Origin of the sequence: Sanguibacter suaedae, from assembly GCF_016342785.1 — a bacterium.
Classification (GTDB): Bacteria; Actinomycetota; Actinomycetes; order Actinomycetales; family Cellulomonadaceae; genus Sanguibacter; species Sanguibacter suaedae.
In genome coordinates this window covers 1-56,526 of record NZ_JAEINH010000007.1, presented here as the reverse complement: position 1 = coordinate 56,526, position 56,526 = coordinate 1, and the positions used below count along the sequence as shown (strand labels likewise).

Here is a 56,526-nt window from a genome sequence, read left to right as displayed (position 1 = left end):
CCGCTCGCCGATGACCTCGGGCGCCGCGGTGACGTGGAGGAAGCGGACGCGGCCCTGCGCGTCGCCGAGGACGTCCCGGTAGGCACGGCGCAGCGCGGAGCAGGTGACGATGGTGCTCCTGCCGGTCTGCGCCTGGCTGGTGAGCCAGTCGCGGATGGCGTCGAGCCAGGGCCAGCGGTCCTCGTCGGTGAGGGGTGTGCCGGCCGTCATCTTGGCGATGTTCTCGGGCGGGTGGAAGGTGTCCGCCTCGGCGACGGGCCACCCGAGCCGCTCGGACAGGTTGGTCGCCAGGGTCGTCTTGCCGGACCCCGAGACCCCCATGACGACGAGGTGCTGGATCTCGTCGTCCTGCTGGGGCCGGGCGGTCGCGTCGTCGGGAGCCATGCTCACATCATGGCGGCGGGGTGGGTCGCCCGCGACTGCACGGGCATCGCCCCGGGTGCTGTGACGTCGGACACGTTCAGATGTCCTCGGGGTTGTCCCAGTCGTCGCCCGCGAGGATCTTGCCGTCCTTCGCGCGCCGCTCGCTCTCGCGCAGGGAGCGGGGAGCGCGCGTCGCGTCGCCCCCGGTCAGGACGTCGCCCATCCCGGGGCGGTCCTCGTCGTAGTACCGGGCGTCACGGCGCTCGGGCTGGGGTGTGGCACCGCGGCGACGGGGTGCGTCCGGGGCGGGTTCGTCGGTGGTCATGCCTCATCCCACCAAACTCTGCGTGTTCCTGCCAGAGGACCGGGACGACGCGAGCCGGGACGCCTGGGGCGTCCGCCCGGCCTCGGGCCGCGGGCTCGCGCGGATGACGGGAGCCCGTTCGTGGGGCAGTCTTTCTGCATGCAGATCTGGCCTGGAGCCCCCTACCCCCTCGGCGCGACCTTCGACGGCAGCGGAACGAACTTCGCGATCTTCTCGGAGGTGGCCGAGCGCATCGAGCTCTGCCTCTTCGACGAGACCGGCGAGGAGACCCGCATCGACCTCGTCGAGGTCGACTCGTTCGTCTGGCACGCCTACCTGCCCTCGGTGCAGCCCGGACAGCACTACGGATTCCGGGTGCACGGACCCTACGACCCCGAGCACGGCCACCGGTGCAACCCGTCCAAGCTGCTCCTCGACCCCTACGCGAAGGCGATCGACGGTGCGGTCGACGGGGACCAGAGCCTCTTCTCCTACACGTTCGGCTCCCCCGAGGTGCGCAACGACGACGACTCGGCCGGTCACACGATGATGTCCGTGGTCGTCAACCCGTTCTTCGACTGGGGCCACGACCGTCCGCCGAACCACGAGTACCACGAGTCCGTGATCTACGAGGCGCACGTGCGCGGCATGACGCAGCAGCACCCGGACGTCCCCGAGGAGCTGCGGGGCACCTACGCCGGCATGGCGCACCCCGCGGTCATCGCGCACCTCACCGAGCTCGGGGTCACGGCCGTCGAGCTCATGCCCGTGCACCAGTTCGTCAACGACTCCACGCTCGTCGAGAAGGGCCTGTCGAACTACTGGGGCTACAACACCATCGGGTTCTTCGCGCCGCACAACGGCTACGCGTCGTCCGGGACCGCCGGCCAGCAGGTGCAGGAGTTCAAGCTCCTCGTCAAGGCCCTCCACGAGGCGAACATCGAGGTCATCCTCGACGTCGTGTACAACCACACCGCCGAGGGGAACCACCTGGGCCCCACCCTGAGCTTCCGGGGCATCGACAACGCCGCGTACTACCGGCTCGTCGACGATGCCCAGGAGCACTACTTCGACACCACGGGCACCGGCAACTCCCTGCTCATGCGCCACCCGCACGTGCTGCAGCTCATCATGGACTCCCTGCGCTACTGGGTCACCGAGATGCACGTCGACGGGTTCCGGTTCGACCTCGCGTCGACCCTGGCCCGCCAGTTCCACGAGGTCGACCGCCTCTCGGCGTTCTTCGACCTCGTCCACCAGGACCCGGTCGTCAGCCAGGTCAAGCTCATCGCCGAGCCGTGGGATCTCGGGGACGGCGGCTACCAGGTGGGCGGCTTCCCGTCGCTGTGGAGCGAGTGGAACGGCAAGTACCGGGACACCGTCCGTGACTTCTGGCGCGGCGAGCCCGCCACCCTCGCCGAGTTCGCGAGCCGCATCTCCGGGTCCTCGGACCTCTACGAGCACACCGGCCGCAAGCCCATCTCGTCGATCAACTTCGTCATCGCCCACGACGGCTTCACCCTCGCCGACCTCGTCTCGTACAACGAGAAGCACAACGCGGCCAACGGTGAGGACAACAACGACGGGGAGAGCCACAACCGCTCGTGGAACTGCGGCGCGGAAGGCCCCACGGACGACCCCGAGGTCAACGCCCTGCGGCGCCGCCAGCAGCGCAACGTCCTCGCGACCCTCCTGCTGTCCCAGGGTGTCCCGATGATCGCCCACGGCGACGAGATCGGCCGCACCCAGCGCGGGAACAACAACGTCTACTGCCAGGACAACGAGCTGGCGTGGATGGACTGGGACCTCAGCACGGAGAACGCCGAGCTCCTGCGCTTCGCCCAGCAGCTCGTCCACCTCAGGCTGCGGCACCCCGTCCTGCGGCGCCGCAGGTTCTTCGCCGGGGACCACGACTGGTCCGACGGGGAGCTCGGCGACATCGCGTGGCTCAACGTCGACGGCGAGCACATGCAGGACGACGCCTGGAACGAGGGCTACGCGCGGTCCGTCGCCGTCTTCCTCAACGGCGAGGCCATCCACGAGCCCGACATGCGCGGCGAGCGGATCGTCGACGACAGCTTCCTGATCTTCTTCAACGCGCACCGCGACGAGCTCGACTTCACCGTCCCGGACGAGCGCTTCGGGTCCGAGTGGGCGATCGTCTTCGACACCGCCGACCCGCCGCTCGACGAGTCGCCCTCGATCGCCGCACCCACCCCCGTCGAGCTCCCGACGGTCGCGTCGCGCACCGTCACCGCCGGCGAGACGATCTGCGTGTCCGGGCGCAGCATGGTGCTCCTCGCGAGGTCGCCGCTGGGCGACTAGCAGCGCCAGGCACCACCCCACCGTCCGCGACACCTCGAAGGAACCCCCATGGCGCACGACCACCCCGACCACCCCGAGCACGGCGGGGCGGTCGCCTCGCCCCGCCGCTACCCCGCACCGGGCCGGACGGTGCCCGTCTCCACGTACCGGTTGCAGCTCGGGGCGGACCTGACGTTCGACGACGCGGCCGCGCGCGTCGACTACTACGCGTCGCTCGGGGTGACGCACCTGTACCTGTCACCGATCCTCACGGCGGCGCCAGGATCGACGCACGGGTACGACGTCGTCGACCACACGACGGTGAGCGCGGTCCTGGGCGGCCGGGAGGGCCTCGAGCGCCTCTCCGCCCGGGCCCGCGCCGCCGGGCTGGGCATCGTGCTCGACATCGTGCCGAACCACATGGCGGTCCCCACCCCCGCGTGGCACAACGCGGCCCTGTGGTCGGTCCTCGAGACCGGCCCCGACTCCCCCTACGCCGCATGGTTCGACGTCGACTGGTCGGGCGGTGACGGCGCCCTGCTCATGCCGGTGCTCGGCAGCCGCATCGGCGAGGTCCTCGCCTCCGGTGAGCTCGCCCTCGACGTCTGCGACGTCCCCGGCCACGGGACCGACGTCACCGTCCTGCGCTACTACGACCACGTCTTCCCCGTCCGGGCCGGCACGGAGTCGCTGCCGCTCACGGAGCTCGTCGACCGCCAGCACTACCGGCTCGCCCACTGGCGCGTGGGCGACGAGGAGCTGAACTACCGCCGGTTCTTCGACGTCGGCACCCTCGCCGCGATCCGCGTCGAGGACGACGACGTGTTCGACGCCACGCACGCCCTCATCCTCGAGCTCGTCGAGCAGGGCGTCGTCGACGGCCTGCGCATCGACCACCCGGACGGCCTCGCCGACCCCTCGGGCTACCTGTCGCGGCTCGCCGAGACGTCCGGCGGGGTGTGGGTCGCGGTGGAGAAGATCCTCGCCGGGGAGGAGCAGCTCCCCCGGGACTGGGAGACCGTGGGCACCACGGGGTACGAGGGCCTGTGGAGGCTGCAGTCGACGTTCCTCGAGCCGCGCGGCGAGTCCCGCCTCGCGAGCGTCATGCACCGGGTGACCGGCGACGAGGGCGACGGGCTGCCCGGTCTCGTCGAGGCGTCCAAGCGGGAGATCGTCGAGGGCCCTCTCTACGCCGAGGTCCACCGCCTCACCGACCTCGCCGCGGCGATCTGCCGGGACGACCCCCGCCTGCGGGACCACACGTGGCGGGCTCTCGGCGAGTGCCTCGCCGAGCTCCTCGTCGCCTTCGACCGCTACCGGGCATACGTGGTGCCGGGCACCGAGACACGGCGGGAGAGCGTGGCCGCGCTCCACGAGGCAGCCGAGATCGCCCGGCGACGCGTCGACGCGGAGCGGCAGGAGACGTTCGACGTCCTCGTCGAGCTCCTCCTCGGCCACGAGGTCGGCAGCGCCGGCCGACGCCGCGAGGCCCGGCGGGACGAGCTCGTCGTGCGCTTCCAGCAGGTGTGCGGGGCCGTCATGGCCAAGGGCGTCGAGGACACGGCCTTCTACCGGTGGACGCACCTCACGTCGCTCTGCGAGGTCGGTGGGGAGCCCGGGCACTTCGCCGTGAGCACCGACGCGTTCCACGCGTTCGCGGAGCGCCTCGGGTCCCAGACGCCGGTGGCGCTCACGACCGGGTCCACGCACGACACCAAGCGCAACGAGGACACCCGGGCGCGCCTCGGGGTGCTCTCCGAGTACGCCGACGAGTGGGCGGACCTCGTGGACGCGCTCCGCAGGCACACGGCGCGCGTCCGCTCCACGCTGCTCGACGGGCGCACCGAGTACCTCCTGTGGCAGACCCTCGTGGGCACCTGGTCCGAGGACGGACCCATCAGCGCCGAGCGGCTCACCGCGTACCTCACCAAGGCGACCCGCGAGGCGAAGACACGGACGTCGTGGACCTCTCCCGACGAGGCGTACGAGTCGGCCGTCACCGGTCTCGCCACGCACGCCCTGGAGGACCCCGTGGTCCTGGAGCTCCTCGGCGGGTGGGCCGAGCGCACCGCCCCGGCCGTGCGGGCGGCGAGCCTCGGCATCAAGCTCGTCCAGCTCACGATGCCCGGCGTCGCGGACGTCTACCAGGGCTCCGAGTCCTTCGAGCCCACCCTCGTCGACCCGGACAACCGGCGGCCCGTGGACGCCACCGACCTCGCGGAACGTCTCGAACGCCTCGACGGCGGGGCGTCACCGCGCACCCTCGGCGAGGAGAAGCTCCTCGTGACGTCCCGGGCGCTTCGCGTGCGCCGGGCGCACCCGGAGACGTTCGTCGGGTCCGGGGCCGGCTACCGGCCGCTCGCGGTCTCCTCGGGCTGCACCCTGGCGTTCACGCGCACCGAGGACGACGCGTCCCGCGTCGTGACCCTCTCGACCCGCACCGCCGGCGAGCTCGAGCGGCTCGGCGGGTGGGGGACCCACACCGTGATGCTTCCGGAGGGGCGCTGGCAGGACGTCCTCACCGGCCGCAGCGTCGACGGCGGGCACCAGCCCGTCGCCCCGCTGCTCGAGGACCTGCCGGTCGCCCTGTTCGTCCCCGAGGAGAGCTCATGACACAGACCCCGTACCGCCCCAGCGTCTGGGCGCCGTCCGCGCAACGTGTCGACGTCGTCCTGCCCCCCGTCGACGCGGCGGGCTTCACGGAGGACGACGTCCGCGTCGCGCTCACCCCGGCTCCCGCTCCCGGGCTGGGCGACGGATGGTGGACCGGCGACCACGAGCTCGCCCCCGGGACCCGCTACGGGTTCTCCGTCGACGGCGGACCAGCCCGGCCGGACCCGCGCTCGCCCCGGCAGCCGCTCGGCGTCCACGGCCCGAGCGAGGTGTTCGACACCGACGCCTTCGAGTGGACCGACGAGACGTGGAACGGCACGCCTCTCCTCGGGGGTGTCGTCTACGAGCTCCACGTGGGGACGTTCACCGAGGAGGGCACCCTCGACGCCGCGACCGGCAGGCTCGGACATCTCGTCGACCTCGGCGTGGACGTCGTCGAGCTCATGCCGCTGGCCGCCTTCGAGGGGCGCCACGGATGGGGGTACGACGGTGTCGCGCTGTACGCGGTCCACGAGGCGTACGGCGGACCCGAGGCGCTCCAGCGCTTCGTCGACGCCGCGCACGCCGCAGGCCTGGGTGTCGCGCTCGACGTCGTCTACAACCACCTCGGTCCGACCGGCAACTACCTCGCCGAGATGGGGCCGTACTTCACGGACACCCACAGCACGCCGTGGGGTTCAGCGGTGAACCTCGATGCCGAGGGGTCCTTCGAGGTCCGTCGATGGATCGTGGACAACGCCCTGCGCTGGCTCCGGGACTTCCACGTCGACGCGCTGCGCCTCGATGCCGTCCACGCCCTCGTGGACGACTCCCCGACGCACGTCCTCGCCGAGCTGTCCGACGCCGTCGCTGGGCTCTCCCGCGAGGTGAGTCGGCCGCTGAGCCTCGTGGCGGAGTCGGACGAGAACGACCCCGCGACGGTCACCGCGGTGACCGACGGCGGGCGTGGCATGACCGCGCAGTGGGCGGACGACGTACACCACGCGATCCACGCCTTCATGACCGGCGAGCAGCACGGCTACTACGTGGACTTCGGCTCGGTGGACGTCCTGCGCAAGGCCCTCACCGGGGTCTTCGTCCACGACGGGTCGATGTCCACCTTCCGCGGCGAGCCGTGGGGCCACCCCGTCCCCCGTGGCATCGACGCTCGTCGATTCGTCGTCTTCTCGCAGGACCACGACCAGGTGGGCAACCGGGCGCGCGGCGACCGGCCGTCGGCGCACCTCGACGACGGGGGCCTCGCCGCCTCCGCGGCCCTCGTGCTCCTGTCCCCCTTCACCCCGATGCTCTTCATGGGCGAGGAGTGGGGTGCACGCACCGACTGGCGGTACTTCACCGACTTCGCCGACGCCGACCTCGGCCGCGCCGTCACCGAGGGACGGACCCGCGAGTTCTCGGGTCACGGCTGGGACGCCCTCTACCCCGAGGGCTTCGAGGTCCCCGACCCGCAGGACCCGGCCACGCGCGACGCGAGCGTCCTCGACTGGCACGAGCTCGACCACCCGCGCCACGCGCGGCTCCTCGACTGGTACCGCACCCTGGTCCGGCTGCGACGCGAGGACCCGGACATCGCATCGGGAGACCTCGATGCCTGCACCCTCGACAGCGACTCCGACGGCCAGGTGCTCGTCCTGCGCCGCGGTGCCGTGCGCGTCGTGCTGAATCTCGGGACCACGGCCACGGCGCTCGCGGGTCCGGCAGGGACGACGCTGCTCGCCGGGTGGGGCGACGTCACCGTCCGCCCGACGGACGGGCCCGGCGCCCAGGACGCTGAGATCCACGTCGAGGTCCCCGCACGGGGCGTCGCGGTGTACCGCGAGCCCACCCATACCTGACACCCCACCCCCTCAGGAGGACCCATGCCCGGACGACCGGAGCAGTCACCTACGTCGGCCGTCTGGGAGACGAGCCCCGCCGCGGCGCTCCGCGTCCGCCCCGGGTTCGACCTCGCAGGCCTCGACCGGCGCTCGACCCCCGGCTGGACGGCCGGGAAGTCCGCCGGCAAGGCCCTGCTGTCCGCGCACGGCGACCGCCTGTCCGAGCTCCAGGAACGCCTCTTCGCGGACGGGCGCACGGGTGGCGACCGCTCCGTGCTGCTCGTCCTGCAGGGCATGGACACCGCCGGCAAGGGTGGGATCGTGCGGCACGTCGTCGGGCTCGTCGACCCCCAGGGTGTGCAGCACCACGCGTTCGGCGCACCCACCGAGGAGGAACGGTCGCAGCACTACCTGTGGCGCGTGCGGCGGGCGCTGCCGGAGCCCGGCTACCTGGGCGTCTTCGACCGGTCGCACTACGAGGACGTCCTCATCGTCCGCGTCAAGGAGCTCGTGCCCGAGTCCGAGTGGTCGCAGCGCTACGACGAGATCAACGCCTTCGAGGAGGAGGTCGCCGCCTCCGGCACGAGGATCGTCAAGGCCGCGCTCTTCGTGTCGCTCGACGAGCAGCGCGAACGCCTCGCGAAGCGCCTGGAGCGTCCGGACAAGCACTGGAAGTACGACCCGAGCGACATCGACGCGCGGCTCGAGTGGCCCCGGTACCAGGAGGCGTACCAGGCCGTCCTCGACCGGACGAGCACCGACGTCGCCCCGTGGCACGTGGTCCCCGCCGATCGCAAGTGGTACGCGCGACTGGCCATCTCGCAGCTCCTCCTCGACACCTTCGAGGACCTCGACCTCGGATGGCCGCGCGCCGAGTTCGACGTCGAGCACGAGAAGGCGCGTCTGGCCGCGTCCTGAGCCACCCGGACCGGCGCCTCGCGACCGCGGTCAGGCCGGCGACGAGACCAGGCGCCGCCCGTCCTCCGCGAGCGACCCGAGCCTCGACAGCGCACGGTAGTACTTCTTCCGGTACCCGCCCGCGAGCATCTCCTCGGTGAACAGGTCCGTCCCCCCGGAGCCGCCGAGGAGGACCGGCACGTCCCGGTCGTAGAGGCGGTCCACGAGGACCACCAGGCGCAGCGCGGTCGACTGCTCCGTGACGGGATGCACACCGATGAGGCCCAGGAGGTCGACACCGTCGAGCAGGGCCCCGTACCGGCTCGGGTGGACCTGCGACAGGTGGCTCAGGAGGGCGTCGAAGTCGTCGAGCGCCGCCCCGTCCCGACCGTCGACGACCTCCGCCACCTCACGGTCCTCGAGCCCCTGGGCCCCCGTCACCGCAGCCCGGTGGCGGTAGTCGTCGCCGTCGACGCGGAGCACCTCGAAGCGGGCCGCCAGCGCCTGGATCTCACGGAGGAAGTCCTCGGCCGCGAAGCGCCCCTCCCCCAGCGAGTCCGGGAGCGTGTTCGACGTCGCCGCGAGCGCGACGCCCCGGTCGGCGAGCTCACGCAGGAGCCGGGACATGAGCACGGTGTCACCCGGGTCGTCGAGCTCGAACTCGTCGATGCACACGAGCCGCTTGGAGGCGAGCGCGTCGACGGTCCGGGCGAACCCGAGGGCGCCGACGAGGTTGGTGTACTCGACGAAGGTGCCGTAGGAGCTCGACCGTGTGCCGACGGCGTGGGCGAGCGACGTGAGCAGGTGGGTCTTGCCGACGCCGAAGCCGCCGTCGAGGTAGATCGCGGGGGGCGTGGTGCGTGACGCGAGCCCGAGGCGGCGGCGCCATCCGCCCTGCTCCGCGTCGAGCGTGGCGGCGACCTCGACGAGCCTGTCGACGGTCGCCTGCTGGCTCGGGTGCGCGGGGTCCGGCCGGTACGACCCGAAGGACGCGTCCGCGAAGTGGCGGGGCGGGACGAGGTCGGCGAGGAGTCGCTCGGGCGGGACGCTGGGGTGGACGTCGGTCAGGTGCCTGGGTGGGGCGTTCACAACGGTCGAGCCTACCGGCGCACGGCCTAGGGTGGGGTTGTGTCACTCACCACTCCTCCCCCGTCCGACGTCCCGCTCCCCCCGGTCCTCGCGGAGATCGCCGAGGACCTCGAGGCGCTGCCCGCGGCGCAGCGCCTCGAGATGCTCGTCGAGCTCGGGGCGAGCGTCCGCGCCGTGCCCGAGCCGTACGCCTCCGACACCGGTCTCATGGAACAGGTGGTGGAGTGCCAGTCGCCGGTGTTCGTCGCCGTCGAGCTCGAGCCGGCCGACCCGCCGAGCTCCGGGCGCGTCACCCTGCACGTGTCCGCGCCGAAGGAGGCGCCCACGACGCGCGGGTTCGCCGGCGTCCTCACCGAGGGGCTCGAGGGCATGGACGCGTCCGAGGTCCTCGCGGTCCCGGCCGACCTGCCGGCACGGTTGGGTCTCCCAGAGCTGGTGAGCCCGTTGCGGGTGGCGGGGATGACGTCGCTGCTCGGCAGGGTGCAGAGGCAGGTCCGGGAGCGCCTCGACGACGGCCGCGCGTCGTGACGGTCGACCTGCCCGTGGCCGAGGTCCTCGTCGACCGGTCGGGCGCGTCGGGCGGGGAGAGCGTGCTCGCGCCGGAGCCCGGCGAACCGGCGCTCGCGCGCCTCTACGGATACCCGACCGGCTCCCCGTCCCGTCCGTGGGTGCGGGCGAACATGATCTCGACCGTCGACGGGGCCGTCGCGGGCGCCGACGGCCGGTCGGGGTCCATCAACGGTCCTGCCGACTGGCGGGCGTTCCGTGTGATGCGGGCCCTGGCCGACGTCGTGCTCGTCGGTGCGGGGACCGCCCGGTCGGAGGGGTACACGGCGCTGTCCGCGCCGACCGACCTCGTCGGGCTCCGCGAGCGCACGGTGGGTTCCGCTCCCCTCGCGGTTGCGGTCGTCACTGGGTCCGGCGGGGTGCCGGAACGGCTTGCCGACGCTGCTGCACGACCGGACGGTGCCGGTCCCGTGTGGGTCGTGACGACGCGGTCCGGTGCGGTGCGTGCCGTGGAGCACGTGCGGGAGGACCGCGTGGTGGTGGCCGGTGAGGACGACGTGGACCTCGCGACGGCCCTCGCCGCCCTCGCGGACCACGGTCTGCGCCGGGTGCTGTGCGAGGGTGGCCCCGGGCTGCTGTCGAGCATGCTCGAGGAGGACCTCGTGGACGAGCTGTGCCTGTCCACGGCGCCGACGGTCGTCGGCGGGCCGTCACCCCGGGCCGTGTCGGGGTCGGAGGTCCTCTCCCCCGCGCGGGAGGCGCGGCTCGAGCACCTGCTGCACGCCGACGGCGTGCTGCTGGCGCGGTGGAACCTCCGCACGGACGGGACGTCGCCGGTAGGGTGAGTGATGTGACGGAGACCATCCTCGTACTGACCGAAGACACCCTCGACTCCTCCGACGTGCAGCACATCGTGGGGCTCCACCCCGACGACGAGCTCGACTACCGGGTGCTCGTCCCCGCGGACACCGAACGGAGCATGCTCGGCTCGATCATCGACCACCTCGCCTCATGGCAGCTCAAGGAGGCGTGGGAGGACGCGACGAGCGGCGAGCCGTCCGAGCGGGAGGCCCGCGCAGAGGCCTCCGAGCAGCTCGCGGGGTCGATCGCCGAGTTCCAGTCCGTGGGCGCCGTGGCGAGCGGGACCGTCGTGGAGGACGACCCGCTGCCTGCCCTGCGGACGGCGGTCGCCGCCGGCAGCGTCCGGGAGATCGTCGTGGTGACGTACCCCCACGCGCTCGAGGACACGTTCCGCCGCGACTGGGCGTCGCGCGCCCGGGAGGAGCTCCACGTACCGGTGCTGCACCTGTACACACGGACGAGCACCCTCGGCTGAGCCGCTGGGACGCGCGAGGGGCGGCACCCGTGCAGGGTGCCGCCCCTCGCGCTCGTCAGGACGACGTGCGCGTCAGAACCCCGTGCTCGTGGGGTTCGGGTAGTAGGTGCGGAACTTCTTCACCTGGTTGAGCAGCGCGGCGGTGACGTACATGCGGCGCTTGATGGACCCGTCCTTGGCGTACCGCAGCGGGTGGACCACCCGGCGCGCCTTGATGAGTCCCTCGACGTCGGCCCGCAGCTGCGGGTCGACGACGTAGTGGAGCAGGAGCTTGCTCGGGAGGATGGAGTAGAGGATCTCCTCGTCGACCACCACGGGGTCGACCGCGTTCCCGAGGACCCGGTCCTCGACGAGGAAGCGCACGGGGTTCCCACCGGCCGCGGTCACGTAGTAGTTGTTGCGCCCGATGCGCGGGTTCACCTCGAAGAACCGGAACGACCCGTCACGCGGGTCGACCTTCACGTCGAAGTTCGCGAACCCCACGTAGCCCGTGGCCTCGAGGAAGGTACGTGCCTGCGCGAGCATCCCGTCGAAGCGTCGGGTGACCATCGCGGCGGGGTTCCCGAGCCCGGAGGGGGTGTGCTCCTCGAGGAGCACGTGCGCGGAGCACATCATCGTGATGGAACCACGGCTGTCGACGTACGCGGTGATCGACCGCATCTGCGTGTCGTCCCCGGGGACGAGCTCCTGGACGACGAACCGCCCGGTGAAGCCCGCCTCGCGCAGCGACACCCACAGGGCGTCGAGCTCCTCGGGCGTGCCGATCTCGAAGACCTTCTTCTTGCCCTCGAACTCGACGTCCTGGTAGTCGGCGCTGCTCGCCGCCTTCGCGATGAGCGGGTAGGGGACGTCGACCGGCACCGGGGCCCAGCCGGGCTCGGACGCCCGGGCGAAGTCCTGGACGATCGTCCGGGGCACGCTGATGCCCAGCTCCGTGCAGATCTCCGCGAAGGTCGCCTTGTCGGAGATCCGGTCCAGGAGCTCGGCGGACAGGAACGGCACGACGTAGAACGGCTCGAGCTCGGCGCGGTGCTGGACGACGACGCGCACCAGCCAGTCAGAGTTCGCCAGGAGCACGAGCCTGCGCCCGGGGTGCTGGCGGGCGACCTCGAGGAGCCGGTCGACGAGCTGACGCGGGTCGTGACCGTTCTCGACGAGCGAGTTGTCGATGATCGCGGAGTCGGCGATGGGCCCGAGGGCGGCGCCGCTGACGACGATCGACCGGACGCCGTAGGCCTCGTGGAAGGACCGGGCGAGGGCGTAGACGCCGATGTCGGCGCCGAGGATGACGGGGAGGAGCCCCTCCGGTGCCGCGCTCGTGGGCGCAGCACCGGAGGCGGGAGAGCCGTGGGTCACTGTGCGGTCTCCGTGCGGTCGAGGGACCACTCGGTGTGGAAGACACCGGGCTTGTCGACGCGCTGGTACGTGTGCGCCCCGAAGAAGTCGCGCTGTGCCTGGACGAGCGCCGCGGGCAGGCGGTCGGCACGGACACCGTCGTAGTAGGCGAGCGACGACGAGAACGCCGGCGTGGGCACGCCGTTCAGCGCCGCGAGCGACACGATGCGGCGCCACGCGGGGACGCCGTTGCCGACCGACTCGGTGAAGTACGGGTCGGCGAGGAGGAGCGGCAGGTCCGCGTCGCGCTCGTAGGCCTCGGTGATGCGGTTGAGGAAGCGCGCACGGATGATGCAGCCGCCGCGCCAGATGCGAGCCATGGCCCCGCGGTCGATGTCCCAGCCGAACTCCTCGGAGGCGGCGGCGATCTGGTCGAACCCCTGCGAGTAGGCGACCACCTTCGACGCGTAGAGGGCGAGGCGAACGTCCTCGACGAACGCGTCACGATCGGTGACGTCCCAGGCGCCGGCCTCGGCACGCAGCACGCCTGCGGCCGCGGTGCGCTGCGGGACCGACCCGGAGAGGGCGCGCGCGAAGGTCGCCTCCGCGATGCCGGTGATGGGCACCCCGAGGTCGAGGCCGTTCTGCACGGTCCAGCGACCGGTGCCCTTCTGCTCGGCACGGTCGAGGATGACGTCGACGAACGCGCTGCCCGTCTCGGCGTCGACGTGCTGGAGGACGTCCGCCGTGATCTCGATGAGGAACGACTCGAGGTCGCCGGTGTTCCACTCGGCGAAGATCTGGCCGATCTCCGCTGCGGAGGCGCCCAGGCCCTGCTTGAGGAGGTCGTAGGCCTCGGCGATGAGCTGCATGTCGGCGTACTCGATGCCGTTGTGGACCATCTTCACGAAGTGACCGGCACCGTCCGGCCCCACGTACGTGCAGCACGGCACGCCGTCGACCTTGGCGGAGATGTCCTCGAGGATCGGGCCGAGCGTCACGTACGACTCGGCGGATCCACCCGGCATGATGGACGGCCCGTTGAGGGCGCCCTCCTCACCGCCGGACACGCCCGAACCGACGAAGTGCAGGCCGTGCTCCCTGAGGCGCTCCTCGCGCCGTCGCGTGTCGGGGAAGTGCGCGTTTCCGGCGTCGATGACGATGTCCCCCTCCTCGAGCAGGGGGATGAGCTCGTCGATGACGGCGTCGGTCGGGCCGCCGGCCTTGACCATGACGACGACCTTGCGCGGGCGCTCGATCGACGCGACGAAGTCCGCCATCGACTCCGACGGCAGGAACGTCCCGTCGTCACCGTGGTCGGCGACGAGCGACTCCGTCTTCGCGAAGGACCTGTTGTGCACGGCGACCGTGTACCCGTGCCGCGCGAAGTTGCGCGCCAGGTTGCGGCCCATGACAGCCAGACCGGTGACGCCGATCTGTGCGAGTTCGGACATTCTGGAGTTCTCCTTGGTCGCGGAGGGTGCACGCGCACGACGGCGCCCGTGCAGGGGGGCGGATACCCGCCCAACCCTAGTGCGATCATCTCGAATCGCACCGGTCCGCGCGCCGTACCGCTCAGATGGCGGGACCCGCACGTAGTCTGCTCCGGTGATCACGGCCGACCAGACAGAGGTTCCCGAGGACTTCCTCGCCGCGCTGCGCTCGTTGCGCGCGGCCCAGGTCCGTCCTGAGGTCCGCCTGACCGAGGTTCCTGCGCCCCGGCGCATCGCACCGTACGCCGCGGCGCTCAACGGTGAGGTCGCCTCCGGAGAGCTCGAGCGCACGGGGCACAGCGCGTCGGGGCGCTTCATCGTGCTCCACGACCCGCGGGGTCAGGACGCGTGGGAGGGCACGTACCGGATGGTGACGCTCGTGCGGGCCACCCTGGACCCGGAGATGGGCGCAGACCCGCTGCTCACCGAGGTCGCGTGGTCGTGGGTCGAGGAGGCGCTGGCCCGCACGGGAGCGGTGGCCCACGCGCAGGGCGGGACGGTGACCAGGGTCGCCTCCGAGAGCTTCGGGACGCTCGCGTCGCGCGAGCAGGAGACGGAGGTCGAGATCCGGGCGTCTTGGTCGCCCCGCGGCCCCGGGGGGCCGGGAGCCCCCGTCGACCTCGGCCCTCACCTGGCCGCGTGGGCGAACCTCATGTGCACGACGACCGGCCTGCCCACCTACCCCGACGGCGTCACCCCGCTGACCCGCGGACCTCGAGGAGTGGTCTGACGATGACGTCCACGGACGCCCCCGTCCCCACCGACGACGACCCCGGCATCACCCTTCTCACGGAACCCGCCGAGGGCGTCCCGCGCGTGCTCACGACGCAGGCGGACCTCGCACGGGCCGTCCGGCTCTTCGCCGCCGGCACCGGTCCGGTCGCCGTCGACGCGGAACGTGCCTCGGGCTACCGGTACGGCCAGCGCACCTATCTCGTGCAGCTCCGACGCGCAGGGGCGGGCACCGCGCTGATCGACCCGGTCGCCCTCCCCGACCTCTCCCCGCTCTCCGACGCCCTCGAGGGCGTCGAGTGGGTCCTCCACGCGGCGTCCCAGGACCTGCCCGGTCTCGCCGAGCAGGGGATGCACCCGTCGCGGGTCTTCGACACCGAGCTCGGGGCCCGTCTCCTCGGGATGGAACGGGTGGGCCTCGCCGCCGTCGTCGCCGAGCTCCTGGGTCTCGGGCTCGCGAAGGAGCACTCGGCGGTCGACTGGTCCACGCGCCCGCTTCCCGACGAGTGGCTGCGCTACGCGGCCCTGGACGTCGAGGTCCTCGTCGAGCTGCGGGACGTCATGGCGCGCCGTCTCGAGGTCGCCGGGAAGAGCGACTGGGCCGCGCAGGAGTTCGAGGCCGTGCGACTGGCACCGCCACCCGCACCCCGGGTCGACCCGTGGCGTCGCGTCTCAGGCGTGCACGCCCTGCGCAACCGCCGCATGCTCGCCGTCGTGCGCGAGCTGTGGCTCGCCCGCGACCGCCTCGCCCGCTCCCGCGACGTCGCGCCCGGACGGGTCCTGCCGGACCGGGCCATCGTCGCCGCCGCCCAGGCCATGCCACGCTCCGTCGGCGAGCTCACCAAGGTGCACGCCTTCGGCGGTCCCGCGACACGTCGACGCGCCACCACGTGGCAGAAGGCGATCGACACCGCTCTCGCCCTCCCGGACAACGCCCTGCCCGACACACGCGGCCCCCGCACCGACGCACCTCCGCCGCCCCGGGCATGGGCGGACCGCGACCCCGTGGCCGCAGCCCGCCTCACCGTCGCCCGCGCGGGCGTGGTGGCCCTCTCCGAGGAGCACTCCGTCCCCGTGGAGAACCTCCTCCAGCCCGACCTGCTGCGCCGTGTCTGCTGGCGCCCGCCCGCCGACACCTCGGCGGACGGCGTGGCCGACCGGTTGCGCGAGGGCGGCGCCCGCGAGTGGCAGGTGGGCCTGTGCACTCCCGCTCTCGTCGAGGCGCTCGCCGTGACCGAGGCGCCTGCGGGCGCGCAGGCGGACCACCACGGCACCCAGGCCGACGCTCCGCGGGGCTGACGCGGTTGTCTGCACCGCCCTCCCCTGCACGGCGACCGGTCACGTCCATCGTGATGAGACGAAGGGGGCCGTGTCGTCGTGGTGCCCCGACATCCGACGGAAGGCGTGCGGGGCGAACCGATGCAGGCCGTCGAAGCACCCGATGCTCGAGTCATCACTGCGAACGAGGCCCTCACGACACTGATCGGTGCTGCGCAGAAGAAGTTGGACGAGTGCCTCCAGGCCGGTTGATCGACGAGCGACTTGCAGAGCACGGGCATCAAGGTCCCGCGTACTCTGCGGTGACGCCTCGAAACCTCGGACGACGCGGAGAGCAACTGTCGTCGACGGGCAGTTCCCCTTGTGCAGGGGTCAGGTAGTCCTCGGCCCAGCCGTGCGGCAGGCCGATCACGTCGAGCACGAGGTCGAGGAAGATCCGCTCCAGGACGAGCGCGGCAGACAGCCCGGTGATGTCCACGACGGAATCGAGCTTCGTCGCGTTCTCGTTCACACGTGCATAGACGCACTCGACAGCGTGCTGGATGTTGGGTCTGCATCGCTTCCGAGTTGCCGTCGTACCACGACCTCGGCGATGCCATTGTCTAGATGCGAACCAGACACACCGCCGTAGGGGCATTTATGACCAGACAGGAGACGCCCGCGACTTGCTGATCGGATGTCGAGCCCCTCGCGTGGACAGTCGTCACAACGCCCGTGCCCCGCGCGCTACGGGGTATCTTCTCGACATGGACGATCCCCACGAGGCAGATTCACCGAGTGCAGAGGAAGAAGCACAACATGAGGCAGAGGCCTCGCAACCGCCCGCCGAGGCCGTCACGTCGATCCCACCGTTCGTGATGCCTGACCTCACGCAGTCCTGGTCCCGAGCCATCGCGTCGATCACGTCGATCCCACCGTTCGTGATGCCTGACCTCACGCAGTCCTGGTCCCGAGCCATCGCGTCGATCGCACCATCCCTCGAAGGTCTCGCGGAGGGGCTAGACGCGCACCGTCGCCGGCTTCTACCTCTCAACCTGCACTCCGTGGATTTCTCAGTCGAGGATCTGAGGAGACTCGCCGATGAGGGGATCGTTCTCTGGTCTGTTCCCAGGCCAGAGATCGCGCAGCGACTCATTGATGCACCAACCTACGGCGCCCGTCGAGAGGTTCTAGGCCGCCGAGGTCAGGCGATCCTTGAGGACTGTCGGTCCATAGCAGCTCACGCGGCAGCGGGCCCCTACGCTCCGCACGCGCGGGAGTTGGAGAAGGCAATCGCTGCTGGCCAGGCTGGCTATGTTGGGCCGGCAATCTCGCACCTCGCAAGCGTCATCGACACGATTATGCGTAACGAAATAGAAGAATCTTCACGCCTACGTCTTGTGCGGCACCCGAAGGCCCAGCACCCAATGGATCACTTCACCGAACTTCCAGCCCAATCAGCGATGGTATTCCGCCCGATATGGTTTGCTTATCGAAAAATGGAAACAGAGGAGCAGCGCACCCTCTCGACGTCCTTCGCGAGGCACGGCGTAGCCCACGATGTCACAGGGCGTCAGGCGTTGAGCTTCCGCAACTTTGTCCAGGCTGCAATGCTCTCTGCTGCACTACTCGACTATCTTTCCTGGTGGAGCGGAACGAAGACGAACAACATCAACTCAGAGTGAGCCGCTAAAACGCCGGATGCCTCCGGGGCTCCAGGACTCTGCCAGAGCCTCAGGCGTCGACGGAGCTATGGTTGCTTGGTGGCGCACACCTGAGCAATTCCTCTGAAGTCTGAGTAGATCGATGATCGCGTAAATCAAAAATTCTCCTGGAGCATCTTCAAGAGGGTCACCTTGACATTTGGAGGAACTACCACTCCTATCGCCTCGGGAAAGTTCTTTCGCGGGCGACATTGTGTCGCATCTATCGTGGACTGACATATCTTACCTAGCGCCGCTGATGGATCATTCATTCAATTGTCCACCGTAGGAGAATTGAGGTCTCCAAGCTCGGACATTTTTGAGGCGGCCGCATCTACGGGGTGACTATGAAGTATAAAAGAGCCTCGCTGTGCGGCTGTTCGAGGGTCAATCGGAGGAGTCGCCGAAATTAGCCGCGCAGGTCTTCTGGTTCGAATCTCGTTGCAACTATCACGTTCATAAGGGCGCCTAATCGCGCCGAACGTGTCTCTGCAAGGCTAGCAAGACACCAGTCTTATTCCGAACGCTTACTCCATCAATAATTGCGTCATCGTCGCACAAGAACCAGAGAGTGATGAGTGGGTCGCGGGTCACGTCGATCAATCGAGTAGCGGCACCGTGGTGACCCATTTTCGCCAGCATTTCCCAGTCGCCCATATGCTGGGCCCCTCGGCGCCGATAGTTCGCGCAGCATCGATCATCGACTGCTCGTGCGTAAACACTTCTTGAGGGGTCACACCGATTCGAGCCGACTTCGACTCAAGACGCCAATCGATGTCCGCTTGCCACCGCCACATCACCCCACCGACCGGCCCCAATAGCACGATTCCATTAATGGCAATCAGGATATCGCGGGCAGCCTGAAGGCTGGATTTTGAGGATGGCTCCTTTCGTTGCACTGTCGTAACAGAGGACAGCTCATAGGTCATCCAAGAAGGCCATGGATTCTTCATGTCACGCATCATCTCGGTTCGAGGGCTCGGACATAGGGTGAAATTAGGTGTTTCCGCGGTCGGGTAGCGTGGATTACAGTGCCGCGAACATCGACAAGGGATCTTCGCGGTACTAGCGAGCGCCGTCCGGCATAAGCAGGTCGCTCTCACCGAAGCACTCGAGATATTTTCAGTCCCGCTAATCCATCACACCACCGTGATGCGAGCAAGCTCCTCTTCTTCCACCTGCGGAAGATGAGGTGCCGTCCTTGCAGCGAACATGCGTGCCTCCGACGCCGGGTACTGACAGATTACGCTCGTAGGGGCCAATTTGTTGGAGAGCGAAAGCAAGATCGTCCTCGGCAAATTCGATCCCATACTCGGCCTGAGCGCAGGATGAATAAGTATCACAGGCATTGCGCGCGGACTTCTGGGTTCCGAGCCAGTCCAACGCAGATAGATAATATTGCCGATCAAGGAGACAGGACGAATCTCCCTGGCAGGCGGATTCAGGCAGGAGGTTTCCATCGCTTTGCCACGCCGGGTCCGCGACGGGTACCGCGGGAGCCGCTGCAGGGCTGGCCGCCGGAGAGCCCGCGAGACGGTTAGTGGCTGTCGAGGGCTCAGCACACGCCGCCAACGTAAAGAGCAGCACGGCGGCAGCGAGGGCTAATGGCGACTTGGTCGCGGGTCGTTTCACCTGTGGATCGTAGCGTGGGCTCTTCAACCAACCGACGCAGCACCTCGACGTGCGCTCTCGCCCCACGCGCTCTCTTGTATTGACAGCGATCGGAGCGCCGGCCAGCCGACGAGCAGTCTCACCTGCCAAGGGTTGCAAGACGTCTCGTCAGTACGAGCCGCGATGACGCGGGAAGGGCACGGGACCCGCGACCCGCGTGTCTCGCAGCTATGTCTCACATGTCAGCGGTACTTTCAGTGTCATGAACCTGGGTTGCGAGACACCATGACGCCGTCGAGCGGAAAACTCATCGGCTACGCGCGCGTCTCGACCCGCCATCAGAGCACCGACCGCCAGGTTGTCGACCTCGTCGACGCCGGCGTCCGACGCGACGACCTCTACGTCGACCACGGAGTCAGCGGAGCTCGAGCACGCCGGCCGGAGTTCGACCGGGCCCTCGACGCCCTCCATGTCGGCGACGCCCTCGTCATCACGACGCTGGATCGCCTCGGGCGCTCCACGGCCAACATGCTCACACTCGCCGAGGAGTTGCGTGCTCGAGGAGCGGCGCTGCGCGTGCTCAACCTCGGCGGCGCGGGCATAGACACCTCCACCGCGACCGGCGCCATGATCTTCACCGTCATGGCCGCCCTCGCCCAGATGGATCTCGAGATCAAACGCGAACGGATCAGCGACTCCGTCACCAAACGTCGCGCCGCCGGCAAAGACCTCGGCGGACGCCGGCCCCAGTGCACCGACAGCCAGATCCGCAACGCCCAACGCCTCATCACTGCGGGCGAGCCAGCCGCTCAGGTAACTCGCGACCTCGGCATGTCGCGAGCGACCCTGTGTGGGCACATCGCAAAATCCCCTAGAGGCCTGGTGTATGAATAGTTCAAAGACTGCCGTACCTGCGTGCCCCAGGATCGACCTCCGACGCTCACCTTAGGAAATCGTGCCATCACACGCTAAATACCGCACAGCGACCCTCCTGGGCTCAGGTGGATTCGCTAGAGTTTTCTCCGCCAGCCGCGAAGACACGTCGATCACGTACGCGCTCAAGGTTCCATTCAGCGAAGAAGTTATGCCCGGCGCGCTGGCTCGAATGCGACGTGAGATCGAGGTCCAGAAGACTCTCGAACACCCGCATGTCATGCCCATCCTCGACGCAGGAGACGAGGGCGACTGGTTTGTCATGCCTCTCGCGACGGGCGACCTGGAACACCTAGCCACGAGCGGACGGGTCAGAAAAGACAACCACGCCCTGATCGAAAACATCATCAAAGAAGTGGCCTCCGGCCTTCAGTCGGCCCACGACCATGGTTTTGTCCATCGCGACGTCAAACCTCAGAATATTCTCCTCCTTCCCTGCGAGGACGACCCGAACGAGGCCCGATGGGTCATCGCTGACTGGGGCGTAGTGAGGCGGCCGGCTGGACAAACAACGATGCTCACGAAGCAGCAGGGTAGCATCTTTTACACGTTCAATTACTCAGCACCCGAGATGTTCTCTGAGACGACCAGAGCAACCGCGGCGGCAGACGTTTTTAGTTTGGGAAGAGTGGCACTACGGCTACTCACCGACAGCGACATGAATTTCGATGACCTACCAGAGGGCCCCTGGCGAGACTGGATCAAGATCTGTACGCAATCAGAGGCAGGCCGCCGACCGCAGGGCATGGCCGAAGCGATCGCGCAGCTAGAGCGTCGCCTCCGCCCACGAGGCGGCGGCGTCACACGAGAAATTCAGGCACGGCTGAATGAAGAGGGCGACCAGGTCTCGATCGAGACGTGGCAACTGATCAGCGAGAACGCTGATAATACATTCGTCTATAAGGAGGTTGTGAAAACCTCTAGGGCCACCGCCTTTGCACTTGGATCGCACTTTCCGGACCAGGCGCAGGCTCTGTGCGAGGGTTGGTCCGGTTGTATCATGAAAGACTTCCTGGGAGGCGATGGTTTCGCGCGATACGACACCGGTATTCTGTGGATACTAGACGTCGTTAGGGGAATGATCTCAGGCCGTCACTACATGAACGCGGAGGGGGCGGCGAAAGTCATGTTCGAGGTCGACAACGAGAGAAACCAGTTCTTCACTCAAGGACGAATTCTTGACTGGCTTTCAGAACTTGACCAACCCGCGGACGAGTACATTGTCCGCGCCCTGCAGGATTCAGGACGGGCCTATTGGTACAAAGGACATCGAACCACCATGACTAGCGCTCTGATTCAAGATGAGTTGAACTCCTAACCCGAGCCCTCGACGTTCGTCACCAACGTCGCTCCGCCAATCTATCGGACAAGGAGACTTAGAACCGTCAGTTGTTTCAGAGCCTCTCGGTCAACGTGGTTGGCGTCTTGGCCTTGCTCGCCGCAAAGAGGCCGCTCAGTCGTGTCAACGTGGCGCCACGCGTGGCGGGCATCATTGGCGGGTTTGAAGGCTAGGCTTCCTGATCACGCCAACTGGTGCGGGGAATACTCCCGATCATCGCGAGGGAGCCTGGGGCGACCTCGCGGAACCCTAGTTGTACCGCTTGGTGCTCCTGCGATGCGGCAACGACCCCGATCGTTTCGCCGGCCTCTCCGATCGTCCCCAGCAGGCGCCTGAGCTCGACGAGCGCGCCGAGCGAGCGGCTGGCTACCCCGTCGATGTGCCAGTCCGCGGGCGGCGCGCTCGTTCGCTTCGATGTTCGACGGACGATGGGCGCGAGGGGAACGAGGACGAGCACGACGACGGCGACCACGAGCTCTGGTCGCATCTGTGACCAGAGCAGGACCAGTAGCGCTGCGATCGGAAGTGTCCGGAGAAAAGATGCCCAGGAGGAGGCCCGGGGCTCGCTGGAGGCTGCGGTGGACGATGGCTGCGGTCTGACGAGGGTGTCCCACGCGTGTGTAGGTGTGCGGGAGGAAGAGCCACACCTCGACGGCGAAGAGTGGCACGAGCAGAACCGCGTGGATGCGACGGATGACCTTGCGGTGGCTCGACACGGCGAACTTGCTGGCGAGGATCCACGCGAGGACGGGTACGTCACGCACTCGCGCGAGCTCCATGGGGCCCGAGAGTCCACGCCTACCAGACATGGAGGGTCCCGAGGCTGAGCCGGGCCCAGTCGTGCGGGCCAGGCGCGGCGTCGGTGAGTTCATGAGGTTGATCCTTCCAGTGGGGCAGTCGCGGCCGAGCGGAGGCCGGACCAGTGTGTGTCGCCGGCCACGACGTCGGCGGGCGCAGTGGTGCACCCGAAGGGGTGAGAGTGGCGGAACTCCGCCACTCTCACCGAGTCATCCTGCGGCGGGCGCCTGGCGGCGCTGCATGGCCCTGCAGAGCGCTGAGAGGTCGCCTACGGCGAGGCAGTCCGGGCAGGTGGTTTCGGTGGTGGTGAGGGTGGTCAGGCGGTTACCGGTGATGCGGGCTGCCGCGAGGAGCTCGAGGAGCTCGAGGAGGTCGAGGCCGCACGCGGTGGCCATGTCGGGCAGGACCATGTGAAGGACCTCGCGCTCGTCGTCGGCTGCGAGCAGGTCGAACAGGTCTGGTGTGGTCGTCATGGGGGGCTCCTCGCGGGTTGGATGTCGGCCTGTGGGTCGGCCGGTGTGTGCCCGCGTCTTTCGGGCCTCACCGGCACGGCACGAGGTACACCCCGGAGCAAGGGGCCCCCAGAGCCACCCGGCCACCACCGGTCCCCTCGAGCTCGAGGCTTGGTCCCTGGTGCGGAGCACCGTCCCCAACCACCTGCCCGACTGCCGGCGGTGGCCGGGTTGTCTGGGGAGCGCAGGGGTGTACCGGCCACGCGAGACGCGCAACCACCCCGACACACCGACACACCGAGGCGCCCCAACAAGACAGCGCGCCGAAGGCGCTCAAACAGCGATGCAGCACCCGTCCCCGCGGCCCTGGTGATGCCCTCCTGACGCGTCGCCGTCCCTCTCACAGAGTCCGCCAGCGCTCGACCTTAGGATTACTCCATGGTCAACGAACCGGACGAACTGAGCGAGAACGCTAGGCGAGCGGTCGGAGCTGGATGTGGACTCCTCGGAGGCCTCGCATCAGCTGGGATCGGACTCCTCCTGGGTGGTCCTGTCGGTGCACTGGTTAGTGGCGCAGGAGCCCCAGTACTCACGTGGGCCATCAACGACCTGGCTGACCGCGTGATGAGCACGCGTGAACGAGAGCGCGTTGGCGCGACGTTTGCGCTGGCTGTCGAGTATCTCTCGGAGGAGCGAGGGCGAGGGCGCTACCTCAGGACCGATGGCTTCTTCAGCGTGCAGCCTGATGGGACCACACCAGCGCATGAAGCTATCGAAGGGGTGCTGCTGGCCGCCCAGCGGGAGCCAGCCGAGCGAAAGTTGCAGTTCTACGCGAAGCTCCTAGCGATGATCGCTATCGATGAAACCATCACCCCGACGCTTGCCTCCTGGATGATCAAAACGGCTCAGGAGCTGACATGGAGGCAATACCTCATTCTGGCGCTGGTCCAACAAAAAGATAAGTTTGTCATTCCGGCGATCGATATGCACCAGGGAAAACTCGACAGTTGGCACACCTGGGGCCTCACCGAGGAGTGGCGTGAACTCGGGTTTGGGCGACGGGAATTCTTGGCTGCGCCCTCAGGAACCACTCCCAACGGCAGGTTACCTATAACCCTTGGGAACGCGAATGGCTTCAGAATTTCGCAAGGCGGGGCACTCCTCTACAATTGTCTCGGCCTGCCAGATATACCGAAAGCAGATATCGAGGCGCTCTTGGACGATTTGCGCACGATCGAATCACTCCGGATAGGGAATGTCTGACGCGACCTGGAGATTGGATCCCACCACCTGCCCGCGGGCCCAGCCCAAGTACCAGTCGCGGTGAAGAGCCGCTTCGCTGCGCTGGGCGCCTAGGGCGTCGGCAGCCGGCGGATCGATGTCAGCCGGTGGTCGTTGGGCAGGTGGTCGGTGGTGTCAGCGATGGCCTCGGCGTAGTTCTCGCCCGACGCGGTCAGAAGTGGTCCGGGCTGTTGGTCGGCGCCAGTCTGGTCTGAGGGGATGCGGTGGGTCGGGGCCTCGAGGTGGATCACGCGCTGATCGTAGATCGGCGGTGCGACACGGCCGTGCGCTGGCGTACCTAGATCACGTGGATGAGTGCGGGGTCGGCGGGGTCGGCCGTGCGGACATTGTTCACGGCTCGCCTGACTGGGTACGTCGTGATGGTGGTGGCGATCCCCTGGGAGCTCGCCACGATCGTCGACACCACCGCTGCGGCGTCGTCGAGCTTGTCGGGGTGCAGCCACTCGTCCCACACGTGGCGCTCGAGGAAGACCGGCATCTGGTCGTGGACCTCACCGGAGGCGTCGCGGGACTCACGGGTGATGACCGTGAACGTCAGGGCCCACTGGCCGGTGGTCTCGTCCTTGCCGGCGGTGTAGAGGCCAGCGGCCGCAAGGAGCCCGTCACCGTGGATGTCGTGGGGCTGCTTGCCGCTGGGGGTGGCCTCCCACTCGTAGTACCCGCTCATCGGGACCACGCACCGTTGGCGGGCGAACGACGAGCGGAACATGCCGTTCGTGGCCTCGGTCTCCAACCGGGCGTCGATCGGGCGCGGCCCGGAGTCCTTGGCCCATCCGGGGCGCAGGACCCAGCGGGCGTAGTCGACGTCGCGGGTCAGGGTGTCCTCGTAGAGCCACTTGCGGCCTCGGCCCGTCCGGCCATTGCCGCCGCCGCGCGCCAGTAGCACGGATCCCACCAGTACCAGCTCGAGGGAACCGGCCAGGGCGACGACGGCCAAGGGCGGGAAGCCCGGCAGATCGCGGCACACGGGTGTGTTTTTCCTGAGACTGCCGGTAGCCTGTACCGCGGCGCAGGGGGTCGAGCCTCCCGCACCGGACACCGTCGTCCCCAGTCAGGAGCTCTCATGGCCATCTCGGCTCATCGTCCAGCGGTGCGTGACGTCGTCTTCGTCGAGGGGGTGAGAACACCGTTCGGCAAGGCCCGCCCCGACGGCCTGTACGCCGACACCCGGGCCGACGACCTCGCGGTGAAGGCCGTCCGCGAGCTGCTGCGCCGCCGACCCGAGCTCCCCGTCGAGCGCGTCGACGAGGTCGCCCTCGCCGCGACCACCCAGACCGGTGACCAGGGCCTCACCCTCGGGCGCTCCGTCGCCGTGCTCGCCGGGCTCCCCCGGTCCGTCCCCGGGTTCGCCGTCGACCGCATGTGCGCCGGTGCCATGACCGCCGTCACCACCACCGCGTCGGCGATCGGCGTCGGGCAGCAGGACGTCGCCCTCGCCGGCGGCGTCGAGCACATGGGGCACCACCCCATGGGCTTCGACTCCGACCCCAACCCGCGGTTCGTGTCCGAGAAGCTCGTCGAGCCCACGGCCCTCGTCATGGGATCCACCGCCGAGAACCTCCACGACCGCTTCCCCCACCTCACCAAGGAGCGGGCCGACGCCTACGCCGTCGCGAGCCAGCAGAAGTACGCCGCGGCCCTGGCCGCCGGGCAGATCACCCCGGACCTCGCGCCCGTCGCCGTCCGCTCCCCCGAACTCGGCTGGGGCCTCGCCACCCGCGACGAGCTCGCGCGCCCCGGCACGACGGTCGAGAGCATCGCCGACCTCAAGACCCCGTTCCGGCCCGCCGGGCGCATCACGGCGGGCAACGCCTCGCCCCTCACCGACGGCGCCGCCGTGTGCCTCCTCGTCGCGGGCGACGTCGTCGCCGACCTCGGCCTGCCCGCACGGATGCGCATGGTCTCCTTCTCCTACATGGGCGTCGCCCCGGAGGTCATGGGCATCGGCCCGATCCCCTCCACGGAGCGGGCCCTCGCCAACGCCGGGCTCACCATCGACGACATCGGCCTCGTCGAGATCAACGAGGCCTTCGCCGTCCAGGTCCTGTCCTTCCTCGACCACTTCGGGATGGCCGACGACGACCCCCGCGTGAACAGGTACGGCGGCGCCATCGCCGTCGGGCACCCGCTCGCCTCCTCCGGCGTGCGCCTCATGACCCAGCTCGCCCGGCAGTTCGCCGAGCACCCCGACGTCCGCTACGGCATCACCACCATGTGCGTGGGGCTGGGCATGGGCGGCACCGTCGTCTGGGAGAACCCGCACCACGCCGACTACTCCGGGCACACCACCGCCCCCACCGAGAACTGAGAGGACACCATGGCCGACACGACCACAGCAGCCGGCGGGGCGACCACCGGCGAGCGCGTGACCCGTTCCCTCGTGCGTGACGTCGAGCTCCCCTCCGGAGCAGGCACGCTCGCCCTCATCACCCTCGACAACGGGCTCGACCACACGAAGCCGTCGACGCTCGGCCCGGCCGGGCTCGCGGGCCTCCAGGAGGCCGTCTCCCGCGTCGCCGAGCGCGCCGCGGCAGGCGAGATCGTCGCCGCCGCAGTGACCGGCAAGCCCTACTTCTTCGTCGCCGGGGCCGACCTCACCTCCGTGGGCGCGGTCGCCGACGCCGAGGGCGCCAGGGCGCTGGCGGCGGCAGGGCACGCGGCGTACCGCGGGCTGACGGAGATGAGCGTCCCGACGTTCGCGTTCGTCAACGGGCTGGCCCTCGGCGGAGGCCTGGAGCTCGCGCTGAGCTGCACGTACCGCACCATCGCGGCCGACGTCCCGGCAGTCGGCCTTCCGGAGACGTCGTTGGGCCTGGTGCCGGGCTGGGGCGGGTCGACGCTCCTGCCGCGCCTCGTCGGGATCGACCGGGCGCTGGAGATGATCATCAGCCGCCCCGCCGCCAACAAGCCGTACAAGGCGCAGGAGGCCGTCGAGATCGGCGTGGCCGACGCGATCTTCGACGCGGCCGACTTCCTCGAGCAGTCGATCGCCTGGGCCGCAGCCGTGGTGCGCGGCGAGATCGTCGTCGACCGTCCCGGGCCCGCGTCGGCCGAGCAGTGGCAGGCGTCCGTCGACGCCGCGCGACAGCGGCTGGACGCCGTGGTGCACGGGGCACGTCCCGCGCCCTACCGGGCGCTGGACCTCCTCGAGAAGGCCCGGGACCGCGACCCCGACGAGGCGCTCGCCGCCGAGGAGGACGCCCTGACCGACCTCATCATGTCGGACGAGATGCGGGCGAGCGTCTACGCGTTCCAGACGGTGAACAAGGGCAAGCGGCCGACCGGGGCGCCGGACGCCGACCTGGCACGGCCCGTGACGTCGGTGGGCGTCGTCGGGGCGGGCCTCATGGCCTCCCAGCTCGCGCTCCTGCTCGCCCAGCGCCTCGGCGTGCCGGTGATCATGCGGGACCTCGACACCGAGCGTGTGGAGGGCGGCCTGTCCGCGGTCCGGTCCACGGTGGAGCGTCTGGTCCGGTCCGGTCGCATGTCCGAGGACGCGGGTGCGAAGGTCGTCGGTGCGGTGCGCGGGACGACGGCCATCGAGGACCTCGCATCCTGCGACCTCGTCATCGAGGCGGTCACCGAGGTGATGGCCGTGAAGAAGGCGGTGTTCGCCGAGCTCGAGGACATCGTGTCCCCGGAGACGGTGCTGGCGACGAACACGTCGGCGCTCTCCGTCTCGACGATGGCCGCGGACCTGCGCCACCCGGAGCGTGTGGTGGGTCTGCACTTCTTCAACCCGGTCGCGCAGATGCCGCTCGTCGAGGTGGTCCAGGCCGACCGGACGTCGCCGGAGGCGCTCGCGACGGCGTTCGCGGTCGCGAAGCGTCTGCGCAAGACGGCCGTGCTCGTCGCCGACCGGCCCGGATTCGTGGTGAACCGCCTGCTCGTCCTGCTCATGGGCGAGATCGTGGGCGCCGTGGAGCGGGGCACACCGGTGGAGGTCGCGGACCGGGCGCTGCGTCCACTCGGGCTGCCGATGGGACCGTTCGCGCTGTTCGACCTCGTGGGTCCTGCCGTCGGGCTGCACGTCCTCACGTCGCTGCGCGAGGACCTCGGTGAGCGGTTCCCCCGGTCCCCCGGCCTCGAGAAGATCGTCGCGGACGGCACGCCCGTCGTCCTCCCCGCGCCGGCCAAGGGCATCCCCGCGGACGTCGACCCTGCGCTGCAGGACGTGTTCGACTCCGTGGCGGGCGACCGCGGCGCACCGCTCGACGAGGCCGGGGTCCTCGACCAGGTGCTCACCTCCCTCACCCGGGAGGTGGGGCTCATGCTCGACGAGGGTGTCGTGGCCGGACCGCAGCAGATCGACCTCTGCATGATCCTCGGTGCGGGGTGGCCGTTCAGCTCCGGGGGGATCACCCCGTACCTCGACCGCACGGGGTGCTCGGAGCGGGTTCTCGGTCGGCGCCTCAACGCACGCGGGGTCGCCGACGTCGGGTCCTGACGCAGGTTGTGCTCGGGTGTGCCGCGGGCCCCGCTCCACCTCGGAGCGGGGCCCCGCGGCATGTCCGAGGAAAACCCGAGCCGCCCGCACCGTGGCGCGGCCACCTAGTCGTCTCGCATCGCGAGATGCTGAGAAGGGCCGTGAATCGTTGATATCGCGCGGCTGGCCGCGTCGAAATCTCTGATCGCGAGACGGCCGGTAGGGGTGCGGAGCGCTCGGATAGCGTCGCCCCGACACGCCAGCCGCCCGGGGGCACGCCCGCGGGCCGACCGCAGGAGCACCCATGGCACGCACCGACGTCCTCGTCCCGGCCGACTGGGCGGAGGCCAACCTCGGCACTCCCGGGATCGTCTTCGTGGAGGTCGACGAGGACACCGCCGCGTACGACACCGGCCACCTCGAGGGTGCGGTGAAGCTCGACTGGCGGCTGGACCTCCAGGACCCCGTCCGGCGCGACTTCGTGGACCGGACCCAGTTCGAGGCTCTCCTCTCCGCCAAGGGCATCGCCAACGACGACACCGTCGTCCTCTACGGCGGGAACAACAACTGGTTCGCCGCGTACGCGTTCTGGTACCTCAAGCTCTACGGGCACCAGGACGTCCGGCTGATCGACGGCGGGCGCAAGAAGTGGGAGCTCGACGGTCGCCCCCTGAGCGCCGAGCCCGTCGTGCGCCCCACGACGACGTACGTCGCCCAGGACCAGGACCTGTCGCTGCGCGCGTTCCGCGACGAGGTCGTGGCGTCCATCGGCCAGAAGAACCTCGTGGACGTCCGCTCCCCCGAGGAGTTCGCCGGGACCATCCTCGGCCCGGCGCACCTCCCCCAGGAGCACGCGCAGCGCGGAGGGCACGTCCCGTCGGCGATCAACATCCCGTGGAGCCGGGCCGCGAACGACGACGGCACCTTCCGCTCCGACGAGGAGCTCGCCGCGCTCTACGGCGCCGCCGGGCTCGACACGAGCCGCCCCACCATCGCCTACTGCCGCATCGGGGAGCGCTCCAGCCACAGCTGGTTCGTGCTCAGCCAGCTCCTCGGTCAGGAGGACGTGAAGAACTACGACGGCTCGTGGGTCGAGTACGGCTCCCTCGTCGGCGTCCCCGTCGAGCGCTGAGGCCCGCGATGTCCTGCGCAGCACCGGACCAGAGCGGCCCGTCGCTGGCCGCACCCGGCGCGACCGTCGTCGAGGGCGCCGTCCTCCGGGCGGGGGCGCCCGTCGCCGGAGCCTACGTGCGGCTGCACGACGCGTCGGGCGAGTTCACCGCCGAGGTGGTGAGCGGACCGGAGGGGACCTTCCGCTTCTACGCGGCCCCCGGCCGGTGGGAGGTGCGGGTCCTGGCACCCGGCGTCACGGGCGGGGCGCCCGTGACCGCCGAGGTGGGCACCACCCGGGTGGACGTGCGGCTCGACTGAGCGGGCTCAGATGAGGACGCGGTTGGTGGTGTGCTGCAGCACGATGCCGTTGCCGTCGGGGTCGTCGAAGGTCGCGAAGCGGCCCCACGGCTGCTCCTCGATCGACGACGTGAACGCGACCCCCGCGTCCGTGAGGCGGGCGACGTCGCCCTCGAGGTCGTCCGTCTCCACGACGATCCCCTTGAGGTCCCCCGGCGACATCGTCGGGAACCAGGTGACGAGGGAGATGGACGTGGTGCCGCTCGGCGGCGCGAGCTGCACCCACCGCATCTCGGGGGTGAACTGCTGGTCCCCGAGGACCTGGAACCCGAGGACGTCGCGGTAGAAGTCACGCGAGCGGTCCTGGTCGGAGACGGGGACGGAGAACGTCTGGATCTCGGTGATGGCCATGCCACCACCCTGCCACCGGCGCACGGCCGTGTCCTGCCGACGGGGCGGGGCGCGCCGTGCTCCGGCGGGTCGGCTCAGTAGACGGTGAGGCCGCGTGCCCGGAACTGCTGACGGACGCGCTCGGTCTCGGCGTTCGTCGGGGGCTGGGCGTCCTCGAGCTCGTAGGTCATGCCCAGGGTCGCCCACTTGTCCTTGCCCATCTGGTGGAACGGCAGGACCTCGACGCGGGTGACGCTCGCCAGGGACGCGGCGTACTCGGCGACCTTCTCGACGTTGTCCACGTCGTCGGTGAGGCCGGGCACGAGGACGAACCGGACCCACGTCTCGATGCCCTTGTCCGACAGGCGGCGGCCGAAGTCGAGCGTCGGCTGGAGCTTCTGGCCGGTGACCCGGCGGTACGTGTCCGGGTCCCCCGACTTCACGTCGAGCAGCACGAGGTCGATGTCGTCGAGCATGGCGTCCGTGCAGGACGCCCCGAGGTATCCGGAGGTGTCGATGGTGGTGTGGATCCCCATCGCCTTGGCACCGGCGAGGACGGTGGCCGCGAAGGCGGGCTGCATGAGCACCTCGCCGCCGGAGAGGGTGAGCCCGCCGCCGGTGGTCTGGAAGATGGGGACGTAGCGACGGATACGGCGCAGGAGCTCGTCCGCGGTGACGGTCTCGCCGTCCTTCATCTTCATCGTGTCGGGGTTGTGGCAGTAGAGGCACCGCAGGGGGCACCCGGCGAAGAACACCGTCATGCGGGTGCCCGGCCCGTCGACGGCGGTGACGAGCTCCCAGGAGTGGATCGCCCCGAGCTGCCCGGCACGCATCTGCTCGAACTTCGAGCCGCGGTCCAGGGCGGTGACCTCGAGCCCCTCGGTACCCGCGGCGGCCCGCCGGGTCGCCGGGCCGTGCCCGGGTGCCGCCGGCGCCGTCGCGACGGTGTCGCTGGGGATCGGGGGGACGGGCAGGACGCACGGGTCGGTCGACGTTCCTGCCGCACCGTGGGCGGTGGTGGGTGTCATGGTCGTCTCCGGTTCCGTGCGTCCTGCGGATGGGTGGTCGGTCGCTCGAGCGGTGGGGTCAGAGCGACCCGTGGAACGTCCGGTTGAGGACGTCGAGCTGCTGCTCACGGGTGAGCCGCACGAAGTTCACCGCGTACCCCGACACGCGGATGGTGAGCTGTGGGTAGTTCTCGGGGTTCTCCATCGCGTCGAGCAGCGTCTCCCGGTTGAGGACGTTGACGTTGAGGTGGTACCCGTCGGACCGGTTCACCGCGTCCATGAGCCCGACGAGGTTGGTGACCTGCTCCTCCTTGGTGCGGCCGAGGCCGGAGGGCACCGTGGTGTTCGTCAGGGAGATCCCGTCGAGCGCCTCGCCGTACGGGAGCTTCGCGACGGACAGCGCCGAGGCGAGCATGCCGTGCGTGTCGCGCCCGTTCATCGGGTTGGCACCCGGGGCGAAGGGCTCACCCGCGCGGCGGCCGTCGGGCGTGTTCCCGGTGGACTTGCCGTAGACGACGTTCGAGGTGATGGTCAGCACCGACTGGGTGTGCATGGCGTCGCGGTACGTGGGCTGCTTCTTGATGCGCTCCATGAAGGCCTTGACGAGCTCGACGGCGATGCCGTCCACGCGGTCGTCGTCGTTGCCGTACATGGGGAAGTCGCCGTCGATGACGTAGTCGACCGCGAGCCCGGTCTCGTCGAGCACGGGGGTGACCTTCGCGTACCTGATCGCCGCGAGGGCGTCGGCGGCGACGGACAGGCCCGCGATGCCGCAGGCGAGCGTGCGCAGGACCGACCGGTCGTGGAGCGCCATCTCGATGCGCTCGTACGCGTACTTGTCGTGCATGTAGTGGATGCAGTTCAGGGCGTCCACGTACGTCTCGGCGAGCCAGTCCATCTCGAGGTCGAAGGCGGCGCGCACCTCGTCGTAGTCGAGCGGCGTGCCCTCGCGGGCGACGGACGGACGTGCCGGCGAGACCTGGTCGCCGGTCATCTCGTCGCGGCCGCCGTTGATCGCGTACAGGAGGGCCTTGGCGAGGTTGACGCGCGCTCCGAAGAACTGCATCTGCTTGCCGACCCGCATCGGGGACACGCAGCAGGCGATCGCGGCGTCGTCGCCCCACATCGGACGGATGAGCTCGTCGGACTCGTACTGGATGGCGGAGGTGTCGATGGAGACCTGGGCGCAGAACGCCTTGAAGCCCTCCGGCAGGCGGTCGGACCAGAAGACCGTGAGGTTGGGCTCGGGCGCCGGGCCCAGGTTGTAGAGGGTCTGGAGGTACCGGAACGACGTCCGCGTGACGAGGGGACGGTCGTCCTCACCCATACCGGCGATGGTCTCGGTGACCCAGGTCGGGTCGCCCGAGAACAGCTGGTCGTACTCGGGGGTGCGCAGGAACCGCACGATGCGGAGCTTGATGACGAAGTCGTCGATGATCTCCTGCGCCTGCTCCTCGGTGAGGACGCCGGCGGCGAGGTCGCGCTGGATGTACACGTCGAGGAAGGTCGAGGTGCGCCCGAGGGACATCGCCGCGCCGTTCTGCTCCTTCACGGCGGCGAGGTACGCGAAGTACAGCCACTGGACGGCCTCACGGGCCGTGGTGGCGGGGCCGGAGATGTCGTACCCGTAGGTCGCGGCCATCTGCTTGAGCTCGCCGAGCGCACGGATCTGCTCGGCGTTCTCCTCGCGGTCCCGGATGATGTCCTCGGTCGAGCGCTCCATGTCGAGCTCGGCCCGCTCGACCTTCTTGGCGGCGATGAGGGCGTCGACCCCGTAGAGGGCGACGCGGCGGTAGTCGCCGATGATCCGGCCGCGGCCGTAGGCGTCGGGCAGGCCCGTGACGATGTGGCTGGAGCGGGCGGCGCGGACGTTGGGCGGGTACACGTCGAAGACCCCGGCGTTGTGGGTCTTGCGGTACTTGGTGAAGATCTCCTTGAGGGTCTCGTCGACCTCGTAGCCGTACGTCTTCAGCGACGTCTCGACCATCCGCCATCCGCCGTACGGCATGATCGCCCGCTTGAGGGGGGCGTCGGTCTGCAGGCCGACGATGACCTCGTTGCTCTCGTCGATGTAGCCGGGGGCGTGCGCGGTGATGCTCGAGGGGGTGGTGGCGTCGACGTCGTAGACGCCCTTCTCGCGCTCCTCGGGGAACATCTCGGAGAGCTTGGCCCACACGCCGGTGGTGCGCTCGGTGGGGCCAGCGAGGAACGAGGCGTCACCCTCGTAGGGCTCGTAGTTGCGCTGGATGAAGTCCCGCACGTCGATCGCGTCGTTCCAGGGCCCGGTGACGAACCCGGTCCAGGCGCCAGGGGTCGGGGCACCCGCGGGGGTGGTCGTGGTGCCGTCTGCTGTGGTGGTCATCGCCGTCTCCTTGGTCGAACCTGATCGAGTGGTGATCGTGTCTTCCACACTAGGAACGGATTGATGGGACGACTTGGGACCTTCGGCCCGAGGGACGCCCGGAACGTGAGCCGTGCGTCACACCGTGCGCCCGTCGGGACGGGACGGAGGTCTCTTGCGTCCGCGCCCTCGTGCGTCGTCGCCGGAGAAGCGCTGGTCACGGACCTGCCGCCGGCCGGCGACGCCGGAGACGGCGCAGGACCTCAGCCCCACGCGTCGGGCGAGGTCCTGCGGGCCGCTGCGGCCGCCTCCCACCCGGTGTGCGCGACGACGGCGGCCGCGACCTCCTCGACGGAGCGCCCCACGGTCGGGACACGGAGCACCCAGGCCGGTGCGGAGGCGGACAGCTCCTCGTGGCGCGCGAGGCTCCTCGCGACGTGGACCTGTTCCTCGGACCCGGTCTCCCGGGCGGCGAGCCGCGCGGCGAGCGTCGGCGGGTCGGCCTCGAGGAGCACGCCCAGGCACCGCGCCTCCTGGTCCACGGCGGCGGTGAGCGTGCCCGCCTCGAGGACGCTCACGGTGTTCACGTAGACGAGGCGGTGCTGCCCGACGGCCCGGTAGGTGGCCCACACCTTCGCGAGGTTGGTCGCCGTCACCCAGGGACGGTCCGACTCCCCGGGCCCCGGGTGGCTCGCATCCATGTCGTCGCCGTCGACGACCGCGTGCGCCACCCGGGACCGGCGCAGGATCGCGCTGACCTCGTGCACCACGCTCGTCTTGCCCACCCCGCTCGCCCCCGCGACGAGGAGGATATCGACGGGCGGCACACCGCGTCCGGGGGTCACCCTCGGGAGAGGTCGTCCAGGACGTCGCGGACGACGTCGGCCGCGGTGAGACGGTGGCCGACGACGATCTGCTCACGGGACGCGTGGTCGAGGAACTCCGTGGGGAGACCGACCGTGCGGACAGGGGTGGTCACGCGCGCCAGGGCTGCGTGCTCGCCGAGGAGCGCACCCGCGCCTCCTTCTGCGATGCCGTCCTCGATGGCCACGACGAGGTCGTGCTCACCGGCGAGCTTCACCAGCGCCGACGGCATCGGCAGGACCCACGTGGGCGACGCGACCGTGGTGTCGACCCCGTGGGCCGCGAGCGCGGTGCTCACCTCGAGGGCCGTGCCTGCCATGGCGCCGATGCCCACGACCAGGACGCGGCGCCGTGCACCGGCTCCCCCGGTCCCCGTCCCGGTCTCCCTCGCGAGGACGTCGACGCCGTCGAGGGTGTCGAGCGCCGGCATGGGGTCGCCCAGCGCACCCTTGGGGTACCGCACGACGCTCGGTGCGTCGTCGATGTCCACCGCGGTCCGCAGCGCGGCGCGCAGCGTGGCCTCGTCGCGCGGGGCCGCGAGGTGCAGCCCGGGGACGATGCGCAGCATCGCGATGTCCCACATCCCGTTGTGGCTGGCGCCGTCGGACCCGGTGATGCCCGCGCGGTCGAGGACGAAGGTCACGCCGGCCTTGTGGAGGGCGACGTCCATGAGGACCTGGTCGAACGCCCTGTTGAGGAACGTCGCGTAGAGGGCGACCACGGGGTGCAGCCCTGCGAAGGCCATCCCCGCGGCCGACGTGGCCGCGTGCTGCTCGGCGATGCCGACGTCGAAGGTGCGTGCCGGGAACGCCTTCTCGAACGGCGCCAGTCCGACGGGGGCGAGCATGGCCGCCGTGATCGCCACGACGTCGGGCCGGTCGTGGCCGATCGCCACGATCTCGTCGGCGAAGACCTTGGTCCACCCGAAGCGTGACGGTGCCACGGGCAGACCCGTCTCGGGGTGGATCTGCCCGACCGCGTGGAACCGGTCGGCGACGTCCTGCTCGGCGGGGCTGTAGCCGCGCCCCTTCTCGGTGATGACGTGGACGAGGACCGGGGCCCCGAAGGCCTTCGCGCGGGCGAGGGCACGCTCGACGTCGTCGACGTCGTGGCCGTCGACGGGTCCGACGTACTTGATCCCGAGGTCCTCGAACATCCCCTGCGGGGACACGACGTCCTTGATGCCCTTCTTCAGGCCGTGGAGGGCGTCGTAGGCGAGGCGTCCGGGCGGGCCCGAGCGGCGCAGCGTGCGCTTGCCCCACTCGAGGAAGGACTCGTACCCGCGGGTGGTGCGCAGCGTGTCGAGGTGGTGCGCCATCCCCCCGATGGTGGGCGCGTACGAACGGCCGTTGTCGTTGACGATCATGATGAGCCGACGGTCGTGACCGGCGGCGATGTTGTTGAGCGCCTCCCAGGCCATGCCGCCCGTGAGCGCGCCGTCACCGATGAGCGCGACGACGTGCCGGTCGTTGAGCCCGCGCACGACGTTCGCCTTGGCGATGCCGTCGGCCCAGCTCAGGGCCGTCGACGCGTGCGAGTTCTCCACCACGTCGTGCTCCGACTCCGCGCGGCTCGGGTACCCGGAGAGCCCGCCGCGCTGGCGCAGGTCCCCGAAGGCCTGCCGCCCCGTGAGGAGCTTGTGGACGTACGACTGGTGCCCGGTGTCGAAGACGAACGTGTCCTTGGGCGAGCTGAACACCCGGTGCATGCCGATGGTCAGCTCGACGACGCCGAGGTTGGGGCCGAGGTGCCCACCCGTCCGCGACACCGTCCGGACGAGGAACCCGCGGATCTCCTCGGCGAGCTCCACCGTCTGCGTCGGCGTGAGCCGGCGCACGTCCGCCGGTGACTGGATCTTCTCCAGGAGTCCCATGACCATTCCTCCGTGCCACCTCGGGCCGCACGGCACCCGACGACCGGACGGCCGGGCGCTCTCGCAGCCTTCCACGTGCGGACCACGCACGGGGGCTCAACTCTATAAGCCGCGCGAGGCCACCGCCGACGCCGGACGCCACGACCGGGGCACCCGCGCACGACCACGCCACTCCCTCCACAGGACGTCCACGGGAGAGCGGCACGCACCCGGGACACCCTCCCGTCGGTGGTTGGATGGGCGCATGACTGCAACGGCCGCCCACATCGACGACCTCGCCCGGTTCCTCACCGCCTCGCCCTCCTCCTACCACGCCGCCCACGAGGTGGCGCGCCGCCTCGAGGACGCCGGGTTCGTCCGCCACCACGAGACGCAGGCGTGGGACCCGGCACACCGCCGCGGCTTCCTGCTGCGCGACGGTGCCGTGATCGCCTGGGTCCGGCCCGACGACGCCGCCCCGACCACCCCCTTCCGCGTCCTCGGCGCCCACACCGACTCCCCCGGCTTCAAGCTCAAGCCGCACCCCACCGTCACCACCCACGGCTGGCTGCAGGCGGGCGTCGAGGTCTACGGCGGGCCCCTGCTCAACTCCTGGCTCGACCGCGAGCTCGAGCTCGCCGGGCGCCTCGTCGCCCACGACGGCACCGAGCACCTCGTGCGCACCGGCCCGTGGCTGCGCATCCCGCAGCTCGCGATCCACCTCGACCGCAGCGCCAACGAGTCGCTCGCACTCGACCGGCAGCGGCACACGCAGCCCGTCTTCGGCGTCGGCGACCACGGGGACGTCGTCGGCCACCTCGCAGCGCTCGCGGGCCTCGACCGCGACGACGTCGCGGGGTACGACGTGCTCACGGCGGACGCCGCCGCGCCGGCGAGGTTCGGCCTCGACGGCTCCCTGTTCGCCGCGGGACGCATGGACGACCTCGTCTCGGTCCACGCGGGCCTCGTCGCGCTCCTCGAGCACCCCGAGCCGGAGGGCGCGACGACGGTCCTCGCGGCCTTCGACCACGAGGAGCTCGGGTCCGAGTCACGCTCCGGCGCCAGCGGTCCGCTCCTCACGGACGTCCTGTCACGCCTGTCCGCCGGGACCCCCGAGGACCTCCACCGCGCGCTCGCCGCGTCGTGGTGCCTGTCCTCCGACGTCGGGCACGCCGTCCACCCCAACTACCCGGAGCGTCACGACCCCGCCAACCGGCCCACCGCCGGCGGCGGGCCGATCCTCAAGATCAACGCGAACCAGCGGTACGCGACGGACGCGCACGGTGCCGCGGTCTGGGCCCGGGCGTGCCGTGCCGCCGGTGTCACCTCTCAGGACTTCGTGTCGAACAACTCGGTCCCGTGCGGCTCGACCATCGGGCCTCTCACGGCCACCCGCTCCGGCGTGCGGACCGTCGACGTCGGCATCGCCCTGCTCTCGATGCACTCGGCGCGGGAGATGTGCCACGTCGACGACCCCGCCGCGCTCGCGGCTGCCGTCGGGGCGTTCTTCGCCGGCGCCTGAGCGCCCACGGGTAGGGCCGGCAGCGGGAGGGCCGCGACCACCTCCGTCACCTGCTCGACCGGGAAGAAGTGGCCGCCCCGGAAGGTGCGGCTGTGGAACGGTCCTGCGGCATGCGTCGCCCACCCTCGGGCGGCCGCCGGAAGAGCGAGACGGTCGTCCGTGCCGTGCCAGGCGTGCACCGGGACACCGACCGTCGCGTCGGCGGGGGCCGCGGGGGTGTCCACGAGCAGCCGCAGGTCGGCCCGGAGCCCCGGCACGAAGAGCCTCCGCATGGGGTGCTCGGGCAGCGACGCCTCGACCGCGCCCGTCCGGGCGAGCCCGGCGAGCATCTCGTCGTCGGGCAGGTCCACGAGGCCGGCGAAGAGCGGTCCGGTGGCCTGGTGGGGCGGCCTGCTGCCCATGACGACGACGTGCTCCGGCAGGTGCAGACCGCCGGCCTCGAGGACGCGCACGACCTCGAAGGCGAGCAGGCCGCCGAGGCTGTGGCCCGCGAGGATCCACAGTCCGGAGCGCGGCGTCCTCCCGGCGACGACCCGCGCGCTCTCCCCCAAGCCGCCTCCGGCCGCGCGCGGCACCCGGAGCGGCTCGACCCGGGCCGTGCCGACGAGCGCAGCGGACCAGGCGCGTCCCAGGACCGCCGACCCTCCGGCCGGCGGGAGGAGGACCACCGTCGGCAGGCCTGCGTCGGGAGCCCCGGGCTCGGGGCGAGGTCCCGCGCTCACGTCGCCGACGCCCACGACGCCACCTCCACGGGGTCGAGCGAGCCCGCCGTGAGCAGGGCCGTGCCCACGAGGAGCCCGCGGTACCCGAGCGCGAGCAGACCGGCGGCCGAGTCGCGGCTCTCGATGCCGCTCGCGCTCATGGGCAGCGGCGTCCCGGTGCCCAGCACGTGCCCGATCATCCGCTCGCTCCTCGCGACACCGGCCGCCCCCCGCTCCTGGTCCCGGATGTCCTTGTTGTTGACCGCGACGACGCAGAGCTCCGGGCACGGCACGGCCGCCGCCTCCGCCTCGGAGACCACCTCGACGAACGGGGTGAGGCCCAGGTCCAGGGCGTGGGCGACGAGCACCGCCAGGGTGCCCCGGTCGAGCAGCTGCGCCGTGAGGAGCACGGCGCTGACGCCCGCGGCGCGGGCCGCCAGGAGCTGGTCGCGCCGCGTGAAGAAGTCCTTCTGGAGGACGGGCCGCTCCGTGCTGCGGACCACCTCCTGGACGAGCGAGGCGTCGCCCCCGAACCACCGGCCCGACACGACGGACACGCACGGCGCACCGGCCTCCTCGTACGCCCGCACGAGGTCGGTCGCGCTGCGACCGCCCATGAGGTCCGTCCCGTCCGCGGACCTGCGCTTGACCTCCATGACGAGCGGGACAGCGGCGGCGAGGACCGCCTCGACGAACGTCGACGGCGTCCCGGGGCTCATGCCGCGGGCTCCGCGACCGGCACGGCCCCGGCCCCCACCAGGGAGCCCGCGCCCCACGCGGCGACGAGGTCGTCGATGCGTGCCGGGTCGAGCGCGCCGTGCTCGTCACGCGCGCTCGAGTCGACGTCGATGCCGTGCCATCCCGGGTGGCGCCGGACCGCGTCGAGCTCTCCCGCTCGGGAGGCGTCGACCCCTCCGGCCACGACGAACGGCCGGTCCAGGCACGCACCGATCGCGAGGAGCGTCCCGGGGTCCGTCGCGACGCCCGTGCTCCCGATCCGTCCGCCGTCGATCGTGTCGACGACGTAGGCGTCCACGCCCGCCCTCGTGTACGCCCCGACGAACGGGCGCTCCAGCAGGCGGCCGCGGTCGACGTGCAGGACCTTGAGGATCCGGGTGGTCGACGGGACGCGTCGGCGGAGCGCAGCCACCGCCGACGGCGGCTGGAACGCGTGGAGCTGGACGCACGACCCGCCCAGGGCCGCGAGCGCGTCCGCGATCCCCTCGACGTCCGCGGAGAACGTCACGAGGCATCCGTCGGGGCCGCCCGGTACCGCCATGCGGCGTAGACCGTCGGTGTCGAGCGACCGTGATGAGCCGGGCACCTCCCACCACACGCCTGCGTGCGTGACCCCGGTGGCACCGAGCAGCTCCATCTCGGTGGGGTCCACGAGCCCGCAGACCTTGATCATCGTGGCCGCGCTCATCGCAGCCCGATCATCGACGCGACCCTGTTGTACTGGATGTCGTTGGAGCCCGAGTAGAGGGTGCCGGCGACCGCGTCGCGCACCCCGCGCTCGATCCCGTGCTCGGTGACGTACCCGCGCCCGCCGAAGACCTCGACCGCGTCGAGGCTGGACCGGAGGTTCGCGGTGCTGGTGACGAGCTTCGCGATGGAGATCTCCGTCGCCGCGGGCTTTCCCGCGTCGAGCAGCTCGGCCGCGGACAGCAGCCACAGGCGCGCGGTGTCGACGGCGATCCTCATGTCGACCACGCGCCTGGCGACCGCCTGGTAGCCACCGATGGCCCTGCCGTACTGCTCGCGCTCGCGGCACCACGTGACGCAGCGGTCGAGGCGTCGCTGCATCTCGCCGACGTTGACCATGAAGGAGAAGAGGATCTCGCGCTCCATGACGTGGTCGAGGACGAGGAAGCCGCCGCCCACCCGGCCGAGCACGTCGTGCGCGGGGATGCGGCAGCCCGTCAGGTGGAGCTCGGCGAGCGGCGTGCCGGACAACCCCATGGTTCCCAGGCGCCGGCCGACGGTGAAGCCCGGCGTCCCCGCGGGCACGAGGAACGCGGTGAGCCCGAGCGGGCCGGGGACGTCACCTGTCCGGGCGTAGACGACGTAGAGGTCGGCGATCCCGGCGTTCGTGATGAACGTCTTGTCGCCGTCGAGGACGAAGTGGTCGCCGTCCCGGACTGCGCGTGCGGACATCCCGAGGGCGTCCGAGCCGTGCTCCGGCTCGGTGATGGCGTGCGCTCCGACCGTCCTGCCGGAGAGCACGCCGGGCAGGTGCCGCGCACGCTGCTCCGGAGTCCCGAAGCGGGTGAGGGCGACGGCCGTGCTGGCCATGCTCGTGATCGCGGCGAACGACAGCCCTGCGTCGTCGTTCACCCGACCGAGGTACTCGAGGCTGCGCAGGGTGTCGACGAGGGACATGCCGTGGCCCCCGTGCTCCACGGCGAACGGTGCGGCGAGCAGACCCGTCGCGGTCATCCTGCCCCAGGCCGCACGGTCGAAGACCGTCTCGTCGTGGGGCGTGTCGTGGCGGGTGTCGAACGCGTCGTCGAGGTCCCTGCCGAGGGCCTCGGGCGTCAGGCTGGGAGCGGTCTGGACGGTCTGGGCGCTCATGGTCGGCCTCGTCTCAGTACTGGGAGTAGCCGGTGGCGTCGAGGGAGTGCCGCTCGTCGCCCTTGATGGGCGGGTTGAAGACGGACACGAGGTGGAGGTCGGCGTCCTCCGACGCCCGCAGCTCGTGCGCGTCGTGCTGGTCGAGCCCGTAGAGGGTGCCGGGGACGATCTCGTGGCGGGCGCCCGTGGAGTCGACGACGACGCCGGACCCGGACACGCAGTAGCAGGCCTCCAGGTGGCGCCGGTACTGGAGCTTCGAGGTGGTCCCGGCGGTGACGACGGTGTGGGCGACCGCGAAGCCGAGGCCGTCGGCCTCGACGACGAGGCGGCTGCTCGCGCCGTTGCCCCAGTTGACGGTGTTCACTTCGTCACGTCTGCGGATGAACATGTGCGTGGCCTCTCTGGTGGGTGTGGTGCGGTGGGCGTTCGGGGATCAGGGTCGTGGGAGGGCGGGCTGCGGCGCGGGGAGGAGACGCTCGAGGAACGCCGCGAAGGACCCGACCACGTCGTGGTCGCCGATCCCCTGCTCGACGGCGCGGACGCACGCGGTGCCGACGACTGCGGCGTCGGCACCGGCGTCGGTGACCCGTCGGACGTCGTCGGCCGTGGAGATGCCGAACCCGACGGCGACCGGTGCGTCGGTGAGCTCCCGGAGGCGGTCGACCGAGCTGCGGACGGAGGCGAGCGCGTCCCCTCCGGGGGTGCCGCTGCGCCCGTAGCGGGCGACGAGGTAGACGTACGCCGTCGCGTCGCGTGCTGCCGCGGCGAACGTCTCCCCCGTCGAGGTGCCGTGGTAGCAGGTCTGGACGGTGGGGAGCCCTGCCGCGAGGCAGAGCTCGGTGGTCCGGCCGCGCAGCATCGGGGGCAGACCGTGCACGAGGAGCCCGTCCGCGCCCGACCCGCGGATCTCGTCGACCGACCGGGCGAGGTCGGTGGGCCTGAGCGAGTGGCTCCAGTCGACGAGCAGGACGATGCGCGTGTGGGTGGTCGTGGCGCGCAGCCGTTCGACGAGGCGCAGCACCCTCGGGAGGTCCGTGCCGCGGTCGAGGGCGCGGGTGGCGCTCGCCCGGACGACGGGCCCGTCGGTGACCGAGTCGGGGAAGGGGACGGCGAGCTCCAGGCAGTCGACCCGTGCGGCGTCCATGAGCCGCACGATCTCCACCATCTCCTCGTCGTCGGGGTCGCCGGCGTTGAGGAAGAGCGCGATCCGCGGGACCCCCGGCGTGCGGCCGGGGAACACGGCGCGTGGCGTCGTGTCAGACGACCCCATGGTCGGCACCCCCTCGACCGTCCCGGGTGACCGCGGCACCTGCGGGTGCCTGGCCGCGGAGCGTCTCGAAGAGGCCGTGCGCGGCACCGGAGGAGATCGCCTCGTGGGCGCTCGCGCAGGCGTCGCGGAGGGTGGGGGCCGTGCCCGACGCGAGGAGCACGACGGCGGCGTTGAGGACGATGGTCTCGGTGACGGCGACGGCCAGGTCGCCGGCCAGCGCGGCGGCGAAGTGCTCCACGCTCCTCCCGGGCTCCGCGGGGCGCAGGTCCTCGAGTGACCCCGCGCCCGTCACGAGGGTCCCGGGCACGATGCGCTCGGTGCGCCCGTCGGGGTGGGTGACCGTGCTCGGGCAGACGCTGAGGAGCTCGTCGGCGCCGAGGTCGCTCGAGCACACCCACTGGGTGAGGCCGCGCCCGGTGGCGAGCCGGCGGACCGCCTCCGGGGTGGCACGGCCGGAGCGCCCGGTGACCTGGGCGCGGAGCCCGAGCGCGGGCAGGTACGGCCCGACGACGTTGAGGAATCCCCCGAACTCCTTCATGCCGACGGGCACGATGCGCCGTGCGAGACGGGTGAGCCCGCGCGGGTAGACGTGCTGCCCGGCGAAGGCGAGGCGGTGCCGGGCGAGCCGGTCCCGGAGGTCGTCCGTCGACGTGGTCGTGGCGACGCCCGCGAGGCCGAGGAGCTCCGTCGACCCGAGGACCGACGTGTAGGCACGCGACCCGGACTTCACGACGGCCGCGCCGGCCGCGGCGGCGACGACCGCCGCCGCGGTGGAGACGTTCATCGTCGACGGGCCGCCGCCGATGCCGACGATGTTCACGGCGTCGACCGCGGGGAGCGGGCCGTCGGGCACGACGGACCGCACGAACGCCACGAGCCCGTCGTCGTCGGGCAGCTCCTGCGAGACGGCGGCGAGGGTGCCGACGAGGACGTCGGCCGTCGCGGTTCCGTCGTCCAGCCCCTCCCAGAACCGCACCCAGTCGACGGGGCGCCCCCCGTCCCCGTCACGGACGTCCGTGACGGGGACGGGGTCGACGGCGACCGGTGCGCCGGTCACACGGACCCCGGGGTCGGGCGAGGGCGCTCCACGAACGCGGTGATGGTGTTCAGGTTCCGGAAGTTCTCCGGGTCGAGGTCGGTGTCGTCGATGCCGATCTCGAAGCGCGTCTCGAGCCAGGCGATGAGCTTGAGGAGGCCGAGGCTGTCGATGATGCCGCTGTTGAGCAGGTCGGTCTGCGGGGTGACCTGCTCCGGGTCCGCGCCGGGCAGGAACTCGTCGATCACGTAGTCGCGGACGAGGTCAGAGGTGGTGAGCGTGGTGTCCATGGCGTGTCCTCTCGTGCTCCTGGCGCGCTGCCCGGAGCGTTCTCGGTCGGTCGGTCTTGCCCGTGATGGTCAGCGGGAAGGGTTCGTCGGTCAGGTGCAGCTCGGGGAGGGTGCTGCCCGTAGGGAGCCGGGACGTGCAGTACCGGCGCAGCGTGACGAGGTCGAGGTCGGACCCGGGCGACCGGCGGACGACGCCCGCCAGGCGGTGTCCCTCGAGGTCGTCCGTCTCGGCGACGACGGCGGCCGCGGTCACCATCGGGTGCTCCTCGAGGACCAGCTCGACGTCGGCGAGGTCGACGGCGATGCCGCGGACCTTCACCCGGCGGTCGACGCGCCCCACGAGCACCGCGGGTTCCCCGGGACGCCTGCGCACGAGGTCGCCCGTGCGGACGTACTCCCGGCTCCCACGGCTGGTCCAGACGGTGACGAAGCGCTCCGCGCTGCCGCGGTCGCCGAGGTACCGGTCCGCCTGGAAGGGGGTGCGGACGAGGAGCTCGCCGTCCCCGAACGGTGCGTACCCTCCGTCCTCCGTGTGGACGAGGACGTCCACCCCGGGCAGGGGGTGCCCGACGGGGACGGGCCGGTCCGTCGGCTCGTCGCCGGTGAGGACGTGCATGAGGCTGTCGTTGGTCTCGGTCATGCCGTAGACGTTGCGGACCCGGGCGGACGGGAAGACGCGGCGGACCCCGGCGACGGTCGCGTGGTCCACCGGCTCGCCGGTGAGGACGACCTCGCGCACGCCGGGCACCTGCCTGCCCGCGGCGGCGTCGATCATGAGTCGGAAGAAGGTGGGGACCGCCTGGACGACCTCGGCCCGCTCGGACTCGAGGAGGTCGAGCACCACCCGGCCCCGGACCGCCCGGGTGGGCGGGACGAGGACGGCGCGTCCGCCCGCGGCGAGCGTCGCCCAGACGTCGAGCAGGGAGATGTCGAAGTTCAGCGGGGCGAGGCTCAGGACGGTGGTGCCCGGGCCGAGCGCGAGCTCCTCGCCGGCCCAGAGCACGAAGCGGTCGATCGCGGTGCGGCCGAGCGGCACCACCTTCGGTGTGCCGGTCGTGCCGGAGGTGGTGAGGAGGAGCGCGTCGTCCGTGCCGCTCGCCGGGCCCTGCGCCCGGTCGGGTCCTGACGACGTCGCGGGGATCCCGGGGGTCGCCAGGCGCTCCGGGTCGTCGACGAGGTGCAGTATCCCCGCGTCCCGCAGGACGGCGTCCCGCCTCTCCGGCAGCATGGTCGGTGCCAGGAGGAGGACGGGGCGTCGTGCGACGAGGCACCCGAGGACGAGGGCGACGGTCGCCGTCGTCTTGTGGACGACGACCGCGACCCGGTCGTCGGTGCACCCGGGCAGGGCCGCGACCGACCCGGTCGCGACGGCCAGGAGCTCGGCGTACGACGTGGTGCGGGTGCCGTCGACGACGGCCGGTGCGTCCGGGGTGAGGGACGCGTGCGCCTGGATGCGCCCTGCGAGGGAGTCGACGGCGAGATCGGTGCGGTCGGCGCGGTCGGTGACGACGGCGGCGGCGGTGATGGTGGCCGGCATCTCGTCGATGGTCATGACGGCTCGGGCCCCTCGATCTCGATCCAGCCGGACTTGAGGGCCGGTCCCGCCGCGGTGAGGACACGGAGGGCGTGGACGCGCGGGTCCGCCGTCGCGGAGAGCTCGACGGTGATCTCGTCGCCGCAGCGCACGGGTGCGGAGAACCGCACGCCGAGGGCGCGCAGCCGCGAGACGTCCCCGTCCGCGAGCGCGTCGGCGGCCGCCTCGCAGGCCACCGCGACGACGCTCATCCCGTGGGCGATGGGGCCGTCGAAGCCTGCCCGGCGGGCGGCGTCGTCGTCGAGGTGGATCGGGTTCTCGTCGTGCGACACCGCCGCGTACCGAGCCGTCGTGGCCGGGGTGATGACGGCTGTGCGCACCTCGGGTCCTGCCCCGGGCAGGGCCCGGACGGCAGGACGGGGCGGCTGCGGGGCGGCCGGGGATGCGTCGGCGCGGACGTCGGCGGGGTCGACCCCGCCGAGGAGGACGTCGGCGACCGCCCGGGCGGCGGGTGAGCCGTCCTGGTCGGTGAGGGTGCTGCGCACCCGGACCCGGCACCCGCGCGGGTCGGGGCGGACCTCGACGAGCTCGTGACCGACGTCGTAGGTGGCGGGCACGAGGGCACCGGTCAGGTGGAGCTCCTGGGCGAGGTGGACGACGTGGGCGGGGCGTGGGGCACGCTGCGCGAGGAAGGCGTCCAGCGCCGGGTGGAGTGCGATGAAGGCCGACACCGGGTTGACGCCGTCGGGCGCCGGAGCGGTCGTCGCTGTCGTCGCTGTCATGGTCGACCGTGCGAGGACGCGGAGGTCGTGGGCCTCGGCGGCGTCGAGGCGGGCGGGTGACGGGGCGGTGGAGAGCGCCGGTGGCGCAGGTGCGGGGCTCATGAGCGGGTGCCTCCTGGCATGGTCATGCGACGACGAGGCACGCGTTGTGCCCGCCGAAGCCGAAGGAGCTGGTCAGTGCGGGTCCGGGGTCGACGGGGCGGGGCGCCCCGGAGACGACGTCGACGGGGATGTCGCTGCCCGTGCGGTCGTGGTTCGCGACGGGCGGGACGAGGCCCCGTCGTGCGGTGAGCAGGGCGAGGACGACCTCGAGGGCACCGGACGCGCCCAGGAGGTGCCCGGTGACGCCCTTGGGTGCGGTGACCGGAGGTGCGTCGTCGCCGAAGACGCGGTGGACGGCGCGCGACTCGACGGCGTCGTTGAGGAGCGTCGAGGTGCCGTGGGCGTTGACGTGGCGAACGTCGGCCGGGGCGATGTCCGCGTCGCGCAGCGCCGCGGACATCACGGAGTAGGCGCCGTCCCCGCGGGGGTGCGGCATGGACAGGTGGTGCGCGTCGGCGCCGGCGGCGTAGCCGAGGACGGAGCCGTGGCTCCGGGCACCCCGGGCCCGGGCGTCGGCCTCCCGCTCGAGGACGACGAACGCCGCCCCCTCCCCCATGACGAAGCCGTCACGGGACTCGTCGAACGGTCGGCACGCGAGCGCGGGGTCGCCGTCGCGGGTCGAGAGCGCTCCGAGCCGGGCGAAGGCGGCCAGGGTCACGGGCGTGAGGGTCGCCTCGCACCCCCCGGCGACGACGAGGTCGACGGTCCCGGCGCGCAACATGGCGGTGGCGGTGCCGATCGCGTCGGCCCCGCTGGCGCAGGTCGTCGCGAGCGTGAGGGCCGGGCCCGTGGTGCCGAGTGCGATGGAGATCGCGACGGCGGCCGCGTTGGGCATCGTCACCACCGGCATGAGGGGGCTCACGGCGGCGGGGCCGCCCTGGCCGAACCGCAGGCTCTCAGTGTCGCTCGTGGTGCGGCCGCCGACGGCGTTGCCGACGACCACGGCGGTCCGGGCGGGGTCCACGGCGGGTGACCCGGCGTCCGCGTGGGCGTCGAGCGCGGCGGCCAGCCCGTAGCGGGCGAAGGGGTCGAGGCGCCGGTAGAGCTTCTCCGCGACGCCCGGCGGGGCGGGCGGGGCGTCGACCTGGCAGCCGATGCGGACCGGGTGGTCCACGGGGTCGAACCGGTCGATCACCCGTGCGGTCGACCGGCCTGCGAGGACCGCCTGCCACACCGCCTCGACGTCGTTGCCCGCGGGCGTCACGACGCCCGCGCCCGTGACGACGACCTCGGCGCGCCCCGAGGGCGTCATGCCCGGGCCACGGCGCGACGCTCGGCCGCCCGGACGAACGCGTCGATCGCCGTGTCGACGTGCTCGCTCGTGTGCGCCGCCGTGATGGCGATCCGCAGGCGGGCGAGACCGTTGGGCACGGCCGGCGTGACGACGGGGAGGCCGACGACGCCCTCCTCGCGGCAGGTCGTCGCGTAGTCGTAGGCCTGGGTGTCGGTACCGATGATCAGGGGGACGACGGCCGTCGTGCTGTCGCCCACCCGCATCCCCACGTCGGTCATCGCCGTGCGGAACCGCGCCGACTCCGACTGGATGTGCGCGACGCGGTGCGGCTCGCGGTCGAGGATGCGCAGCGCCTCGAGCGCGGCGCCGCACTGCGCGGGTGCGAGCGCGGCCGAGAACAGGAAGGGACGCGCCCCGTAGCGCAGGTGGTAGACGAGGTCGGGCGACCCAGCCACCCACCCGCCCATCGACGGGATGCCCTTCGAGAGGGTGCCGAGCTTGACATCCACCCGGACCTGACGGTCGTAGTGCTCCTCGATGCCGCGGCCGGTCGCCCCGATGACGCCGAGCGCGTGCGCCTCGTCGACCATGAGCAGCGCGCCGTGGGCGTCGCAGACCTCGCGCAGCGCCGGGAGGGGCGCGACGTCCCCATCCATGGAGTAGACGCTGTCGACGACGACGAGCCGCACGCCGGTGGCCGGCGCGGCACGGAGCCTGCTGTCGAGGTGCTCCGGGTCGTTGTGCCGGAAGCGGGTGACGGTGGCACCGCTCAGCTGGCACCCGTCGACGATGGACGCGTGGTCGAGCTTGTCCACGAAGACGTGGTCGCCCGGACCGCACAGCGCGCCGATCGTCCCGACGTTCGCCGCGTAGCCGGAGGAGAAGACGAGCGCGCTCTCGCGCTCGGTGAAGCGCGCCACCTCGGCCTCGAGCTCCTGGTGCAGGGGCGTCGTGCCGGCGAGCGCCCGGACCCCGTGCGCACCGGTGCCGTAGGTGTCGACGGCGCGGGCGGCCGCCGCGGCGAGCCGGGGATCACCGGCGAGGCCCAGGTAGCTGTACCCGGACATCATGAGCAGACGCTGACCGTCGAGCTCGACGTACGGGGTGCCGGCGACGGGCGTGTACGGCATGAAGCTGTTCCGGCGGTGCGCGCTCGACTCGAGCGCCCCGACGCGTCGGCGCGTCGCGGCGAGCTTCAGCGCGAGCGCCTCGGCGGCGGGTGTCGCGGCCCCGGCGGGGGCTGCGTCGGTGCTGGTGAGTGTGGTCATCTGCCTCGCGTCCTTCGTGGCGTCGGATCGTGACGTCACTCATGGAACGGGGCTGCCGCAAGACGGGCGCAAGGGGGACGCGAGGTGGCCGCACACGGGGTGGCGCCCCGGGCTGCGCCGGGGGCACCGTCGCGTCCGGTCAGCTCGCCCGGTACGCCCTGGGGCTGACGCCGTAGTACTTCTTGAAGGCGGCGCTGAAGCTGAACGGGGTCGAGTAGCCCACGCGCTGCGAGATCGTCGTGAGCGTCAGGTGGGGGTCGGTGAGGAGGTCGGCTGCGAGCGTCAGGCGCCACTGCGTGAGGTAGGCGATCGGGGACGTGCCCACCTCCTCCGCGAACCGCCGGGCCAACGACGCCCGCGACGTGCTCACGCTCGTGGCGAGCAGCTCGACGGTCCATGCGCGCCCCGGGTCCTCGTGGATGAGGGTGATGACCTCCCGGACGATCGGGTCGCGGGACGCGTTCAGCCACACCGAGCGCGGGTCACGCGTGGTCTGGGCCCACGCGCGGACCGCTCCGATGAGGACCAGGTCGAGGAGCCTGTCGAGGACGCTGGCCTGGGCGATCCCGTCGCGCACGACCTCCTGGGCGAGGACGTCGACCATGGGGTTCTGGGCCGAGCGCACCACGAGGCTCGGGGGCAGCGCGGCGAGGAGGATCTTGCCCACCTCCCCCGCGCTGCGGAACGTCCCGACGAGGAGGACGTCGTCGCCGGCGGGGTCGTTGCCCCAGGTGCGCACACCGCTGGCCAGCTCTGCCGAGAGGTCCCTGCCGTCCGCACCGGAGCACTGCTGGTCCCTGCCCACCCGGACCGACGGGACGAGCCCGAGCTCGGACGACAGGAGGTAGGGGTCGTCGCCACGGACCAGGAGGATGTCCCCCGCCGCGAGCTCCTGCGGCTCCGCCCCGTCGCACACCACCCAGCTCTTGCCGTGGAGGACCGCCACGACCGTCAGCGGAGCCCCGTCGTCGACGGCGATCGACCACGGCGGACTCATGACCACCTGGAGGAGGAATGCCTTGCGTGCCCTCGGACCGTCGAGGAAATCCGTCAATGGGTCCATATTGTCCAGAATAGACGGTCGCGCTCGAAAGAGACGTCCTCGCATGAAGCTGAGCGGGTCGCGGATTCTGCCCCGACCCCCGTGGCGGTGGGATGGCATCATCCGACACTCGAAAGGCACCCCCATGTCGACATCGCGCCGCATCCTCTCCGCCGCAGCCATCATCCCCGCCGGCGTCACCGCCGCCGTGTACACCGTGTTCTCGACGAGCACCATGCCCCGCCTCGCCTCCCTCCCCGCCGCCGACGGCCTCGCACGCATGCAGGAGTTCAACCGGGACGCCGTCCAGCCACCGTTCATGCTCTGCTTCTTCGGTGCCGCCGCCCTGAGCGTCGCCGTGATCGCCGCGGAGACGCGCCGCCCGCGCGGCGACCGGTCTCTCGTGCGGATCGGGGCCGGCGCCGCCTACCTCACCGGGTTCGCGATCACCGTCGCCTTCCACGTCCCGCGCAACGACGCGCTCGCCGTCCTCGACCCGATGTCGCCCGCGTCGGTGGCGCCGTGGACCGCCTTCGTCGAGGAGTGGACCGCAGGGAACACCGTGCGCGCCGCCCTCTCCGCGGGCGCGACGATCGCCTTCGTCGTCGGCGCGGCGCGCACCGCGCAGAACAGACATCTCGGTTAAGGTCGGAGCGCATCCCAGACCTCCCGGGACCCCTGCCTGAGCCCCGCCTCCAGGAAGCCACAGCATGCGCATGGTGCACCTCCAGATCCTCGGTGACGTGTCGGTGGTCGGTCCGGACGGGACCTCCTCGTCGCTGAGCAGCGCCCAGGCGCAGATCGCCGCGGCACGGCTCGTCCTCGAACGACGCAGGTCGGGCACCAGCAGGCTCGAGCTGGCGTCGACGATCTGGCCCGAGACCCTCCCCGACACCTGGGCGTCGGCCCTGCGCGGGGTCGTCACACGGGTCCGCCGCCTCCTCGAGGAGATCGCCCCGGACGTCTCCCTCGAGTCGGTGGGAGGCAGGTACGTGCTGCGGCTGCCCCCCACCGTCGTCGTCGACCTCGAGGACGCGCGGAGCGTGCTCACCGAGGCCGGCGACCACCTCGCCGAGGGCAGGACGGAGGAAGCACGCGAGAAGGCCCTGCGGGCCCTCATCGCGCTCGAGCGAGGATTCCTGCCGGACCACGACTGCGAGTGGGCCAACACGGTCCGCCAGGAGGTCGCGGACAGCCGCGTCGACGCCCACGACATCGCGGCCCACGCCGCCCTCTCCCTCGGGGACGAGGCCGGCGCCCTGCGCTCCGCCCGGGCGCTCATCGACGTCGCGCCGCTGCGCGAGAGCGGGTACAGGGTCCTCATGGAGGCCCACCTGGGCACCGGCAACAGGGGTGAGGCCCTCGCCGTCTTCGCCCGGTTGCGCACCATGCTCAGCGACGAGCTCGGGATCGACCCGTCACCCGAGACGGAGGAGCTGTACTTCCGGATCCTGTCGACGGGCTCCGACGGCGCACGTCCCGCCCCCGCCCGGTCCCGGCAGCCCCGGCGGCGACCGTTCGTGGCCCGCACAGGTGTGCTCGACGAGCTCACGCAGGCGTGGGAGGCCGTCGCACCGGGCGAGGCGGCGCTCTGCCTGGTCACCGGCGAGCTGGGCCTCGGGAAGACGAGCGTCGCGAACGAGTTCGCCCGACGGGTGGCCCAGCTCCCCGCGACCGTGATCACGTGCGCGGGCCGCACCGTCGACCGTCAGCACTCCGCCGTCGTCAAGGCGGTCGGGGACCACCTGCCGGCGCTGGACCCCGAGGTCCGTGCCACCGTCGAACCCCTCGTCCGCGCGGCGGAGCGCGCGGTCCGCGACGACGGGGTGCACGCCGTCCGGCTCATGGAGGCGGCGCTCCGGGAGGTCACGGCGGGAGGCCCCTCCCTCGTGGTCGTCGACGACATCGACGAGGCCGACCCGACGACCCTCGGTGCCCTCCGCGCGTTCTTCCGGGACACGTCCGGTGGACCCGGGGTGCTGCTCCTCGCCACCGCCGAGTCGGCACGCCTCGACGCGGCTCGGCTCCGGGTCCTGCACGACCTCGGACGCCACGGCACCACCCGACGCATCGACCTCCCGCGCTTCGGCCTCCTCGACGCCCACGAGCTCGTGTCCACGCTGCCCGCCGCGACGCGCGAGAACGCAGCGCAGCTCGGCCGCCTCGTGACGGCCTCTGGCGGGAACCCCTACCTCCTGGCGAGGCTCGTCGAGTCGGACCCGGACCGGCACGACGTGATGTCGACCGTCGTCGACGGCATGCGCGACTACACGCGGATCCGCACGGCCGCGCTGAGCACCGACGCCTCACGCCTGCTGCGGGTGGCCGCCGTCGCGGGGCCGGTCTTCGACGTCGACGTCGTGGCCCGGGCGTGCGGGGTGGCGCCCGAGGACGTCGCCGACACCCTCGCGGAGCTCGAGCGTGCGGAGCTCGTGGCGTGCGACGACCACGACGAGGCCGCCCAGGACGGGCACCGCTCGGAGGACTACCACTTCGTCCACGGTGCCGTCTGCGACGCGATCTACGCGGAGCTCCCCAAGACCGAGCGGGTGCGCCTCCACCGGAGGATCTCCGAACAGCTCGCCCAGCTCGAGACGGCGGCCCTGAGCGACTCGCGGTGCGAGGTGTTCGCCCGGACGTCGACCGTCTCCACCGCACCCGACCGCCTCGACGGCCCGGTCCGCGTCCGGTGGCGCGCGGCGGACGTCGCCGAGGAGCTGGGCGACCGCACCGAGGCCGTCCGCCTGCGCGCCCAGGTCCTCGAGCTCGTCGAGCAGGACGAGGCCTCCCTGCGCGCCGAGGCCCTCAACGCGCTCGGGACGAGCGAGCTCCGTGCCGGTCTGGCATCCGCTCGCGGTCACCTCCTGCGTGCGGCCCTCCTCGGGACGACCTCCGGGGCGGTCGGCGCAGGCCTGTGCGCCGCGAGCACCCTCGTCGACGACCTCGCAGCCGACCCGCGGACCGTCGAGGACGCCCGGTCGACCTCCGACCAGGTCGTGGAGCACCTCGCCCTGGTGGCACCGGCCACGTTCGACGACCCGGACACCGGCCGCCACCTCGCCAGGTTCCTCGCACGCCACGCACGCACCGGCACGACCGCGGGACCGCCCGAGCTGCTGCGCCGCGCGGTGCGCTCGCTGGCCGAGCTCACGGAGGAGAGCACCCACCCGCGGGACGCCGCGCACCGCGCGGCGCTGGCACGCGAGCTCGCGGACCTCGCCACCGCCGCCGGTGACGTCGACGCCCTCGTCGTCGCCGCGCACCACGGGTCGTCCGCCGCCGCGGTCCGGCACTGCCCGGACGAGATGCGGGAGTTCGGGCGACGGTGGGCGGACGCACTCGCGGCGCACCCCGACCCCGCCCGCTACGCGCACCTGTCGGCAGAGCGCGACCTCGTCGCGGCGGTCGGCGCGGCGGCGTTCGGCGACGACGCCCCGCCCGGACCCACCCCAGGCACCTCGGCGCCCCCTCCCCTGCCGGCCGCTCTGCCGGTCGCCCTCGCAGGCGACCTGCGCGGCCGTCAACGGCTCGTGGCGCGGTGGCTCGGGTTCCGCCATCCGAGCGTCTGGTCGCCTGCCGCGGGAGAGGCTCCGCCCCCGACGTCGTTCTCCGCCGGCGGAGCCGCCGCGTGGGTCGACGCGTGCCTCGCGGACGTCCTCGCGGACCGGCTGCCCTCGGCCCGGTCGCGGCTGAGGATGATGATGAGCCTCGACCTGCCCGTGGCTGTCGACGACTCGTCGCTCCACGACGCCGCGGTGCTCGCGATCGTCGCGGTCGCCACGGGCGACACCGGTCTCGTCGACGAGACCCGACGCCGGATCGCGCCCGTCGCGCTGGTCGCCGCCGGTCACGGCTACCGGACGTCGGTGGGACCCATGTCGTTCCACCTCGCCCGTCTGGCGGCCGCCGAAGGGGACTTCGACGACGCGGAGAGGCTCCTCCACACGGGCCTGTCGTCCGTGTCCCGGGCCGGCTCCCGGGTGTGGGTCGCGGCGCACCAGCTCGTGATGGCGTCGGTCCTGGACCGCCGGCGCACCCCCGGGGACACGATCGCGGCACGCTCGCTCCGCGAGGAGGCCCGCGGCATCGTCAGCCCGCGGGTGGTGACGCTCGCCCCGTTCGACCCCCGCTGAGCCGGCCGGGCGGACCGGCCCGGCAGGCCCTCAGGCCTCGACCTCCACGACCTCGAGGGCGCCGAGCTGGTCCTTGAGCCGTCCCACCAGCCTGGGCGCACGCTGCAGGCCCCCGACGACGAGGCGGACGTCGTGCAGGCGCCGGTCACCCACGACACGCTCGACGACGACCTGGCTCAGCGCGTCGATGTCGTCGACGGACGTCGCGACGATCGTCGTCGGGCCGTTCGACACGATGGTCCGCAGGACCCGGTCGACGAGGTCGAGCCGGTCCCGGCCGAGGTTCGAGCTGGTGCGGGCCCGGGTCCGGGCACGACGACCCGACGGGCGTGCCGCACCGATGCGGGCCGCGAGGTCGGGGAGCATGACCGCGATGGCGTCGAGCTCGTCGCAGAGGTCGTCCGCGACCAGGTCCGGTCCGCGGTCGTGGGCGTACGCGGACACCAGCTCGACGAGAGCGGCGAGCTCCCGGCGGTCACCGGGCCGGCCCTGCACGCGCAGGACCTGCGAGCCGTCGGCGTGCGCGGCGAGCGCCGCCTGGGCGGTCGCGACCTCGAGCGCGCCCCGCAGCGGCCCGACGAAGCACACGACCCGTGCCGCGGCGGAGGGCGCCGGCTCCGGCACCGACGTCGTCCTCGGAGCGACGGCGACACCCGACGGGCCAGGCGCACCGTGGACACGGCGCCTCGCCCACTGCGGTCTGGTGCAGCTGCTGCGCCGCCCCTCGCCCCGCGCCGCCCGGATGTCGTAGACGCCCGGGCCGCACACGAAGCCGTGGCGGCCGCGCGCACCGGCGGCGACGAGGTCGAGCCCGGGGCCCAGGAGCGGCCCGGCGATGAGCCCGACGTCGGCGAGGACGAGGCACTGGCCCGGCAGAGCTGTGCCGAGCAGCTGCGCCGCACGCTCCCGGGTGCCCGACCGGCCTCGTGCCGCGTCGCCGGCACGCCCCTGGTCCGTCGACACCGCGCCGGACGCGCCGTGAGAGGCAGGGCCCGCGACGACGGCCGCCGCCTCGTCCGGCGCGAGCGTCATCTCGCTCGTCACCGCGCCGAGCACGAAGAGCGCGTCGAAGACGCTCGCGAACGTCGCACCGACGACGAGGCCGTCGCCGTCGTGGCCGACCTGCACCTCGCGACCGCCACCCTCGTCCCACCGGTCGGCGTGCGCGCGAGCGGCGAGCTCGTTCGAGCACCGGACCATGACGACGATCCTCGTCGGCTCGTCGGGCAGGTCGAGGTCTCGTGGTACCCCGGCGACGGTGGTGCGTGAGGTGGGGGTGCTGCGCGGGTCGGTCCCGACGGCGACGGCGTTCATCGGAGGATCACTCCCAGACGCCGGTGGCGGCTGCTGCTGCGGCGTAGTCCTTGAAGTCGCGCGGGGGACGCCCCAGCGCCCGGGTCACACCGTCCGTGAGGCTGGCGTTGCGGCCGTCGAGGATGACCGTGAACAGCTCGACGAAGTCCTGCGGGAGGCCCTCCTTCTCGAGCATCTCGCCGTACTCCTCGGGGCTCACGGGCTGGTAGACGACCCGCCGACCGGTAGCACCGGAGAGCTCCTCCGCGACGTCCTCGAAGCTCAGGAGCCGAGGACCGGACAGCTCGTACACCTGTCCGTCGTGCCCGTCCTCGAGGAGCGACGCCACGACCACGTCGGCGATGTCCTCCGCGTCCACGAAGGGCTCCACGGCGTCACCCGCGGGGATGCTGATGACGCCCTCGCGCACAGCGCCGAGGAAGAAGCTCTCGTCGAAGTTCTGGTTGAACCAGTTGCAGCGCACGATCGTCCAGCGCACCCCCGAGTCCTGCACGGCACGCTCGCTCGCGAGCGCACCCTCCTCGCCCCGACCGGAGAGGAGCACGAGCTTCTCCACGCCCTCGGCCGCGGCCACCGCGGAGAAGTCCGCGATGATGTCCGACACCCCGGGGAACGCGAGGTCCGGGTAGTAGGTCACGTAGGCGGCCTTCATGCCCCGCACAGCGGGAGCCCACGTGGTGCGGTCCTCCCAGTCGAAGGCCGGGTCGCCCGTGCGCGAGCCGACGCGCACGTCGACGCCCCGCTCCCGGAGCCGCTCCACGACGCGTCGACCTGTCTTTCCCGTTCCACCGATGACCAGCATGATGTTCCTCTTCTCCATCTTGAAATCCCCGGACGACGGTCGGCCTTCCCCGTCACCCCTATGCAACGCGCTCCGGGACGTCCCCGGAATGCGTGACCGGCTCAGGCACATACGCCCCCGTATCCACCTCGGCGTCGGGACGGTCCACGTCGGCGGTCGCCCGCTCGGGACCCCGGTCTCCCCGGGCGACGGAGCCGTGCAGCACGCCCAGGACGGCGCGCACGAGGTCCCCAGGAGCCTCGACGGGCAGCGCGTGGCCCCGCCCGGCGAGCTCCACGGGCCCGAGGAGACCCAGACCGCGCGCCGTGGCGCGGACGTCGGCCAGCGGCACGGTGCGGTCCTCCGTCCCCGCGAGGACGGCGACGGGGACGTCCACGGCACCCAGGAGGTGCCGCAGGTCGGCCCCGCTCGACGCACCGAAGTACGTCGCCCGGACGCGCGGGCCCG

The 56,526-nt window shown here is 71.4% G+C and carries 53 protein-coding genes and 1 pseudogene (1 of these 54 only partly in view); 20 read left to right on the top strand and 34 right to left on the bottom strand.

Annotation, left to right across the window (positions count from 1 at the left end; all coding sequences use genetic code 11):
- Positions 1–384: the 5' portion of a gluconokinase gene (locus JAV76_RS09755; RefSeq protein WP_198733861.1), read on the bottom strand. Its footprint begins 171 nt before the window's first position; only the first 384 of its 555 coding nucleotides appear in the window; its start codon is at positions 382–384; its stop codon lies off the left edge, out of view.
- A 76-nt stretch (positions 385–460) separates the two neighbouring features.
- Entirely contained in the window at positions 461–688 is a 228-nt protein-coding gene (locus JAV76_RS09750) for a hypothetical protein (RefSeq protein WP_198733860.1), read from the bottom strand.
- 138 nt (positions 689–826) lie between these two features.
- Between JAV76_RS09750 and glgX the strand changes: the two genes are divergently transcribed.
- The 4 genes from glgX to JAV76_RS09730 are packed head-to-tail and all read left to right on the top strand — an operon-like array spanning position 827 to position 8,319.
- Positions 827–2,992 (top strand): glycogen debranching protein GlgX, encoded by a 2,166-nt coding sequence (glgX, locus tag JAV76_RS09745; protein WP_198733859.1) that lies wholly within the window; start codon positions 827–829, stop codon positions 2,990–2,992.
- Between the two features lie 48 nt (positions 2,993–3,040).
- Positions 3,041–5,584 carry a malto-oligosyltrehalose synthase gene (gene treY, locus JAV76_RS09740; protein ID WP_198733858.1) on the top strand — a complete coding sequence of 848 codons (2,544 nt, stop codon included), beginning with the start codon at positions 3,041–3,043 and terminating at the stop codon, positions 5,582–5,584.
- Positions 5,581–7,419 carry a malto-oligosyltrehalose trehalohydrolase gene (gene treZ / locus JAV76_RS09735; protein WP_198733857.1) on the top strand — a complete coding sequence of 613 codons (1,839 nt, stop codon included), beginning with the start codon at positions 5,581–5,583 and terminating at the stop codon, positions 7,417–7,419. The genes treY and treZ overlap by 4 nt, the downstream gene beginning before the upstream one ends.
- A gap of 24 nt (positions 7,420–7,443) precedes the next feature.
- Positions 7,444–8,319 carry a polyphosphate kinase 2 family protein gene (locus JAV76_RS09730; RefSeq protein WP_198733856.1) on the top strand — a complete coding sequence of 292 codons (876 nt, stop codon included), beginning with the start codon at positions 7,444–7,446 and terminating at the stop codon, positions 8,317–8,319.
- A 30-nt stretch (positions 8,320–8,349) separates the two neighbouring features.
- Here JAV76_RS09730 and zapE read toward each other — a convergent pair whose 3' ends face one another.
- On the bottom strand, positions 8,350–9,387 hold the full coding sequence (gene zapE, locus JAV76_RS09725) for a cell division protein ZapE (protein WP_198733855.1): 1,038 nt from the start codon (positions 9,385–9,387) through the stop codon (positions 8,350–8,352).
- A gap of 39 nt (positions 9,388–9,426) precedes the next feature.
- On the opposite strand from zapE, the gene JAV76_RS09720 reads away from it, so the two are divergent.
- The 3 genes from JAV76_RS09720 to JAV76_RS09710 are packed head-to-tail and all read left to right on the top strand — an operon-like array spanning position 9,427 to position 11,230.
- Positions 9,427–9,915 (top strand): SufE family protein, encoded by a 489-nt coding sequence (locus JAV76_RS09720; RefSeq protein ID WP_198733854.1) that lies wholly within the window; start codon positions 9,427–9,429, stop codon positions 9,913–9,915.
- Positions 9,912–10,739: a dihydrofolate reductase family protein gene (locus tag JAV76_RS09715; protein ID WP_307844134.1), complete on the top strand. Its 828-nt coding sequence runs from the start codon at positions 9,912–9,914 to the stop codon at positions 10,737–10,739. Before JAV76_RS09720 ends, JAV76_RS09715 begins: the two co-directional genes overlap by 4 nt.
- 5 nt (positions 10,740–10,744) lie before the next feature.
- Positions 10,745–11,230, top strand: coding sequence for a hypothetical protein (locus JAV76_RS09710; protein WP_198733853.1), 486 nt, complete (start codon positions 10,745–10,747; stop codon positions 11,228–11,230).
- A gap of 72 nt (positions 11,231–11,302) precedes the next feature.
- Here the strand turns inward: JAV76_RS09710 and JAV76_RS09705 are convergent, their stop codons facing one another.
- Positions 11,303–12,586, bottom strand: a complete 1,284-nt coding sequence (locus JAV76_RS09705) for a carboxylate--amine ligase (RefSeq protein WP_198733852.1) — start codon at positions 12,584–12,586, stop codon at positions 11,303–11,305.
- On the bottom strand, positions 12,583–14,019 hold the full coding sequence (gene gnd, locus JAV76_RS09700; RefSeq protein ID WP_198733851.1) for an NADP-dependent phosphogluconate dehydrogenase: 1,437 nt from the start codon (positions 14,017–14,019) through the stop codon (positions 12,583–12,585). Before gnd ends, JAV76_RS09705 begins: the two co-directional genes overlap by 4 nt.
- Positions 14,020–14,173: 154 nt before the next feature.
- On the opposite strand from gnd, the gene JAV76_RS09695 reads away from it, so the two are divergent.
- A complete protein-coding gene (locus JAV76_RS09695; protein ID WP_307844133.1) occupies positions 14,174–14,788 on the top strand; it encodes a DUF3000 domain-containing protein in 615 nt (204 codons plus the stop codon).
- Positions 14,789–14,790: 2 nt separating this feature from the next.
- Entirely contained in the window at positions 14,791–16,089 is a 1,299-nt protein-coding gene (locus JAV76_RS09690; protein WP_198733850.1) for a ribonuclease D, read from the top strand.
- Positions 16,090–16,348: 259 nt separating this feature from the next.
- Here the strand turns inward: JAV76_RS09690 and JAV76_RS09685 are convergent, their stop codons facing one another.
- On the bottom strand, positions 16,349–16,579 hold the full coding sequence (locus JAV76_RS09685) for a hypothetical protein (protein ID WP_198733849.1): 231 nt from the start codon (positions 16,577–16,579) through the stop codon (positions 16,349–16,351).
- Between the two features lie 235 nt (positions 16,580–16,814).
- On the opposite strand from JAV76_RS09685, the gene JAV76_RS09680 reads away from it, so the two are divergent.
- Positions 16,815–17,732 carry a hypothetical protein gene (locus JAV76_RS09680; RefSeq protein ID WP_198733848.1) on the top strand — a complete coding sequence of 306 codons (918 nt, stop codon included), beginning with the start codon at positions 16,815–16,817 and terminating at the stop codon, positions 17,730–17,732.
- A gap of 486 nt (positions 17,733–18,218) precedes the next feature.
- On the opposite strand, the gene JAV76_RS15355 is transcribed toward JAV76_RS09680, so the two are convergent.
- The 3 genes from JAV76_RS15355 to JAV76_RS15385 form a co-directional block, all read right to left on the bottom strand.
- Positions 18,219–18,380 (bottom strand): FRG domain-containing protein, encoded by a 162-nt coding sequence (locus tag JAV76_RS15355; RefSeq protein WP_372403465.1) that lies wholly within the window; start codon positions 18,378–18,380, stop codon positions 18,219–18,221.
- Complete coding sequence (locus JAV76_RS09670; RefSeq protein WP_198733980.1) at positions 18,350–18,703, bottom strand: hypothetical protein; 354 nt, start codon at positions 18,701–18,703, stop codon at positions 18,350–18,352. Before JAV76_RS09670 ends, JAV76_RS15355 begins: the two co-directional genes overlap by 31 nt.
- 178 nt (positions 18,704–18,881) lie before the next feature.
- Positions 18,882–19,337, bottom strand: a complete 456-nt coding sequence (locus tag JAV76_RS15385) for a DUF3761 domain-containing protein (protein ID WP_504739191.1) — start codon at positions 19,335–19,337, stop codon at positions 18,882–18,884.
- 309 nt (positions 19,338–19,646) lie between these two features.
- On the opposite strand from JAV76_RS15385, the gene JAV76_RS09665 reads away from it, so the two are divergent.
- Positions 19,647–20,255, top strand: coding sequence for a recombinase family protein (locus JAV76_RS09665; RefSeq protein ID WP_198733846.1), 609 nt, complete (start codon positions 19,647–19,649; stop codon positions 20,253–20,255).
- A 61-nt stretch (positions 20,256–20,316) separates the two neighbouring features.
- Positions 20,317–21,612 (top strand): serine/threonine-protein kinase, encoded by a 1,296-nt coding sequence (locus tag JAV76_RS09660; RefSeq protein ID WP_198733845.1) that lies wholly within the window; start codon positions 20,317–20,319, stop codon positions 21,610–21,612.
- Between the two features lie 190 nt (positions 21,613–21,802).
- Here the strand turns inward: JAV76_RS09660 and JAV76_RS09655 are convergent, their stop codons facing one another.
- Entirely contained in the window at positions 21,803–22,105 is a 303-nt protein-coding gene (locus tag JAV76_RS09655) for a hypothetical protein (protein ID WP_198733844.1), read from the bottom strand.
- 535 nt (positions 22,106–22,640) lie between these two features.
- Positions 22,641–22,904 (bottom strand): hypothetical protein, encoded by a 264-nt coding sequence (locus JAV76_RS09650; protein ID WP_198733843.1) that lies wholly within the window; start codon positions 22,902–22,904, stop codon positions 22,641–22,643.
- Positions 22,905–23,321: 417 nt separating this feature from the next.
- Between JAV76_RS09650 and JAV76_RS09645 the strand changes: the two genes are divergently transcribed.
- A complete protein-coding gene (locus JAV76_RS09645) occupies positions 23,322–24,146 on the top strand; it encodes a hypothetical protein (RefSeq protein ID WP_198733842.1) in 825 nt (274 codons plus the stop codon).
- A gap of 89 nt (positions 24,147–24,235) precedes the next feature.
- Here the strand turns inward: JAV76_RS09645 and JAV76_RS09640 are convergent, their stop codons facing one another.
- Positions 24,236–24,415: a hypothetical protein gene (locus JAV76_RS09640; protein ID WP_198733841.1), complete on the bottom strand. Its 180-nt coding sequence runs from the start codon at positions 24,413–24,415 to the stop codon at positions 24,236–24,238.
- 47 nt (positions 24,416–24,462) lie between these two features.
- Complete coding sequence (locus JAV76_RS09635) at positions 24,463–25,080, bottom strand: SOS response-associated peptidase (protein ID WP_198733840.1); 618 nt, start codon at positions 25,078–25,080, stop codon at positions 24,463–24,465.
- A 168-nt stretch (positions 25,081–25,248) separates the two neighbouring features.
- On the opposite strand from JAV76_RS09635, the gene JAV76_RS09630 reads away from it, so the two are divergent.
- The 4 genes from JAV76_RS09630 (at position 25,249) to JAV76_RS09615 (ending at position 30,042) form a co-directional block, all read left to right on the top strand.
- Positions 25,249–26,493 (top strand): thiolase family protein, encoded by a 1,245-nt coding sequence (locus JAV76_RS09630; RefSeq protein ID WP_198733839.1) that lies wholly within the window; start codon positions 25,249–25,251, stop codon positions 26,491–26,493.
- 9 nt (positions 26,494–26,502) lie between these two features.
- Positions 26,503–28,632 carry a 3-hydroxyacyl-CoA dehydrogenase NAD-binding domain-containing protein gene (locus tag JAV76_RS09625; RefSeq protein WP_198733838.1) on the top strand — a complete coding sequence of 710 codons (2,130 nt, stop codon included), beginning with the start codon at positions 26,503–26,505 and terminating at the stop codon, positions 28,630–28,632.
- Positions 28,633–28,915: 283 nt separating this feature from the next.
- Positions 28,916–29,743 carry a sulfurtransferase gene (locus tag JAV76_RS09620; RefSeq protein WP_198733837.1) on the top strand — a complete coding sequence of 276 codons (828 nt, stop codon included), beginning with the start codon at positions 28,916–28,918 and terminating at the stop codon, positions 29,741–29,743.
- A gap of 8 nt (positions 29,744–29,751) precedes the next feature.
- Complete coding sequence (locus JAV76_RS09615) at positions 29,752–30,042, top strand: DUF1416 domain-containing protein (protein WP_198733836.1); 291 nt, start codon at positions 29,752–29,754, stop codon at positions 30,040–30,042.
- A 6-nt stretch (positions 30,043–30,048) separates the two neighbouring features.
- On the opposite strand, the gene JAV76_RS09610 is transcribed toward JAV76_RS09615, so the two are convergent.
- From JAV76_RS09610 to dxs, 5 genes are all read right to left on the bottom strand, one after another.
- A complete protein-coding gene (locus JAV76_RS09610) occupies positions 30,049–30,432 on the bottom strand; it encodes a VOC family protein (RefSeq protein WP_198733835.1) in 384 nt (127 codons plus the stop codon).
- Positions 30,433–30,506: 74 nt separating this feature from the next.
- Positions 30,507–31,439 carry a pyruvate formate-lyase-activating protein gene (pflA, locus tag JAV76_RS09605; protein ID WP_198733834.1) on the bottom strand — a complete coding sequence of 311 codons (933 nt, stop codon included), beginning with the start codon at positions 31,437–31,439 and terminating at the stop codon, positions 30,507–30,509.
- Positions 31,440–31,497: 58 nt separating this feature from the next.
- Positions 31,498–33,780 (bottom strand): formate C-acetyltransferase, encoded by a 2,283-nt coding sequence (gene pflB / locus JAV76_RS09600; protein ID WP_198733833.1) that lies wholly within the window; start codon positions 33,778–33,780, stop codon positions 31,498–31,500.
- Between the two features lie 242 nt (positions 33,781–34,022).
- Complete coding sequence (locus JAV76_RS09595) at positions 34,023–34,604, bottom strand: nucleoside/nucleotide kinase family protein (protein ID WP_198733832.1); 582 nt, start codon at positions 34,602–34,604, stop codon at positions 34,023–34,025.
- Positions 34,601–36,496: a 1-deoxy-D-xylulose-5-phosphate synthase gene (dxs, locus tag JAV76_RS09590; protein WP_198733831.1), complete on the bottom strand. Its 1,896-nt coding sequence runs from the start codon at positions 36,494–36,496 to the stop codon at positions 34,601–34,603. Before dxs ends, JAV76_RS09595 begins: the two co-directional genes overlap by 4 nt.
- A gap of 244 nt (positions 36,497–36,740) precedes the next feature.
- On the opposite strand from dxs, the gene JAV76_RS09585 reads away from it, so the two are divergent.
- Entirely contained in the window at positions 36,741–37,997 is a 1,257-nt protein-coding gene (locus tag JAV76_RS09585; RefSeq protein ID WP_198733830.1) for a M18 family aminopeptidase, read from the top strand.
- A gap of 44 nt (positions 37,998–38,041) precedes the next feature.
- Here the strand turns inward: JAV76_RS09585 and JAV76_RS14930 are convergent.
- The 13 genes and pseudogenes from JAV76_RS14930 to JAV76_RS09525 all read right to left on the bottom strand — a co-directional run.
- Positions 38,042–38,665 (bottom strand): annotated as a pseudogene (locus tag JAV76_RS14930) (thioesterase II family protein); the annotation flags it as partial.
- 50 nt (positions 38,666–38,715) lie between these two features.
- The gene (locus tag JAV76_RS09580; protein ID WP_198733829.1) at positions 38,716–39,417 is read right to left on the bottom strand and encodes a beta/alpha barrel domain-containing protein; all 702 of its coding nucleotides are present in this window, start codon (positions 39,415–39,417) and stop codon (positions 38,716–38,718) included.
- On the bottom strand, positions 39,414–40,124 hold the full coding sequence (locus JAV76_RS09575; protein WP_198733828.1) for a phosphoribosylanthranilate isomerase: 711 nt from the start codon (positions 40,122–40,124) through the stop codon (positions 39,414–39,416). The genes JAV76_RS09580 and JAV76_RS09575 overlap by 4 nt, the downstream gene beginning before the upstream one ends.
- On the bottom strand, positions 40,121–41,272 hold the full coding sequence (locus JAV76_RS09570) for an acyl-CoA dehydrogenase family protein (RefSeq protein WP_198733827.1): 1,152 nt from the start codon (positions 41,270–41,272) through the stop codon (positions 40,121–40,123). The genes JAV76_RS09575 and JAV76_RS09570 overlap by 4 nt, the downstream gene beginning before the upstream one ends.
- A gap of 13 nt (positions 41,273–41,285) precedes the next feature.
- Positions 41,286–41,660: an ectoine synthase gene (locus JAV76_RS09565; protein ID WP_198733826.1), complete on the bottom strand. Its 375-nt coding sequence runs from the start codon at positions 41,658–41,660 to the stop codon at positions 41,286–41,288.
- A 45-nt stretch (positions 41,661–41,705) separates the two neighbouring features.
- The gene (gene trpA, locus JAV76_RS09560; RefSeq protein WP_198733825.1) at positions 41,706–42,542 is read right to left on the bottom strand and encodes a tryptophan synthase subunit alpha; all 837 of its coding nucleotides are present in this window, start codon (positions 42,540–42,542) and stop codon (positions 41,706–41,708) included.
- Positions 42,529–43,599, bottom strand: coding sequence for a hypothetical protein (locus JAV76_RS09555; RefSeq protein WP_198733824.1), 1,071 nt, complete (start codon positions 43,597–43,599; stop codon positions 42,529–42,531). The genes trpA and JAV76_RS09555 overlap by 14 nt, the downstream gene beginning before the upstream one ends.
- Positions 43,596–43,868, bottom strand: a complete 273-nt coding sequence (locus JAV76_RS09550; protein ID WP_198733823.1) for an acyl carrier protein — start codon at positions 43,866–43,868, stop codon at positions 43,596–43,598. Before JAV76_RS09550 ends, JAV76_RS09555 begins: the two co-directional genes overlap by 4 nt.
- Entirely contained in the window at positions 43,843–45,420 is a 1,578-nt protein-coding gene (locus JAV76_RS09545) for an AMP-binding protein (RefSeq protein ID WP_198733822.1), read from the bottom strand. Before JAV76_RS09545 ends, JAV76_RS09550 begins: the two co-directional genes overlap by 26 nt.
- The gene (locus JAV76_RS09540) at positions 45,417–46,286 is read right to left on the bottom strand and encodes a MaoC family dehydratase (protein WP_198733821.1); all 870 of its coding nucleotides are present in this window, start codon (positions 46,284–46,286) and stop codon (positions 45,417–45,419) included. Before JAV76_RS09540 ends, JAV76_RS09545 begins: the two co-directional genes overlap by 4 nt.
- 22 nt (positions 46,287–46,308) lie before the next feature.
- Positions 46,309–47,538: a beta-ketoacyl-[acyl-carrier-protein] synthase family protein gene (locus tag JAV76_RS09535; protein ID WP_198733820.1), complete on the bottom strand. Its 1,230-nt coding sequence runs from the start codon at positions 47,536–47,538 to the stop codon at positions 46,309–46,311.
- Positions 47,535–48,788 (bottom strand): aminotransferase class I/II-fold pyridoxal phosphate-dependent enzyme, encoded by a 1,254-nt coding sequence (locus JAV76_RS09530; protein ID WP_198733819.1) that lies wholly within the window; start codon positions 48,786–48,788, stop codon positions 47,535–47,537. Before JAV76_RS09530 ends, JAV76_RS09535 begins: the two co-directional genes overlap by 4 nt.
- A gap of 139 nt (positions 48,789–48,927) precedes the next feature.
- The gene (locus tag JAV76_RS09525) at positions 48,928–49,851 is read right to left on the bottom strand and encodes an AraC family transcriptional regulator (protein WP_198733818.1); all 924 of its coding nucleotides are present in this window, start codon (positions 49,849–49,851) and stop codon (positions 48,928–48,930) included.
- 124 nt (positions 49,852–49,975) lie between these two features.
- Here JAV76_RS09525 and JAV76_RS09520 point away from each other — a divergent pair, with 124 nt between their 5' ends.
- Together JAV76_RS09520 and JAV76_RS09515 are read left to right on the top strand one after the other, a co-directional pair.
- The gene (locus tag JAV76_RS09520) at positions 49,976–50,476 is read left to right on the top strand and encodes an anthrone oxygenase family protein (protein ID WP_198733817.1); all 501 of its coding nucleotides are present in this window, start codon (positions 49,976–49,978) and stop codon (positions 50,474–50,476) included.
- Positions 50,477–50,549: 73 nt separating this feature from the next.
- Positions 50,550–53,963: an ATP-binding protein gene (locus tag JAV76_RS09515; RefSeq protein WP_198733816.1), complete on the top strand. Its 3,414-nt coding sequence runs from the start codon at positions 50,550–50,552 to the stop codon at positions 53,961–53,963.
- A gap of 30 nt (positions 53,964–53,993) precedes the next feature.
- Here JAV76_RS09515 and JAV76_RS09510 read toward each other — a convergent pair whose 3' ends face one another.
- From JAV76_RS09510 to JAV76_RS09500, 3 genes are all read right to left on the bottom strand, one after another.
- Entirely contained in the window at positions 53,994–55,277 is a 1,284-nt protein-coding gene (locus JAV76_RS09510) for a hypothetical protein (protein WP_198733815.1), read from the bottom strand.
- 7 nt (positions 55,278–55,284) lie between these two features.
- Positions 55,285–56,097: an NAD(P)H-binding protein gene (locus JAV76_RS09505; protein ID WP_198733814.1), complete on the bottom strand. Its 813-nt coding sequence runs from the start codon at positions 56,095–56,097 to the stop codon at positions 55,285–55,287.
- Positions 56,098–56,137: 40 nt separating this feature from the next.
- The coding region (locus tag JAV76_RS09500; RefSeq protein ID WP_230402114.1) for an alpha/beta fold hydrolase at positions 56,138–56,526 on the bottom strand (389 nt) is incomplete at its 5' end.

Coding starts and splice junctions, on each gene's coding strand:
- JAV76_RS09750 (WP_198733860.1), bottom strand. CDS start 688: ATGACCACCGACGAACCCGCCCCGGACGCACCCCGTCGCCGCGGTGCC.
- glgX (WP_198733859.1), top strand. CDS start 827: ATGCAGATCTGGCCTGGAGCCCCCTACCCCCTCGGCGCGACCTTCGAC.
- treY (WP_198733858.1), top strand. CDS start 3,041: ATGGCGCACGACCACCCCGACCACCCCGAGCACGGCGGGGCGGTCGCC.
- treZ (WP_198733857.1), top strand. CDS start 5,581: ATGACACAGACCCCGTACCGCCCCAGCGTCTGGGCGCCGTCCGCGCAA.
- JAV76_RS09730 (WP_198733856.1), top strand. CDS start 7,444: ATGCCCGGACGACCGGAGCAGTCACCTACGTCGGCCGTCTGGGAGACG.
- gnd (WP_198733851.1), bottom strand. CDS start 14,019: ATGTCCGAACTCGCACAGATCGGCGTCACCGGTCTGGCTGTCATGGGC.
- JAV76_RS09690 (WP_198733850.1), top strand. CDS start 14,791: ATGACGTCCACGGACGCCCCCGTCCCCACCGACGACGACCCCGGCATC.
- JAV76_RS09680 (WP_198733848.1), top strand. CDS start 16,815: ATGGACGATCCCCACGAGGCAGATTCACCGAGTGCAGAGGAAGAAGCA.
- JAV76_RS15355 (WP_372403465.1), bottom strand. CDS start 18,380: ATGGGTCACCACGGTGCCGCTACTCGATTGATCGACGTGACCCGCGAC.
- JAV76_RS09670 (WP_198733980.1), bottom strand. CDS start 18,703: ATGAAGAATCCATGGCCTTCTTGGATGACCTATGAGCTGTCCTCTGTT.
- JAV76_RS09665 (WP_198733846.1), top strand. CDS start 19,647: ATGACGCCGTCGAGCGGAAAACTCATCGGCTACGCGCGCGTCTCGACC.
- JAV76_RS09650 (WP_198733843.1), bottom strand. CDS start 22,904: ATGACGACCACACCAGACCTGTTCGACCTGCTCGCAGCCGACGACGAG.
- JAV76_RS09645 (WP_198733842.1), top strand. CDS start 23,322: ATGGTCAACGAACCGGACGAACTGAGCGAGAACGCTAGGCGAGCGGTC.
- JAV76_RS09630 (WP_198733839.1), top strand. CDS start 25,249: ATGGCCATCTCGGCTCATCGTCCAGCGGTGCGTGACGTCGTCTTCGTC.
- JAV76_RS09625 (WP_198733838.1), top strand. CDS start 26,503: ATGGCCGACACGACCACAGCAGCCGGCGGGGCGACCACCGGCGAGCGC.
- JAV76_RS09620 (WP_198733837.1), top strand. CDS start 28,916: ATGGCACGCACCGACGTCCTCGTCCCGGCCGACTGGGCGGAGGCCAAC.
- JAV76_RS09615 (WP_198733836.1), top strand. CDS start 29,752: ATGTCCTGCGCAGCACCGGACCAGAGCGGCCCGTCGCTGGCCGCACCC.
- JAV76_RS09610 (WP_198733835.1), bottom strand. CDS start 30,432: ATGGCCATCACCGAGATCCAGACGTTCTCCGTCCCCGTCTCCGACCAG.
- pflA (WP_198733834.1), bottom strand. CDS start 31,439: ATGACACCCACCACCGCCCACGGTGCGGCAGGAACGTCGACCGACCCG.
- pflB (WP_198733833.1), bottom strand. CDS start 33,780: ATGACCACCACAGCAGACGGCACCACGACCACCCCCGCGGGTGCCCCG.
- dxs (WP_198733831.1), bottom strand. CDS start 36,496: ATGGGACTCCTGGAGAAGATCCAGTCACCGGCGGACGTGCGCCGGCTC.
- JAV76_RS09585 (WP_198733830.1), top strand. CDS start 36,741: ATGACTGCAACGGCCGCCCACATCGACGACCTCGCCCGGTTCCTCACC.
- JAV76_RS09580 (WP_198733829.1), bottom strand. CDS start 39,417: ATGAGCCCCGGGACGCCGTCGACGTTCGTCGAGGCGGTCCTCGCCGCC.
- JAV76_RS09575 (WP_198733828.1), bottom strand. CDS start 40,124: ATGAGCGCGGCCACGATGATCAAGGTCTGCGGGCTCGTGGACCCCACC.
- JAV76_RS09570 (WP_198733827.1), bottom strand. CDS start 41,272: ATGAGCGCCCAGACCGTCCAGACCGCTCCCAGCCTGACGCCCGAGGCC.
- JAV76_RS09565 (WP_198733826.1), bottom strand. CDS start 41,660: ATGTTCATCCGCAGACGTGACGAAGTGAACACCGTCAACTGGGGCAAC.
- trpA (WP_198733825.1), bottom strand. CDS start 42,542: ATGGGGTCGTCTGACACGACGCCACGCGCCGTGTTCCCCGGCCGCACG.
- JAV76_RS09550 (WP_198733823.1), bottom strand. CDS start 43,868: ATGGACACCACGCTCACCACCTCTGACCTCGTCCGCGACTACGTGATC.
- JAV76_RS09545 (WP_198733822.1), bottom strand. CDS start 45,420: ATGACCATCGACGAGATGCCGGCCACCATCACCGCCGCCGCCGTCGTC.
- JAV76_RS09540 (WP_198733821.1), bottom strand. CDS start 46,286: ATGAGCCCCGCACCTGCGCCACCGGCGCTCTCCACCGCCCCGTCACCC.
- JAV76_RS09535 (WP_198733820.1), bottom strand. CDS start 47,538: ATGACGCCCTCGGGGCGCGCCGAGGTCGTCGTCACGGGCGCGGGCGTC.
- JAV76_RS09530 (WP_198733819.1), bottom strand. CDS start 48,788: ATGACCACACTCACCAGCACCGACGCAGCCCCCGCCGGGGCCGCGACA.
- JAV76_RS09525 (WP_198733818.1), bottom strand. CDS start 49,851: ATGGACCCATTGACGGATTTCCTCGACGGTCCGAGGGCACGCAAGGCA.
- JAV76_RS09520 (WP_198733817.1), top strand. CDS start 49,976: ATGTCGACATCGCGCCGCATCCTCTCCGCCGCAGCCATCATCCCCGCC.
- JAV76_RS09510 (WP_198733815.1), bottom strand. CDS start 55,277: ATGAACGCCGTCGCCGTCGGGACCGACCCGCGCAGCACCCCCACCTCA.
- JAV76_RS09505 (WP_198733814.1), bottom strand. CDS start 56,097: ATGGAGAAGAGGAACATCATGCTGGTCATCGGTGGAACGGGAAAGACA.